This is a genomic window from Phycisphaerae bacterium (assembly GCA_019636475.1).
Classification (GTDB): Bacteria; Planctomycetota; Phycisphaerae; order UBA1845; family UTPLA1; genus JADJRI01.
In genome coordinates, this window is record JAHBXN010000007.1 from 173,014 (window position 1) to 230,684 (window position 57,671).

Consider the following 57,671-nt stretch of genomic DNA (forward strand, 5'->3'; position numbering starts at 1 on the left):
GTTCCTGATCTGGAGAAGGCGCTGACTCAACTCGATAAGGAGCATTGTCGTGGCCTGATCCTCGATCTGCGATTCAATCCGGGCGGACTGCTTAATGCCGCGCGCGACATGTGCGACCTGTTTCTCCCGAATAATTCTCCGATCGTCCGCACAAAGGGGCGAGATCGGGGCCAGAACATGGTGCTCAAGGCTGCCGGCAGACGGGCCCGACACAACTCGGTTCCGATGATCATTCTGGTCAATGAATACAGCGCCAGCGCCAGCGAGATTGTCGCCGGCGCGCTGGCCGGCCTCAAGGAAGCATGCATCATCGGTACGCGAACGTTCGGCAAGGGCAGCGTGCAGAATCTGATCCCGATTCTGGACGCGCAGGCCTATCTGAAGCTGACGACGGCGTACTACTACGTTCCCGACAAGGACATGCCGGGCGACGATCAATGGTATTGTCTCCACAAGAAGCCGGATTCCAAGAGCTGGGGCGTCGAGCCGCATATCGTCGTGAACACCATCCCGCAGGAGGTTGCGAAGATTCTCCGGCTTCGACGCGAGCGCGATGTGCTGAAAGGCAAGGGGCAAACCGGTGATGTTCCGAAGGAAGTGCTGGAGCGACGGCCGTCCAGTAAGCCGGCGGAGGAATTTCCTGAAGATCCGAACCCGGACGTCGATCCGCAACTGGCATCCGCGCTGATCGTCATGCGAATGAAGCTCATGAGCGATCAGCCGTGGGCCCTGGCTCCGCGTCTTCAGCGAACAGCCGTGAGCGTGGCCAAGTTGCCGAGGGAGACGAGCGACAACACTGCCGAGAAGTGATGCCGCGACACCGTCGTGCGGACCCGCTTCATCCGGTGCTGCGCGGTGCTGGAATGCCCGGATGGACGACAGTCGTTCGATCGAACTGAGGCAGGCTTACGCCGACCACAATCGGCGGTGGCAGGACTTTCTTTATTGCTACCCCGTGATATCGCGGCGCAGCAAGGGTCTATCCGTCGGCATCAACCTCAACCCCGACAAGGCGTGCAATTTCGACTGCATCTATTGCCAGGTCGATCGCTCAACACCGGGGCTTGTGCGTAAGGTGGACCTCCACCTCGTGCGATCAGAACTTGCCGGTCTTCTGGATGCCGCCATCTCGACGAGCCTCTTCCGAGATTCGCCGTTTTCCGCCCTGCCCAATGACCAGCGCGTCGTTCGCGACATCGCTTTCTCAGGCGATGGCGAGCCGACAACCTTTCCGCATTTCGCCGAGGCCGTTCGACTGGTCGCAGATCTCAAGTCCGATCGCCGGCTTCATGACACGAAGATCGTTCTCATCACGGATGCCTGCTATCTGACCCGACCCGATGTCGCGGCCGGGCTGCGCACGATGGATGAAAACAATGGTGAAATCTGGGCCAAACTGGATGCCGGCACCCAGGAATATTATGAGCAGGTGAATCGACCGAACTTTCCGCTCTCACATGTGCTGGCGCAGATTCGTGAAGCCGCCGTCCTTCGGCCGATCGTCATCCAATCGCTCTGGATGCGCATTCACGGCGCCCCGCCGCCCGACGAGGAAGTCGCGGCGTTCGCCGCCCGCCTGCAAGCGATTCAGTCGGCCGGTGGAAAACTGAAGCTGGTTCAGATCTACACGATCGCCCGGCATACTGCGGAGAAGTATGCTTCGCCCTTGTCCCCGCCCGAACTCGATAACGTGGCGAGCATCGTGCGACAAAGCATCGACACTCCGCTCGAAACCTACTACGGCGTCGAAAAATCAACCTGACGCACCACGACGGATCAGTTCTTCAACTGACTCTCCAGAAACATGGTGGCCGTCAGCGTGGCCAGATCACGGTTCTCCTTCTTGGCAAAGCCGTGTCCTTCGTCCTTTGCAAGCATGTACCAGACGGTTCGGCCGTTTTCTCGCATCTTTTTGACAATTTGCTCGGCTTCGAAGGCGGGAACGCGCGGATCATTCGCACCATGCTGAACGAACAGCGCCGATTTTATTTTGTCGGCGTTGTTCAACGGTGAGATTCGTTCCAGAAATTCCCGCATTTCCGGGATGCGCTCGTCGCCGTACTCCGGCCGTCGAAGATCCTGCCGATATGGCGCGGTCTTCTCCAGGAAAGTGATGAAGTTGGCGATTCCGACGATATCGACGCCCGCCTTGATTCGATCCGGAAAGTGCGTCAGGCAGGCCAGCACCATATATCCGCCGTACGAGCCGCCATAGACCGCCACGCGCTTGGAGTCCAGCTCCGACTGCTTCTCAATCCAGTCCAGAAGGCTGCCGATGTCCCGAACGCTGTCCTCGCGATTCATCCCATCGTCCAGCATGTGATAGTCCCTGCCATATCCCGTCGAGCCGCGAACGTTTGGTATCACGACCGCCGCCCCGAGTTCGGTCGCCCAAAACTGAAACACGCTCGAGAATCTCGGGCGCTCCTGCCCTTCGGGCCCACCGTGAATTGCAATAATGACCGGGAAAGGTCCTTTTCCGACGGGCTTGTAATAATAGGCCGGAATATCACGTGGCTTGCCGTTGATGCTGTCAAACGTGGGATATGCAATGCGCTTGGGGGAGACGAATCGAGCCGGATTCAATCCGCCGGTCTCGCTCATGGTCCATCGGACCAGTCGTCCGTCGTCGACGTGAAGTATGAACACATCGCCGGGCATCGTCGGCGTGTTGAGCGTCATGCCGATCTGTTTTCCGTCACGCGTGAATCGCAGACCGCCAATCAGTCCGACCGGGATCGAAGTCACGGCCTCGTAGGATCCGGCGTCAGGTTTCATGGTGTATAGCCGCGATTGTCCGTCTTCGTTCGCCGTGAATGCGACAAGATTCCCGCCGGGCGACACCGCCACCGACTCGACATCCCACGGGAGGTTGCCCGTAAGGATCTCATCCTTGTTGGTAGCCATATCGCGACGATACAGCGACTGAAACTGCCCATCGCGATCGCTCATGAAATAGAGCTGCTTGCCGTCAGCGGAAAACACGCCGCCGGAGTAAGCATGTTTCTCTCCCTTTGGCGTTAGGATGGTGGATTTGCCGGTCGCGATGTCCAACAGATGAAGGTATGACTCCTTTTCCGAGACATATTCCATGACCGTCAACTTCGTGGCATCGCGGTTGAAATCCACCGGATAGAAGGCGCCGCTTACCTCCATGGCGAGCTTCGGCTTGAAATCCGGAGCTTGCGCGGTGTAAATGTCGTTGTCGCGCCCGTTGCGCCCCGTGCCTGTAAATGCAATCATTTTTCCGTTTCGGGCGACGCTCAATGCTTCGTGCCGGCTCGTGCCGTTCGTCAGAAGCGTGCTGCGCCCCTCTTCCGTGTCAAGGCGGTAGATCTGATTCGCCTCGCTGCCGCCTCGATCGGACATATACAACACGAAGCGGCCGCCGCTGTTGGGGATATATGCCGCGCCGCGTACCGGCTCGTCGTTGAACGTAATCTGTCGGCGAGCCCCGCCGGGCCGATCCACGATGTGCAGTTGATCCGTGTTTCCGAATCGTGTGCTGATGAGGATGCTACCGCTCTCGTCATCAATATCCCGAAGCGAACCGGCTCGCACGTTCAGGTACTGATTCATTCGTTCGCGCAGCTCCGACGGCACTTCCGGCACGTCTTCCAGGACGACTTGCCCCACCTCCCGGCGCACAGGTTCGCCGGCCAGAGCCGCTGCCGAAATCAACCAAGCACTACTGACCGCGAGAATAATCGCCGAAAACCGGCCTGCGTTGTGGTACATCACATCCTCCAAGTCCGAGGGGTCGAGTTGTTCACAGTTCTATCCGGTTTGGCAGGACCCACCAGATACCAAACGAGCGGCGGGTTGCGAGTGCCTGCACCCCGGCTCAGGGACGCCAGTTTAGCGAATTTCGCACCTTCCGCTCGCCTGGCTGGGATTTCTGATCTATGATTGTTTCAGAGCATATTGAAAATCCGATGTATTCTGGCAATAAGGAGAATTACAGACATGTCGGAAAGTCTCAAATTACAGAGCCGAGCCGCGCCGAGCGACGCCGGACTGACAGCATCCAAGGACCTCGAATCCGCCAAAGCTCTTCTGATCAGACGCTGGGGTGAGCTTTCCGGCTACTGGGGCATCAACCGCACAATGGCGGAGATTCATGCCCTGCTCTTCGTCTCGAATGAACCGGCCTGCACCGACGACGTCATGGACAAGTTGCTCATTTCCCGTGGCAACGCATCCATGAACCTGCGTGCGCTGGTGGATTGGGGACTCATCGAGCGAGTTCACTTTCGTGGCGATCGGAAGGAGTACTTTACGTGCCGGACCGACGTATGGCAGATGTTCGAAACAATTCTGAGGCAGCGGCGTCGTCGCGAGGTTGAGCCAATCCTAGAGACCATTGAGCGTTGCGAAGAGATGGTGGGATTGGGCTCGGAGGATCGGCTGGCGAGCGACATGGCTGACAGCGCGAAGGTCTTCCAATCGCGGCTGAAGGAAATGCGGGATTTTCTTCAACTGGTCGGATCCCTGGTTGATGTCACAGTGAAACTGGGACCGAACGGTCTCAAGGCCGTCAGTGAATCAATGGCAGCCTGGACCCGGTGAACGTCCTGATAAAGGAGCAATTGGGCGTTGAAGCCGGGCCGCCTCGCATGGCCGGGGGGCTCGATGTCCTCATCGGAGGCGGCTGGAAGGATCAGCGGCACCGCTTAGTTCTGACTGGCAACCTCGAGCGGCTCGACGGTCATCGTCGCAGGATCAATCGACTCGAGTTGTCGCAGGTAGTCGGCAAGATCGTTTTCCGTGAAAGCCTGGAGAAACTCTCGACGCGCCGAGCGGTTGATGTCCATGATGCGATTGATCAGTTCTCGCTTCGACATTTTTCTGACTCCCTGCGAACTCGGCGAGCAATTGCGATCGACCGCGGTGACACGACCTGTCGTCGCAGCATCCTCATCGGCCTCGTGCAACAGGTAACTTTAGATTCCTCGAGCCTTGTTTGGACAAGCGGTTTGCAAGCGACGATCCAAGGCCGTTTCAGCCAGACGCGCAACGGATTCGGGCGTCTTCTGCGCGACGGACCTGCGAATCAAAGGAAGTTCGTATAAGATCGTCCCCGATGAGCGAGGACACTTTACAACCTGAACGATCGCCGGACATGCGCCAAGCGCTCGACGGTAAAGCAGCTGTCACGCATGCCGTCAAAGACCGCGCCAAGCATCAGTTCGATTCATGGGCACGCAATTACGATCGGTCGATCGTGCGACATTTGCTATTCGATCCCTCTTATCGGATGTTCATGGAGGAGTTGCATCGCTGGCGGCGGGATTCTTCGGAGCCCTTCGATCTGCTCGATCTTGGGTGCGGAACCGGCACATGGACCGCCATGGTCGCTGGAAGTCCCCTGCCATCACGAACTGTCGTCGGCCTCGATTACTCGCTTCCAATGGCGCGGATAGCACACCAGAAGGCCGAGGAAATCGGTGCAGGAGCCCCGTCATTCATCAATGGCGATTCAGAGCATCTGCCGTTTGCGGATCATTCGTTCGACGTCGTGACATGCAGCAATTCGTTCCACCACTATCCGCATCAGCAGGCGGCGATTCGCGAGATGCATCGCGTGCTGCGTCCGGGTGGCCGGCTGATGCTTATCGACGGCTTCCGTGACAATGTGATCGGCTGGTTCGTTTTTGACGTGATCATCACGAAGATGGAAAGTACGCCGGATGCACGCGTATTCCATGCACCCTGGTCACTGATGCGAAAGTACTTCCTCGATGCCGGCTTCCGCGACATTCGACAAAAGAAGGTGAACATCTGGACGCCGATTTTTATCACAATCGGTGAGGCGTGATTCAGGCTTTCGACTGATTCCAACAAGCGAGGCGATTACGACATCGCTCCCGGTGCGCGCATTCCCGGATATCCGACTTCTTCGGATCCGACGACATGCGCGGCTTCAAAAGCCACGCTGGGTTCCCGGCTCCGGCCAGATGTCGTAGTTTTCGTCAGATGTGTATCGCGAATCGATAAACCGGTACTCGGCGTGTCCGTCGAGCATCGCCATGGAATAGCGCGAGAACTTCCGGTGCCAGCCTTTGCCGAGCGATTGCAAACAGCTTGTACCAAATTGCCCGTTTCGGGGTCGCGCGTCCAGCATGTAAGAGTTCATCGCGTTTTCCATGAAGAGGACAAACTTGGCGGCGCTGCCGCCGACTTTCCGCGAGAGCATCGACTTGCCTGCCCGGGTCATAAGTCCGATGTCCGCATAGTACTGATTCTGGCCGAGCCAAGGCGGGCCCTCCATCCAGTACCAGTTCAATGCGTAGCTCATGCCGTTGATCTGGAAGGAGGAGTAATTGACATCCAGCGCCGGCGGATCGCACGGATTCTGCACATTCGGCGTGCTGTAGTTCTTGTCGGACGGACAGTTGTAGGATGCGATCGGGCCTCGCGCGACGCATGGTGCGATATACTTGTTGAACGGGCGAGACTCAGTCGGAATCACCGCCATATCGGTATTGAGACCGTACTCCGGATGCGGCGTCGATGTTTGGTAGCCGCCGAAGACATGCTCCGAAATGAGGTTTACGGTGCCCCACTGCGTGTTAAATCCGAAGTGCCAGACTTGAACGTACTCCCCGGCATCGTCCATGTACATCTGGCCGGTCGCGCCGAGCGTCTTCAGATTCGCGAGGCATTTGCCAACGTTGGCTGCTTCCTTGGCCGCGCTCAGCGATGGAAGCAGAATCGCTACCAGCAATGCGATTATCGCAATAACGACAAGCAACTCGAGCAACGTGAACGCACGATCTGCGAAACGGAGCATTGGACCGTCCCTATCGCATTGGCGGTGACCGGCTCTCAAAGAGGATTATATCAGGCAGCACGAGCGTGATACGAGCTACTTTGCGGAGGAGTTCGAGGGCTGTGCCGATGCGCCGGCCCCGCTGCCGGAGAGATTGGACGATCGGGCGAGCGACTTCGCCTCACGCAACCAATCCAGAAACTGGGGCACGGACGGAACAGGATTGACGTACAAGCCCTGTCCGATCTTGTTTCCTTCAGCGTCGGTTACGACACATACCTGCGGTTTCTGAACGCCATAGATCTTGCGGTATGGATCGCTCCATGCGAACTCAAGCTCGATGTTGACGGTATCAAGCAGCTCTTTTTTCACCTGCGCATTTTCGAGGACCTGGATTTTCATGTTGCGGTGCTGCGTGGAGTCCCACTCCTTGAAGTAGAACACCATCGGCTTCTTATCCCTTTCAGCCAGTTTCACGCCGTACGATGGATCAAGATACCAGACCGGTGTATTGCATCCGATCGCCCCGACCAGCAGAACGCCGGCAAGAAATGCCGCAAGCGCTTCTGAAGAACGGCGAATCTGAATCATACATGAGAACACGCGCGAAACGTGCATGGACAGACTTTGACGATACAAGCCAGCGACTCCTACCCGGAATTTACTGCCGGAGCGAAACCAACACTGTTCCCAGAAACCTCAAATTCACTTCGGCATCACTTTGTCGGATTCGGACGAGTGCCTCGTCCTCGACCGCGTCCGCCGCGCCGTCGACCACCGCGATTCGAAAATCGATTGCCGCCCCGATTCGAATCGTGGTTCGGATGAATCGCGTTGATACCGACCTCGCGTCCGCGCAGATCGGTACAAGCGAGTTCAACCTGATCGACACCGAATGTCTCGACACCATGAATCTGGATCGTCTGATTCTTCGCACGCTCCAGGTCGGTCAGTTGGTGTCGTTTGCGGTTGAGAAGGTCATTTGCGACCGCGGTCGAGAGGCGCACGTCGATCCGAGCAATGCCCTCCCGGTTGCTGGCCAGACGGATCTGGCGCATCACATCCAGCGCGACGGACTCAGACGACTTAACCCGTCCGCTGCCGGCGCACCTCGGACATTCGCGGAAGACGCTCTTCAGCAATGAAGGCCGCTGCCGCTGTCGCGTCATCTCCAGCAGTCCAAAGCGGGAGATTCGAAGAATTTTCGCCCGCTCCTTGTGCTTTCGAAGGGCGTCCGCCAGTCGCTTCTCAATGCTGCGGCGGTGGCGTTCCAAACCCATGTCAATCAGATCGCAGACGATCAATCCGCCCAGATCACGCAGACGCAGTTGTCGCGCGATTTCATCCACGGCCTCCAGGTTCACTCGGTAGGCCGTTTCCTCGGCATTTTCAGGCACGCGAAACCGGCCGGAGTTGACGTCGATCGCGACCATCGCCTCGGTCTGTTCAATGATGAGCGATCCACCCGACGGCAGCGGCACCGTTTTGGAATTCAGACGCTCAATTTCAGCTTCGATTCCGTGATGATGGAAAATCGGTTCGTCGCCCTGGTAAACCTCAACCCCGTCGCTCGTCCTCGGACTGGCAATCGCAAGAAACTCCCGAATGCGGTCGGCGACGTCGGAACTATCCACGACGATCCTGCGCAGGCTGGAATCATAAACATCGCGAATCGTACGAATCACAAGGTCGGATTCCTTGTAGAGTTCGGCCGGCGCGGGATCCGTCTTGATCCGTCGTTCGACTTGTCGCCAAAGCCGCACAAGGAAGTTCAGATCGCGCTGGAGGTCCCGGCGCGTGCGATCCACGCCGGCGGTTCGGACAATGAATCCGATCCCCTCGGGCAGCGTGAGTCCGTCGAGCAGGGCGCGGATCCGGCGTCGCGTATTCTCATCCTCAATCTTTCGGGAAACGCCCAGTTGGTCCATTCCCGGCATCATGACCAGGAACCTGCCCGGCAGGGAAATGTAGCTCGTGAGCGTCGGCCCCTTCGTGCCAATTCCTTCCTTGATGACCTGAACGATGACTTCCTGGCCGCGCTTCAGGCAACTCTGGATCGGCGGGCGCTGTCGTCGCGGCGTTTTTTTGCCGACTTGTTCGGATGAGTCGGAAGTCCCGTCGGGAAAGTACTGCGGGTGCAGATCGCTGATGTGCAGGAAACCGTGCGCCGGCAAACCAAAATCAACAAAGGCAGCCTGAATCGAAGGCTCGACATTTGTCACGCGGCCCTTGTAGATGTTGCCGACATTGGACGACGCCGAGGTCCGCTCAATGAACAACTCATCCAATCGGTTGTCGCGGAGCACGGCGATCCGGCATTCCTCGGACTCCGAGACATTGATCAACATCTCGCGAACTTCGACGGCAGCGTCGACGGCCTCCTCTTGCGCGCGATGCGCTTCGTCCGCAAGTTCGTCGTCCGGGGACTCAAGGTCCACCCCTGCGTCAGCGGGCCATTCTTCGTCCGCCGAAATTCGGCGGCGAGTGCCTCGGATCGCCCGTTCATCCTCTTCAACCGGTTCGGATTCGTCGTCGCCCACGATCGGCGCCGAGGCCGGAGCCTCTGCGGACTCGCCCCGTCCGCGACCGCGGCCGCGACGACCTCGACGGCGTCTGCGACGTTGCGAAATATCGCCTTCAGTCGTTGATTCCCCGCCGACCGGCATCGCAGGCCCAGGATCGGACTGCTCGATGATCAGTGGAGAATCGTCGACCGGCAGAATAAGCACTTCAGATTCGTCGTCCTCGACGGCCTCGGCATCCGCCAAGGTGTGCTTCGATTCAACGATCACGACTTCTTCATGGGTTGATTCGCCGGCGCCCTCTGTTCCGACTGGCCCGGGAACTCCCTGCACATCGCCTGACACACCCTGGCGATTCAGCGCGGCAATCACTTCGGCCTCTTCGGCCAACCGCTGCGTTCGGGACTTTCGGCCACGGCCCCGTTTCGGACCCTCGGCCGTGCGCCTGCCGCCCGGCATACCGGCCTCGCTGACTGCCTCCGAACGCTTTTCAGCGACAGGCGCGGAAGGCGGAGCAACGACGGGCGGCCGCGAAACGTGCGACGGCGCAGTTTGGCGCGCCGGTTCCGGCGCGCGATTGGTAACAGGCGAGGAAACGCTTCGTCGCTCTGACTGCGGCGGCGACATTTCCTTCACGGAAATTGGAACGACTGGTACCGGTTCCTCGTCGTCGAAAATGCCTGCGCCAAACGATGTACGAGGCGCCTGCCGTGAGACGACTCCGTTCGACGAGGTTGACCGCGACGATTGTGCCGTCGAAGTCTGGGCCGGCACGGGGCTTTCTGCGACAGCCGGCGGCGCTGCGACAGCGGTGCTGGAAGCCGCAGTCTCGGCACTTTCGGGGGCGGGATCTTCATCGCGGCCGCGGCGCGCAGACTTCGCCGGCGGTCGCGCGGCGGGCTTGCGTGGCGTGCGAGTTTTCTTCTTGATGGGTGCGATCTTGGATTCGTTCGCGGCAGCAGCAGGTTCGACCTTCTTCCTGGCCGAACTGCGCTTCGTTGTCTTGGACACTCAATACCTCTTCGATGCTTGCGGGCGAGAATGGCGGGAGAGGATTCAAATCATCAGGGCAAACGGAGGCTCAATCGCGAAACGCGGCCCTTGAGCGTACGGCCCGATGCGTCCATTCAGGTGCGGGCAGGCCGACGGCCTCCAACACTTCGCCCACTCGGGCTGTTCCGTCAATGGACACGGTTTGCGACCAGACCAACCGATTTCCGTCAACCCGGACATCGATCAAGAACGCCCGGATGTCGACGTGTTTTGTGCATCGGCCTTCCGGATCGCGTCGCTCGACGCGATGCGTTTGGCTGGTCAACAATTCCGCGGCTCGCGCCTGCACGCTTTCGACGGATGCGCCGCTGAGATCGACGGTATATTCGACCTCGCGCGGCAACCGCCGATCTTGTGCATGCAGGGCTTCAACCTGATGAATCTGAATCCCTTCGGGTAGCTGCGCTGCCAGACGTGCGGATACGGCGTCAATTTCCAATGGGGACGCAAGTTCGATCGTCATCAATTCGTCGTGCGACTCGACCCCCACGGGCCGCGGCATCGCGATGCTTATTCGAGGACGAGGGTTGAACCCTTCGGAATATCGCACCGGGATGTCGGCGCGGGCGAAGGCCCGCTGAAACAGTCGCAACGTGTCCTGATGAGAGAGAAATCTCAGGTCGCCGCGGATCGCGTATCGTATCGCCAGCCTCTGGCGCAACCGTGAAGCAATCCCTTCTTGCCTTACTTTCAGTCCCGAATTCGCCGGAATCGCCTACACAAGCGTTCGGATCGGGACATTGACTCGGCACCCGTCAACAAATAGACGAGTGGCGAAAACACACGCAGGCCGCGTAGCCATTCCGCCACGCACGCGTGCGCTTTCGCGACTCGCCCGGATGCGACACGTCAAATATCGCCCCAGACCCGTCGGGTCTCGTCACGAAGGTAGTTTAGCACCTCTCGCTCGGTTTCAAAGGTCATCACCCGGCGACGGACCCGAATTGCATCGGACAGCGTCACGCTTCGGATGATCTTCTTTACGCGAGGAATGTTTCCGGCGGCCATTGAAAACGTTCTTAACCCCATGCCTAGCAATAGGATAGTAAACAACGGATCGCCCGCCATCTCCCCACAAAGACTGACCTGGGTTCCCGCCCGGTCCGCATCGCGAACGACTCTTCGAACCAGCCGCAGCACCGACGGATCGGCCGGTGTGTATAGCTGTGCCACTCGCTCATTGCCGCGATCGACCGCCAAAGTGTACTGAATGAGATCGTTGGTGCCGATGCTCATGAAATCACATTCGCGGGCAAGCTCTCTCGCGCAGATCGCGGCTGCGGGCGTCTCTACCATGACGCCAACCGGAATGTTGCTGCGATACTCATAACCCTCTTCCTCAAGCTCCTCAGTCACGAGACTGAGCACGAACTTCGCCTGGCGCAATTCCATGATTCGGGAAATCAGCGGGAACATGACGCGGACATCGCCATATGCGCTGGCTCGCACGATCGCCCGTAACTGTGCCCGGAACATCGACAGATTCTGCAACGAATAGCGAATCGATCGAAGGCCGAGAAATGGATTCTTCTCGAGTTCCCAGCCACCGGCGCGATGACACTTGTCACCGCCGAGGTCCATTGTCCGGATCACAAGCGGGCGATTGCCGAGACTCTCCACCGCGGCACGATACGCCTCGTACTGCTCCTCCTCCGAGGGCAACTGATTCTCGTCCATGAAGAGAAACTCGGTGCGGTAAAGCCCGATCCCGGTCGCGCCATTCCTGATGCAGTCTTCAATCTCAAGCGGGAATTCAATGTTACCAAGCAGTTCGACCTGTATTCCGTCCTTCGTTTCAGCTCGAAGATCCCGGAGTTCCCCGAGCGTGGCGCGCACCTCGTTCAGATGGATTGCTTCGGCGGCATAGCCTTCACGCTGTGCCGTATCGGGATTGATGACGACAACGCCATGCAGACCGTCCACCACGACTGTATCGCCGCTCGAGACGTGCGCCGTGATGTCTTCGAGACCGACTACCGCAGGAATTCCGAGACCGGCTGCTATGATGGCGGTGTGCGATGTCGTGCCGCCCGCATCAGTTGCGAATCCGAGTAGGCGCTTCGACCGCTCCAACTCGACCAGTTGGGACGGAGTGAGATCATGAGCGATGATGACGACCGGTTCTTCCAGCGACTGGATATCCTGGCGTGTTTCGCCGCCGACGTGAAAAAGCAGTCGCCGTTCAATGTCCTGGACATCCTTGGCCCGCTCTTGCAGGAAGGGACTGCCCATTTCCTGAAAGCGCCGACGATATCGCCGCATGAAAATGCTGATGGCGTAAGGCGCGCTGTATTGCTTCGACTCGATCAGGAGGGAAATTTCCCGCCGGGGTTTCGGGTCGGCCAGCCAGCGTTCGTGAAATCCGAAGATATCCGCGAGTTCGTTGCCGGCACGCTCCGCGAACCGCGTCCGTTCGGCCGAGACCTCTACGCGGGCGGCTTCAAACGCGCGATCGACGAGCGCGATTTCACTTTGGATGGCATCGGGTGGGACAATGCGCTTCGGAACGCGCGACTCTTCCGTATCCAGAACGAGTGCATCACCGATTACCACCCCCGAGGAAACGCCGATTCCCCGTTTCAGCGGCATCGCACGCTCCGTTCTCGCTGCGCACCATGCGCCGCCCGAGGGCCCGGGACGGTCATTCCTCGCCGAAGCGCGAATCGACCAATCGGGCCAGCGCCTCGACCGCCTCCCCGCAATCGTCGCCCTCGGCCACCAGCGTCAGCTTCGTGCCCTTGACGGCCTCGAGCAGCATCATTTCCATTGGACTCTTGCCGTCCACGGCCAACGAGTCTTTCAACACCCGGACCGAACTCTGAAAACGCGACGCCGTGTCCACGAACCGCATTGCCGGCCGCGCATGCAAGCCCTGCACGTTCGAGATCACCACCACCCGCTCGGCTCTTTGCGGATTCTCTTGCATGTCGTTCGTCCATGATCCATCCCGGGTTCGCGTTCGCACGCACGGCCCGCTGCAAACTTACCGATCGGTTCGATCCGAGCGCCAACCCTGATCCACCGTCACAGGGTGGATCCATCAGTCGGGCGCGCCAGGTCAGGCACCGCTCGATTCGTCCGCTTCCTTCAAAAGATCAATGATCGCCTCGCGAGTTTCCGCCTGGCGAAGGAATTTTCGAAAATTGTCTCGTTGGAGATGCCGGAAAATATTTTCCATGGCCTGAAGGTGCCCGTCCGGAGAATCCGGCGGAGAAAGAAGTAGCACAATAGTATAAACCGGAGCACGATCCAGCGCCGCAAAATCGACACCCGTCGCACTGCGTCCGATCGCCGCCATGATTCGCGGAACCTTCACGTGCTTGACATGTGGCACCGCGACGCCCTTGCCGAATCCGGTGCTTCCCTGATTCTCACGCTGAATCGCGGCCTTGGCGATGGCGTCAACGTCGTCCTTGTCCAAGGCGCCGGCCTCAGCAAGTGACTCGACCAACGACCGAATCACGCCGTTTCGGTCGGTGGCCTGCACGTTCGCATTGATGGCGCCCATTACGACGAAATCGCAGAGCTTCATGTATTTCGGCCTTCATTCGCAACCGATGCACGGCGCCTCAGACATGCCTTCCGGGCAGTCATTGGCCCAAGCCTTCCGGGTGCTTTCGATTTCGGAATTTCTCTTTGTGCTTGTTTAGCTGCCGCTCAAGGTCCTTCACCGTCGCATCCAGCGCCGCATACGGATCTTCATGATTTTCCTTCGCGACAAAGGTCATATGATGATCCGCCTTGACGATGATTTCACACCGATGCGTCAGCGCTTCCTTGTCGAAAACGATGTCCGCTGACTGCGCACGGTCATAAAACCGTTCCAAGCGCGACGTCTTTTCGACTGAATAATTCCGGAGTTTCTCGCTCACGTCAAAGTGCCGACCGCTGACCGTGATCTGCATGTAAGTGTCTCAACTCGCCGTCGGCGGATCCGGAGTGGTTCGGTCCGCAGACGAAATCAGTTTGAAGTTCCAAGCACGGCAACTCATAACGCACGACAGCGCAGATACTTGCGCAATCCTACGACTGCCTCCCGAAAGTTTATTCGGTTCGACAAAGCCGGTCAACCCCCGGGAAATCAAGCTCGCCCGGCTCGGGCAAGCACCGCAACAACGATCTTTTCGGCTTCGGCGCGGCGCAGGGCCCGCACCGCCTCATCGACCGTCGCCCCAGTCGTGTAGACATCGTCAATCACCCCGACTGTCCTGCCTTTGATGCTCGCGGGATCAACGACATCGAACGCACCGCGGATCAGCTCGGCCCGACCCGCATAGCTAACCATGGGCTGAGAATGAAACTCCGCCACATGCCGAACCGCCCGCAGCACGCGCTTCGGGCGCATTCCGATTTGACGTAACGCATGCGATGCCAACAGCCCGACGGGATGAAAACCCCGACTCAATCGACGGCGCCAATGTGATGGGATCGGCGTCCAGAAATCGACCGACGTCGCGATATCAGACGCGCGGATTGATTCTGCAAGCAGTCTGCCCAACAGATGATCCAATGTAAAGCGTGTCTTGAATCGAAGAATCAGTTCGCGCAGCACGCCCTCGTATCTTCCGACGCGAATGAACCCCGCCACACGAACCCGCCGGGATCGAGGCTCCCGACAGTCGCGACAGATGCCGTCGACGAGAAGATGAGGTCCGGACTCCTGCCCGCACTTCGAACAGGCGACCACGGCGACATTGCTCGCGAGATTCGACCAGCATTGGGCGCAAAGTTGATCGCCTTCGTGGCCGATCACATCATCGCAGGCCGCGCAGAGGCGAGGCAGAATGACATCCGACAGGCGTGCGCCGAGGGTATGAACAGCCGATCTGAACCGAGCGGTGCGACCTGCGAAGCGACTGATCATGCGGGCAACTCGATCTGGTCCGCGCCCCACCCACTACTCCGGATCAGCCGGCGGATCACCATCGACACCGGAATCAGGCGCATCAGGACTCGAAGCTTCCGGCTCCGGCAACTCGGCCGGCTCCGCGGATTTCGCCGCGCCGTTCGACTCGTCCTCATCCTTAACGATATTCGCCACGGAGACGACTTTGTCACCCTCGCCGGGTGCAATAAGCTTGACGCCCTGCGTGGCGCGACCGATTTCACGAAGCGACGACACATCCGTCCGCAGCATGATGCCGCCGGCCGTGATGAGCATCATCTCATCGGTGTCGCGAACGGCCCGCAGAGCGACGACCTTGCCGTTTCGCTCGGTCGTTCGAATGTTGATCACTCCGCTGCCGCCGCGCTTCTGGAGACGATATTCGTCGATGTCCGTCCTCTTGCCGAAGCCGTTTTCGCAGACAGTCAGCACGCTCATGCCCGGCTGAAAAACGGCCATCCCGACGACCTCGTCATTCTTGTCGAGCGTGATGCCCTTGACACCCCCCGCCGCCCGACCCATGGCGCGAACATCGGTCGCGTTGAAGCGGATCGCCATCCCCTCGCGCGTGCCCAGAACAATCTGATCCTGATCGCCGGCCAGGCCGACGCTGATGAGCGTATCGTCCGGATCGAGTCCGATCGCAATGATGCCGCTGGGGCGCGGCCGCGAATAGGCACTCAAGGCCGTCTTCTTGACCGTGCCCTTGGCGGTCGCGAACAGGACGAATTTCTCCTCGAACTCCGTCACTGTCAGCACCGCCGTGTAGAATTCGCTCTCCTGCATATTGAGCAGATTGACGATCGAGCGGCCGCGAGCGGTGCGAGCCATTTCAGGGATATCGAAAACGCGGAGCCAGTACACGCGACCACGATTCGTAAAGAACAACAGGTAGTTGTGGGTGGTGGCGACGAAAAGGTTTTCGATGAAGTCACCCTCCTTGGTATCACTTCCGCGAATTCCTCGTCCGCCGCGTCCTTGCTTGCGATAGACATCGGGGCTGGTGCGTTTGATGTAGCCTTCGTGAGAGATCGTGACAATGGCCGTGACATCGTCGATCAATTCTTCCATGCTGAACTCACCGACTTCGCCGGTGATTTCAGTTCTGCGCGAGTCAGCGTACTTCGATTTCATCTCGTAGAGATCTTCTCGGATGATGTCGAGCACAAGCGCGGGGTCGGAGAGAATTTTCTGATAGCCCTCAATCTCCTCCACCAGACCCGTGTATTCTCTGGCAAGCTTTTCAACTTCCAAACCGGTCAATCGCTGTAACTGCATCGAGAGGATCGCGCCAGCCTGCACGCCCGTCAGGAATTGATCGCGCTGGCGTGCCCGGCTGGAGAACGTCTCGGGCAGTAGCTTGACCAACGCAGCGGATTCAGGAAGCCGCAGCGCCCGGGACATGAGCCGGTCCTTCGCTGTCGCCGGATCCGGCGAATTCTTGATCAGCTCTATGATGGCGTCGATGTCACCGACAGCCAGAATCAAACCTTCAAGAATGTGAGCCCGCTGTCGCGCCTTCTGAAGCAGAAACCGCGTCCGCCGCGTAATCACGTCACGCCGGTGGTCGATGTAGTTCTGCATCAACTCCTTGAGGCCCATCGTCTTCGGCTGTTTGCCGACGAGCGCGATATTGATGATGGAGTACGTCGTCTGCATGGGCGTATGCCGGAACAGCTTGTTCAGCACCACGTCTTCGCTGACGCCGGATTTCAGCTCGATGACCAGTCGAATCGGATTCTTGCGGTCCGACTCATCTCGAACATCGCTGACCTCGGGGAGCCGGCCATCCTTGACACACTCGACCAGTTTCTCCGTGATCGTGTTCTTTAGAATCCCGTAGGGTATCTCGTCCACGACGATTCGAACCCGCCCCGCCTTCATCTCCTCCGAATGGGTCTTTGCTCGCAGCTTGAGCGAACCACGGCCTCGCGTGTAGGCATCGATGATGCCCTGACGCCCACAGATCATTCCGCCCGTCGGATAATCAGGCCCCGGGATTTTCTCCATCAGTTCAGGCAGGGTCACGTTCGGACGGTCGATCAGCAGGATGAGGCCGTCCACAATCTCCCCGAGATTGTGCGGAGCGATGTTTGTCGCCATGCCCACGGCAATGCCGGTCGAACCATTCACCAGGAGATTGGGAAACTTGCTGGGCAAGACCACCGGTTCGGTCGTCGTCTCGTCGTAATTTGGAACAAAATCGACCGTGTCCTTGTCGATATCCTCCATCATGTCCGTCGCAGCGGCCGTCATGCGAGCTTCGGTATACCGCATGGCTGCCGGCGGATCACCATCGATCGAACCGAAGTTGCCTTGCCCGTCGATGAGCGGATACCGCATATTAAAAGGCTGGCCAAGGCGGACGAGAGTTGGATACACAACGGCATCGCCGTGTGGGTGATAGTTGCCGGTCGTGTCGCCGGAAATCTTGGCACACTTGCGGTGCTGGCTTCGCGGACCGAGCTTCAGATCGTTCATCGCAACCAGGATGCGGCGCTGCGACGGCTTGAGGCCGTCACGCGCATCAGGCAATGCGCGAGATACGATGACGCTCATTGCGTACCGCATGTAAGAGTCCTGCATCTCTTCGACGAGCGGCAGGTTCTGAAACGTTTCCGGTTGGGACTGTGTCGGAGGTTGGTCGCTCATAGTGATCGGATGCTGCTCACGCCGTATTGTGGGCGCGGTTTGATTCGCCTCATTCGGTCCCGTCGCACGGGGAGTCGCCCGTCAGGTCTCGTGCCGCATCGCGTTGAGGTCAGCCGCGCAAGCGTCCGGACCGATGCCGCCAAAAGCCCGCGACATGTGCCATACAGCCGAATGAAGCTCTCGAATCATCGTTTTTCTGGACGCGCGATCCATCCGCGTCCGTCGGCCGGAATTGTAGGGGAAATTGCCGCTTGCGGACAGAGCCGGCCAAGGAGAGCAAGCCGTCCAATCGGCTGGTCTTCGCCCCCCTCTGAAAGCCGTCGAGCCACATCCGATCGCCGCATCCGAATCCAATAGTGACTCGCGACGAGAAACCGACCGCCCGGACAATTCACCTCGCGCGGCCTCGGAGCGACGCGGGGCCTCACATCACCTTGGAGATCGAGAAAATGGGCAGCAGCATCGCCAGAACCAGGCCGCCAACGACGACGCCGAGAAACATGACAATGGCCGGCTCGATCAAACTCGTTAGAGTCTTGATGGCCGTATTCATCTCGGTTTCGGAGAAGGCGGCGATCTTCTCCATGACGAGTCCGAGCTTCCCGCCCCTCTCTCCGGCGCTCAGCATCTTGATGACCGATTTGGGAATGTGCGGGTTGTCGGCCAGGGCATCGGAGATCTGCTGGCCGCGCTCGATTCGTTCGCGCACACGAGTCCACATCTGTTCATAGTGAAGGCTTCCGCAGACGCGGGTCGTAAGGACGACACTATCCAGCATTGATACGCCGGCCTGAATCATGGTTCCCAGCGTGCGCAGACTCCGGGCCATCGCGCTCTTGTGCAGTAACGTGCCGACCGCAGGAATCCCAAGCTTGATCGATTCGATCCGCCATCGCCCCCCTGGCGTGCGCGAATAGTAGAAAAGCCCACCCAGCGCCGTCAGCACGCCGCCCAGGACGTAAAGTCCGTAAGCCGATGTATAATCCGCAAACAAGAGAAGCCATCGCGTGAGCTTCGGCAGCGAATCCTCGCGTCCGGCGTAAATCTCGGCGAATCTCGGAAGCACGAACGACACAAGAAAAACGGTCGTTCCGACTGCAAAGACGCACATCACGATCGGATAGGTGATCGCCCCCTTGATCTTCTTGCGTAGATCGCGCTGGCGTTCAAGGTAATCAGCAAGCCGCTCCAGAATTGGCCCGAGTTGGCCCGATGCCTCCGACGCCTTGATCAGGCTGACATACACATTGGGGAACACGCGCGGATGTTCAGCCAGAGCCGCGGAGAACTCGGTTCCACCGCGAACCTGATCGATGACGCTCTCCAATGCGCGAGCGAATCGCGGAGAATTTCCGGGATGGACGCAGGCATCGAGGGCATCCGAAAGTGAAACGCCGGTGTCCACCATGACGGCGAGCTGGCTCGTAAAAAAGATCAAGTCTTGAGGGTTGAATTTCTCTCCGAAGAGCGGCTTGTTCAGACCCCTTGCGGTAGCCGGTGCCGCAATGCCGGCCGCCGCGGTCTCGCGGACCCGGACCGAACCGCGTTTGGCCGAGACGGATGCCCCAAGGGTCGCACCCTTCTGCTCCATCCGAACAACGAACTTCCCCTCGCTCCGTACGCTGCGCGCGGCATCAGTCTGGCTGGGCGCTGTCACCTCTCCGGTGACGAGGTTGCCGGCATCATCGCGCGCGGTGTATGTGAAGACGGCCACGTTCAAGTTCCTCCGGATTGATTCGTTCGCCGGCGATTCAGACCGCCGACGCGCGACTGCCTCAATCGTCCTATTCGACCCACGGTAAACCGGCCGCTCGAGAAGATGCCGCCGCATCCAGATCAGCGGCGGACATGTCCAGTGATCCACTGTGAACCAGCATTGCCTTCATGCGGACAGGGTCGACCGAGGCAAGGATTGCGGACTCCGCCGAGATCCGGCTCGCCACGACCAGTTCTGCCAGCGATTGTTCCAATGTATGCATCCCGGCGCGACGGCCGGTCTCAATCATCGAGTGGATCAGGTGGGCCTCGTTGTCGCGAATCGCCCGTCGAATGGCGGACGTGGCGATGAGCAACTCCGTTGCAGGCACGAGCGATTCATTGAGCTGATCCCGAAGCAGCGATTGGCAGAGAATCGCGCGCAACGATGCCGCCAGTTGCGCGCGCACCTGACCTTGCTGACCGGCCGGAAACACATCGATCATGCGAGCGATCGTCTGCGAGGCGTTGCATGTGTGCAAAGTCGCCAGCACCAGGTGCCCTGTTTCAGCCGCCGTCAGCGCTGACGACATCGTTTCGAGGTCGCGAAGCTCTCCGATGAGGATGACATCGGGCCGTTGCCGCAGCACATGCCGCAATGCCGATGCGAAGGAGGGCGAATCGTCGCCGATCTGCCGCTGTTCAATGATGCATTCGCGGCGCTGAAAGGCAAATTCGACGGGATCTTCGATCGTGATGATGTGTCGCGAAGGACCGCACCTGTTCATGTGATCGATCAGCGCGGCCAATGTCGTGCTTTTGCCCTGTCCTGTTCCACCGGTGACCAGAACCAGCCCGTTGGGATAATCCGCGAACGACAACACCTGCTGCGGCAGACCGAGCGAATCAAATGCCGGAATCTGCTCGGGGATGGCCCGAATGGCTGCCGCGAGCGTGCCTCGCTGATAGTGGATGTTCACGCGGTATCGCCCGAGTCCTTGAATAGACAGTCCCATGTCCAGATCGCGGACCGAGATCAACTTATGTCGGTGTTCGGAAGTGAGAATCGGATCGACCAGCGCTGCGACCGATTCCGCGCTCAGGCTCTCATCTGACAACGGATGCCACCGGCCGTCCACATAGATCGTCGGAGGCTCGTTTGCGACAAGCAGAAGGTCGCTCGCGGCGTGATCCAGAGCCTTTTGCAGCAACGACTCCAGTCTGTCCGCGCGGGCTGCGGGCCCGGCGGTCGACTTGGAATCGATCGTGTGCGAGCGGGAAGCGACTCTCGACTCAAGTTGCGCAGACACGGAATACCTCCTCGACCGTCGTGAATCCCAGTTTGACCTTCTCCAATCCGTCCTTCATCAGACCGATCATCTTGTCGCGCGCAAGCTTCCGAAGCTCCTGCAACGGCACATCGTCTGAGATCGCCTGCCTCACCACATCGTCGGGCACAAACAATTCATACACGCCGATTCGCCCTGAATAACCAGAGCCGTGGCACTTCACGCATCCTTCACCGCGCATCAGAGTCCGGACGTCGTGTCCCGCCTTCTCCATCTGGTGACGGATCGCCGGTGAGGGTTCAAACTCCGACTTGCAGTGCGGACAGATTTTCCGAACGAGCCGCTGCGCCAACACGGCATCAAGTGCGGCGCTGATTAGATAATTCTCCACGCCGATGTTGTTCAGGCGGGTGATTGCGGACACCGCATCGTTGGTGTGCAGCGTGGTCAGGACCAGGTGGCCGGTCAATGCGGCCTGAACGGCCGTCTTGGCGGTATCCACATCGCGAACTTCGCCGACCATGATTACGTCGGGATCCTGGCGCAGCAGCGCCCTCAGCACCGTCGCAAACTTCAAGCCGATCTTCTCATTGACCTGAAACTGGTTGATGTTCTTGAGATTGTTTTCGATCGGGTCTTCGACGGTGCAGACGTTTCGTGAAGGAGAATTGATTTCGGACAGCGCGGCGTAGAGCGTCGTGCTTTTCCCGCTGCCTGTGGGACCGGTGACAAGAATCAGCCCATGCGGCTTGATGAGCTGCGCCCGCAGCAGCTTGAGCATCTCGATCGAGAATCCAAGCGTCTCGAGGCTGACAAGCGCCTGCGAATTATCTATGATGCGAATGACCACTTTCTCGCCGTGAAGGTTCGGAAGAGTTGAAACCCGCAGGTCGATCGGCCGCTTGTCCATCAGGACATGGATGCCACCGTCCTGAGGAAGTCGCCGCTCGGCGATGTCTAGACCGGCCATGATTTTGATTCGAGAGACGATCGGTGCAATCATCTGAGCGGGCGGATTAAGCTGATCATCCTCATAGAGCACGCCGTCGATTCGATTCCGGATCCGCAGATGGCCGTCGCCGGGCTCAATATGAATGTCGCTCGCCCCAAGTTTGACGGCCGTGTAGATGAGGTAGTTGACAAGCTTGATAATGGGTGAATCGCCCGCCATCCCCTCAAGATTCATGATGTCCGAGGATTTCGCCTCGATGAGCTCAAGTGCCGCACTGGAGACATCGTCGATGATATCGTCGATGACGAAGACGTTGGCGGCGCTGACATACTGTCCGAGAATCGCGTGAATGTCGGCAATGGACGCGACCACCACCTGAACATTGCACTCAGTCATCCGCCCGATTTCCTCCAGGAGAAAGACATTGGAGGGTTCGGGCAGCGCCACCGTCAACGTATTGCGGATCTTGAAAAACGGCAGCACACCATGCTTTTCGAGAAAATCGCGCGGCATGAGATCGACGATTTTCGCGTCCACATGCCGCGGCGTGAGCCGGGCATACGGCACATTATACGCCTCGGCCAGCGCCTCAAGCACCTGGTCGTTGGTCACAAAGCCCAGATCGACCAGAATCTCACCGAGAAGTTGCCGGTGCCCGCGTGCCGCCTGTTCGGAAACCGCCTGTTCGATTTGGTCCTGAGTGATCAGACCCTTCGTCAGGAGAATCTGGCCGACCTGCTTGCGTGAGGATGTCGCCGTGGCGGCGGTCATATGTAGCTCCTCACTGCCGAATCCAGGTCGGGAAACGCCTCGAATCGACGATTCAAACGCGTGATCTCGAGAATCTTCTGAACGGTTTCATCGAGCGCGCACAACCGGACGCATCCCAGTCGCTCCTCGCATTGGTCCTGCAAATCGAGCAGGGTCTCCAGGCCGACGCTGTCGATGGAGTTGACGACGCTGAAATCCACGACCAGATTGAAATAGCCCTCGTCGATGCAACGCGACGCAGCGTTTCTGAACTGGTCGATCGAATCGCGCGAAAGATCCTCCTTTGAAGTGAGGACGGCGACCGAATCATACTTCACTACGCTGGTCGGCATGCTCGTTTCTCACCTGATCGAATGTTCGGAACCCGGCGCCTGCGGCCGGCCGCTCAAAATCGAACTCAAGGCGCCGATCCGGGCGATGTTTGGATCGCCTTTGGCGCTTTGCTTCGCCTCTTCGTAAAGCCGCTGGGGACCGAGTTTCAAAAATAGTTCGGCCAGCTCCGGATCAAACTGATTGCCGGAGCAGCGACGGATCTCGGCCGTCGCAACGGAGATCGGAAGCGCCGCACGGTAGGTGCGGTTTGAAGTCATCGCGTCGAACGAATCCGCCAGGCAGATGATTCGCCCCAGTAGTGGAATGTCTTTCCCGGATAGTCTTCGCGGATAACCGCGGCCGTCCATCCGCTCATGATGAAACAGCACGCCGGGAATCAGATCGTTCAATTGCCGAATGTGACCGAGAATGCGCTCGCCGATCTCCGGATGCTTTTTCAGCAATTCGAATTCCTGTGCGGTCAGCTTCCCGGGTTTGGTCAGGATCGCGTCCGGAACGCCGATCTTCCCGACATCGTGCAGCAATCCGGCAAGATAGACACGTTCGCAATCGACGGGTGACAACCCCGCGGCTTTCGCGATCATGCGACTGAAATAGGCGACTCGCTCCGAATGGCCAAATGTGTACGGATCCTTGGCGTCTACGCTGTTGACGATGGCGTACATCAGGCCCATCAGCAGATCGCCGAGGTCGTCATACAGGTGCTGGTTCTTCAGCGCCGCACTGATTCGATCAGCGACGGCCTTGAGAAGCTGAATGTCTACCGACGTGTAGTCCCCGTCGTCGATCACGTTGATGGCGTAGAAACTGCCGAGCACCTCGTTATCGAGCCGCAACGGAATCACCACAAAGTGCCGCAGCCATGACGCAGCCCAACTGAACTCCGGCCGCTTGAACCCCTGGTTGAACAGAATGTGATCCGCTTCCTGCTTCTGTTCGAGCGGCACGCAGGCGTCGAGTCGCAGTACGGCATTCAGATCGGGCGCCCCTTCGCCGACCTGCACCACACGCTCGCTGATGGGTCGGCTCGAACCCACCAGGTCGCGCCGATCCGCGCCCTCACCCGGTTCAGTGCGAGTCAAAACGAATGCCATGCCGGCCGCACGCGATACCTCCAGCATCTCGCGGCTGACGCGCTCCAGCATCTGCGTCGGTCGCTGCGGGATTCCCATCAGCCGGCTGACCTCGTAGATCAGATGCAGCTCTTCGTAGGTGCTTTCCAGATTGTTTGTGAGCGATGTGATCTCCGCTTGGGCGCTTTCAATATCGCGTGCCTGCTCCACGCACAGCGCCAGCAGGCCTGACCAATTCTCGATTGAATCCCCGGCCGCCTCGATCTCGGCACGAAAACGCTTGGCGACCTGATAATCCACACGGCAGTTCCCGCAGAAATTCCGGAAGTGTTCGCTCGACTTGTCCGTCGAAACCGCCAGCGCCAGCACAACGCCGACCGAACGGCGCCGAACCCGAACGGGCACCGTCGCCACTCGAATATCCTCCGGGCATCGATCGAAGGGCACTTGAACCACAACCCTCGAAGTCTTGTTCTCTGCCGTCTCCGCAAGGGCTCGCCTGGCGCAGGTCGCGAGTTGATCCAACAACGCGCCATCCGACCGACGCAGATCAGACCCACGGAATAACTCCCAGAATCTTCCCGGCGTCGGATCATCAGCGATGAGTTCACCGGCGGCCCCCCAAAGCGACAGCCAGATTCCGCGCGACCGCCACTGCTCACAAATGCGTCGAAACTGCTCTTCGGGCAGAATTCGATGGTGCGTGGGCGCTGGCAGGCGTCCCGCGCCGGGGTCGCCTGCATGAGTCACGGGACTGCTGGTCTGAATAAATGGAATCACTGCCATGCTCATCGTCTCCCGGATGCTCGATCACAATCAATCCGCCGGCTGCGAGCCATCGGCCGGCACAAATCAGACCGTCGCGGCCGGCTTCGGCGCGTCGCAGAGAATCTCATTCACGCTTGAAAGCACTTCGCGCGGACTGAATGGCTTGGGCAGCACGCGCCGAATGTTGGTGTTTTTCACGTCATCGCCGGTCAGTGAAAAACCACGTGCGGTCAGCATGATGACCGGTATGGCCCGGGTCCTTGGTTCCGATCGGAGCTTCGCACACAGCTCGAGTCCGCTCAGATAAGGCATCTGATAATCCGTCATCACCAGATCGGGTAATTCGCGCTTGGCGGTCTCAAACGCTTCTTCGCCGTCCGAAGCGGTGAGTACCTCAAAGCCGCCGTTGCGCAGCTTCGTTGACACCACATGCAGAATGTGCGGCTCATCATCACAGACCAATATTCGTTTTCCCGGCATTTAATAGTTCCCCCAGTTTCGGCGATCCAGGTACGGAACGCCTTCGATCATGACATCAACGGAAATATCATTCCGAATGTGCTGCCCTTGCCGATTTCGCTGGCCAGCGTGATCTGGCCGCCATGAACGGACTCGACAATGCTCTTGACCAGATTCAGCCCGAGGCCCGTGCCTTTGGCCATGTTCTTGTTCGCCTCCACCCGGAAGAACTTCTGGAACATTCGCGGCAAATCCTCTTTCGGTATGCCTACCCCGGTGTCCTGCACCTCGATGAGGATCGTCTTCTGCTCCTCCCGCGGGGACATGCGAACAACAACTTCGCCGCCCTCGGGTGTATACTTCACGGCATTGCTGATCAGGTTCAGTATCGCCTGATAGAGCAGATCCCGATCCGCCAGAATGCGAAACATCACGGGCGTCAGTTGTTCAGTCAGCGTGATCTTCTTCTCTTCCGCTGACGGACGCATGACATCGCAGGCTTCCTTCACCACCATTGAAATTGCAATCGGTTCCTTGTTGATGCGCACCGTGCCCGCCTCGATCCGACTGATATTGAGCATGTTGTCGATCAGCCGCCCCAGTCGTTGCGCCGACGTTTGAATGATGTCGTAATACTCCCTGCGGGTCGCCTCGTCGGCTGCCTCGCCATCGACCAGCATCTCAACATAGGCTCGAATCGAGGAAAGCGGCGTTCGCAGTTCGTGTGCGACATGGGCCACGAACTCGCTTTTCTTTCGAGATGCCTCCCGCTCACGAGTGATGTCACGGAGATTGACAATCAGCCCATGATCCGACGCCCCCTCAGCCGCCTTGACCCCCAGCGCAAGTGGAATCACGTGAACGCCGTAGAACTTGTCCCCGACCAGAAATTCCGCTCGTCGTTCGGCGACACGCTGTTCCGCTTCGCGAGATTGCCGAATCAGTTTGCGCATCTCGTCGTGGACGATGATCGAATCGATCGGTGAACGAAGGCTCTCCTCGCACTGAAATCCGAAGACGTTCTCGGCGGCCGTGTTCGCTTGAATCAACTGTCCATACGAATCCAGCACCATCAGCGGATCCGGCATCGCGGAGAAGATGATGGACGACAACCGTCGCTGAGCGGCCGCCAGCGTCAATTCGAGCGACGCCTGTCCATGAGCATCAGCCAATTCCGCCAGACGCCGCTGGATATTGGCGGAGTGCTCCTCCACTGCCCGCCAGACAACGCCCAATTCGGACGACTGCACCTGTTTGCCCGTCTCTCGGTCAATGGTCAGGCCGCGACGAATCGCCTCCACCATGCGTTGCAGTGCGACGCGTCGCATTAAACCTGAAATTGCCATAACGACGGCACTGACCACAAGGAGCGAAAATACGACCATCGTGTCGCCCGACGAGAGTCCCTGCCGCCCTGACCGGATGTATCCCCACATGCACCAGCTGATTGAAGCCACTAATCCACCCAGCGCCCAATACGGAGAAATCTTCGGAATTGTCGGCCACTTGCGAAGCGATGCCCCGCCCCAGCCCTCAGCGTCCAATTCGATTGACGGCAGGGCCTGCGGCTCCACGGCGGAAGTTTCCATCTCCTCTTCGCAGAGGGACCAGGGCTTGAGCACCGGATCGCCCATTACTCGTCACCCTCTCCTTCGTCGCTCACAGCGGCCATCCCGAATGCACTCGTGAAACCCGATTTGCGCGGGTCTTTCGATTCGGCCGTCGCAGGCGCCGGTTGGATGTCTTTTACGACCGCGGGTTCCTCAACCAGTGACAACTCCGCCAGAAACGCCGTCAATGCCGCCGACGGTCTGCCCGCTGCAACGGCTTCGCGACAAACGCGGCGTGCCGCGTCAAATGCACCCATCGTTCGCAGAGCCTCGGCGCAGAGCAATCTCGCCTCCTCCAGCGAAGCGTCCATCGCGATTGCCCGCTCGGCGAGCTTTTGTGCCATTTCCGGCCGGCCGCGAAGAAGCGAGACATATCCTTCCAGCAGAACCGTCTCGGCCGTGGGCGCGCTTCGCCGGTTGAATGTCTGAATCGCTTCATCGGCAATTCGCAGTTCACCGTCGTTGATGGCGGACCGACAGAAAAGTGTCCATGCGTGAGCATCGGCCGAATCATCCGCCATCACCGTTCTCAGAATCCGTCGTGCTTCATTCCCTCGGCCCAGCGCCAGGTACGAATCGGCGAGAACGCGGCGCACGCTCGCGGGAATCGGCTGCTTGGCGTCGCCCGAAGGCGTGTGCGACTTTCGGCCTCGGCCCACGGAACGATCGACAATCGGCTGGAGTGCCTGAATCGCCTCCGAGTGTCGCCCGGCCCAGGCGAGGATCGTGCCAAGTTCAGCACGAACAGCGGCATCATCAGTGAAATCCGGCAGAGCCTGACGGCAGAAATTTACGGCATCGTCAGTCAGCCCCAACATACGGCACACCTGCGCCGCAAGTACCGACATGGTCGGAAAGTCATCAAAATCTTTCACCCGCGTCAACAATAGCTCGAGCGCGCGATGCGGATCATCCGTCGCGATATACAATTCCGCGGTCGCCAGGACGTACTCCGGTGTGTTGGGCTTCTGATTCAACGCGTTGACATAGTGCGAGAGTGCCGCATCCAATTCACCGTAACGTTCTTCAATGATGCCCGCGAGGTACTCGCACTCCGCGTCCGCACCGGGAGCATGGATCGCCGCGACGACCGACTCCTTCGCCTTGGCCAGTTGCCCGCGCTCCAGATAGAGTCGTGCGGCAAACTTGAACACCTCCGCCGACTCCGGCGACATCGCCATGACCTTGTTCAAGGTGGCTTCGGCTTCGACCAGTCTTCCCGCGCTGAAGTGCTGTTCGGCCAGTCGAAGCGTGACATCGCCACGCACGCCGTTCCATCGCTGAACGGATTTCTCACGAGGCTGATTCTCCATATGCCGCTTCATCGCGGGGCTGAATTCAGACTGAGAGCAGCCAATTACGCAGCAAATGAACATCGCAGGCGCAAGAATGTGCGCAAGCGGGCCGAAGCGCGGCCAGCGGCCTGGCCATCGATTAAACCTGTCCGACGACGTTCTCATTGACCACCCCCCGTCTGACTCGTGGCCGGCCTGTCAGGTTTTGCATCAATCGATTCGCCGCCCCGCGAATCCAGCTCGGACTGTTCCATGAACCAGGGGTCTGCTTCCATGTCATCCGATTCAGGAATGACATAGGGCGGCGCCGGGCGACCGAACGCCGGCATTTCAATGCCTCGGCTCCGTAGAATCTGATCGCGAACAAATGTGCGAACGGAGGATGCCTCGTTCTCCCACATGCGCTGACCCTTGATCTTCTCCGCCAGCTTGAGTGCTTCGACATGACGCGGGTAATTCAGCATCGCGATCTCCGCGTCCCAGAGCGCCTTGTCCAGATTGCCGCGCGCCAGATGCTTCAACGCCCAGCTGAAGTGAGCCTGCGCCAGCCGCTCTCGTCCGAACCACTGCACGCCGCGCCGCATGCCGACGCGGAAGCGCTCGACGTCGTCTCCCAGTTCTTCGCTCGCCTTGAAATCAGCCTCGGGCTTCACGATGTGAACCGTCAGCAGCACAATCACCTCTTCGCGAATCGTGTCATCATTCGTTGACCGGAACATTGCTCCGAGACCGGGAATGTTGCCCAGCAACGGAACCTGCGAACGCGTCGAAGTGCCGACTTCCCGGAAGAGGCCGCCGATCAGTATCGTGTTCCCGTCCTTGACCATGATGTTGGTCGTGACCTCGGTCGTCTGCTCGAACGGCAGGTTTGCCGCAGTCAGACCGCCGGTGGAGTCTTTCGGATGGATCTCCATGCGGACGTATCCGTCGCTGCCGATAAACGGCCGGAAGGTAAGAATCGTTCCGGTCTCAAGAAACTCCACCGTTTGAACAGCGGTCGTTTCCGTGATGGTTGTGGTCAGGTATCCGTCGCGGCGACCGACGATGACCTGGCCAAACTGCTTGTTCAAGGCCAGAACCTTCGGATTGGCGATGATGTTTGTGTCGGTGATGGTTTCGAGCGCCCGAACGAATGCGCCGATCTGATCCTTGATGATTCCAAATGTGAAACCGCCGCCGGGCACATTTGAGTTGAAGTCCGTGCGCGCGGTGAGCGTGGTCTGTTCCAGTTTGGAGGACGGTGTCTGTCCGGTCGTGATGCTCTGAGCCGCCGGGCTTGTGCTGCTGAGTTCCGCGAAGTCGATTCCGCCGACAGTCGTGAAGTCGATGCCCAGCGCGTTCTGCTCATTCAGCGACGCACGCAGAATCGTCGCCTCAATCAGCACCTGTTCCGGCCGCACATCCACTTTTGCGAGGAGGTCCTCCATCGCGTCGAGCCGGTCCGCGAGATCAGTCGCGATGATCATGTCCGCGCCCGAAAGCGCGTCGCCATGGGTATCGGTCGGACCGCTCGCCCCACCAAGCCCGGCTTGGGCAACCGGCGTCACGGCGATCTTGCCGTTCGGGCTCTTCACTGTTTCCAGCAGTTCCTTGACGATGCCGGCGCGAACATAGGACAGACGGAAGACGCGCGTCTCCACCTTCCGCTCCGCTTCGCGGAAGCGTTCCAGTTCTTCCAGCGGATAAACGAAAATGAAGCTGCCTTCGCTGCGGTACCCCAGCCCGTTGGAGAGCAGCATTGCATCGAGCGCCGCCTCAAACGTCACGTCGTACAACGTCGCGGTGACCGTTCCATCAACGCCCTTCGCCAAGATGATGTTTCTCTGCGTCGGCTCGCTGATCATGCGAACCGCCTCGCTGAGCGGCAGACCGGCGACATGCATCGTCACGCGATTGTCCACCGACACGCGAACATACGTCTCGATTTCCGCGCCGGCATTCGCGGACGGGCTCGAATCGGTCGCGGCATTCGCCGCGCCGCCGGTTTCGTCCTCCGTCCCTGTGTTCGAGCCGGGAGCTTTCGAATCGTCACGATCCGGATTCTTGGCGGACGAATCGGCGCGACCGTCGCCCGGTTTGCTCAGTTGACTCGCCTGCGCGGTTCGAGCGCGGCGCAGGAGATCGATTGGCGATTCCTGCCCCTCAACCGTTGCGGTGCTGATCGAGGTTACAAACAGTAGGGCAGTAACCCCACTGCACACGCGATGAAGCCGGCGCTCAATGTGCCTGCATACGCTGGCGCGACCGCGCGGGATGACCTTTGAAATGCCTTGGTCCATACGCACTCCGTTGCTTCTTTTAGGACAATCGGTCCGATCTCGGTCCGAATTGCGTTCAGAGCTGACGGAGTGCGGGTTGACACAATCCGCATATTCCTGATTGGTAGGTTATTGCGACGTGGCGTGTCGGCTCAGCATAACCATGCATCCGATAACGGCGCTCGAGATGCCCCGATCACATCGATTGCGGAAATCCACGTGGATGAAATCGCATCTCGATTCGACCGGCTTAACTTCCCATAATCGGAAGATGTCTTCCGATTCCGGAGCCAAGCCCAGTGAACCCCAGCCTCGCGAAGTCACTGGCGCTGTGAGCCAGCGCGACGACTTGAGCCGGGTCGAGCGGTGGAATCTGACTGTAGCCGTTTCGCCACCTCGCCGAGTTCGCCAAGCGCGGCCGGATCGACATTCTGCAGAAGTTCAGTCAGCCCCGAGGCCGACCCATTCCACCCCTCCGGGTTGGCCGCCGCCTGCTCCATCTGCTGGATCGCTGCCTGAACAGAGGGAACGCTTTCGAGGTAGTTATAATTTCGGACAAGGGTTTGAAGCGGACTGCCGTCAATGTCCGCTACGAATCTCAACATGCCCGACGCCAATGCATGTCGCGCCGATCCAGGCTCGGACGATGTGTGGTCTTTCACCTGAGATAACGGCTTCTCCGCCAATACGACAGCCCAGCAAATCACCAGAAGCAACAACCCGCCCTCGGCAAGCCCGACCGTGGCTCCGACAAACCGGTCAGCCCCGAGCAGCATCGGTCGGCGAATAATGACACGCTGCCGCACAGTCCGAACAAGCCATCCCGCAGTCAACAGTGAACCAACAATCGCAAGCGCGCACGCGGCCATGTTGCCCGCAAGACTCGATTCCCCGCGAACCGCACGAATGAGCGGATCCGCGAAATCCGGCTTCGCACTGACCAGCACGAGAACCCCGATCGTCACCGGCAGCATCACGAGCTTCCGGAATCCGCCACGCCAGAGTCCATGCAGCCCGAACGCCCCAAGCAGAACGGCCGCCACCTCTCCAAGCAGGAAGTCGGCGCGATCGCTGAAATAGAATCCCGTCGCGGCACCGCCGATGAGCATTCCCAATCCAAGCCAGGGAATACCCGGAGCGGCGGGCGCGCCGAACTCGAAATCGGGCGCATTGTCCCGCCCCGCCGAGCCTCGGTCTCGCGGATCAGAATGCGAGCCGGAAGGTCGGATCACCCGAGGTGGTTTGGTAGAATTCATGTCCTCTGCCCCTATGGACGCCAACAACGCTCCCAGTATGTTTACTATTCATCGGTTGGGTGCGTGCGCCCGAATATTCCGAAAGCTACAGTGCTTCCAATAATGGCGTATCTTTGGAACCGCCGCTCTCATCTGCGAATAACGTGAATCAGACTTACCAATAATTCGAGCGTCTGTCATTCGCTCTCGCGGCCCAAACGCCGCTAAGCGTCGAAAATGTGAAGACCGGTCCCTTTGATCGGGAAAACCGGAATCTGAAAGGTCCGAATCCTATGGGCATGGAAAGCGGCTGGTACTACGCAGAAAACGGTCAACCCATTGGCCCCATGAGCCGGGACGAATTGCTCGCCAGGCTCCCGACGCTTCAAGGCTCTCAGACGCTGGTCTACGGCCCAACGACCGCCAACTGGACCGAAGCCCGGCATGTCGCGGCCTTCGCTGAAGCACTTCGCGGCTCGGGCGGTCCGCCCCCCGCGCCCCGGAATCGAACGGCGGATGAAATTGATTACGAGATTATCGGTGACGACATGCAGTTCGTTGAGATCACCCTTGATCCCAATGAGGTGGTGATCGCTGAGGCAGGCGCCATGATGTACATGACGCAGGGCATTCAGATGCAAACGGTTTTCGGTGACCCGTCGAAACAGTCCGGCCTACTCGGGAAGCTTTTTGACGCCGGCAAACGAATGGTCACCGGCGAAAGCCTGTTTCTCACAACCTTTGGCGCAATGAGCAATCGCCGCGAAAAAGTCGCTTTCGCGTCGCCCTATCCCGGAAAAATTGTCCCGATGCACCTCGATCAGCTTGGCGGAGAAATCCTCTGCCAGAAGAACGCCTTCCTCTGCGCGGCACGCGGCGTGCAAATAGACATTGCGTTCCAGAAGAAGATCGGTGTCGCCTTGTTCGGCGGGGAAGGGTTTATTTTGCAGCGACTCAAGGGCGACGGCATCGGCTTCGTTCATGCCGGCGGAACCATTGTACGGCGCAACCTCGGCCCCGGAGAGGAGCTGCGCGTCGATACCGGCTGCCTGGTGGCTTTTCAACCCAGCGTGCAATATGACATCACCAGCGCCGGTGGAATCAAAACCACGCTCTTCGGCGGAGAAGGCATCTTTCTCGCCAGCCTTCGCGGCCCCGGGTCGGTTTGGCTACAGTCTCTGCCCTTCTCGCGACTTGCGGGGCGGATCGTCGGCACATATGCAACAAAGAAGGACCAGGGTTCGGTGCTGGGCGGCATTTCCAACATCTTCGAACGATAACGAACTTCGGAGCATGCCGGGGATGCCCCCCGGCTGTCGAATCCAGGCTGGGCGCGGTAGAAATCAAGTTGCATCAGCCATTCAATTCGGGAGGCACTTGACCGTGAGTACAGGCGACAAATTCGAACGGCACTACGAACGGCGACGAGAAGCCGAGGCCCAGGCCCGCAAGACCCGGCCCGGCGAGGACGAAGAACCCCTTCCTCCACCCGTCGAGCCGATTCGCAAGAACGGTGCAGACATCGGTCGAAACGATCCGTGCCCCTGCGGTAGCGGCAAAAAGTACAAGCAATGCTGCTTGAAATCCGGGGGCGACAAGACCAAATAAATGCCCGTCCTGCCGAATTGAGCCCGTCGAAGCCAGCCTTTTCTCCCGGGCGATGGTTCGGGCAGCTTTTTCGCTTGTGGATTGATTGATGGCCTGTCGTACTTTATCATTATGCCCACAGGGCGTACGGCAATGGTCCGTTCGGGCCGCATGTTCGGTGTCGTGTCGCGGCCACACGGCCATTCTTTATGCAATTTCGTGGGCTGATCCTGAAAACTGTGGCGAATTCTCAGTTCCTGTATTGGAGAAACGACTGCCATGATCAAACGAATTCTGCCGATTATCTGCCTCTTGTTCGTAACTTTCGAGCCGGCTCGCGCCGACGTTAACATCGGCGACAAGGCGCCGGAGATCACCGTCGACAAATGGTACAATCTTCCCAAGGGGAAGAAGAGCGTTACGAAGGCAGACTTGAAAGGTCAGATCGTCGTCGTCGAGTTCTGGGCCACCTGGTGCGGTCCGTGCATCGCGAGTATTCCGCATCTCAATGAAATGCAGGCAAAATATAAGAAAGACGGCGTCGTTCTCTTGGCCGTCTCATACGAACCGACTGCCACGGTCTCCAAATTCCTTGGCTCTCGCAAGATGAATTATGTCGTCGCCGCCGGCGGCGAAACCACGCGCGACGCGTTCGGGATCGATGGGTATCCAACCTCGTTTATCATCGATCCGGACGGAAATGTCGTGTGGAAAGGACATCCCGCCACCATCGACGAACCGCTTGCCAAGATCGTGAAGGAAACGCCCGCCAAGGGTAAGAGTTTTCTCGTCTCCGGTTCTGCAAAATCACTCGCCACCAAAGCCGACAAGCTCTACCAGAAACGCGACTACGAAGGCGCCATGAAAGCCTATGAGCAGCTCTCAAAGGACTACTCCGAAACCAAGGAGGGTAAGACCGCCAAAGAGAAGCTCAAGAAAATGAAGGGCAACAGCAGCATCATGGAGAAGATCAAATCGGCCAAGGAAGAACGTCAGGCCGACAAGTGGCTCCGATGCGCAAGGGCCCTCGCCCAATACGGCGATCCTGCCGACTCCGTGAAGTACTACAAGCGGATCATCGACAAATACCCCAATACCAAGTCCGCGAAGTTTGCACTCTCTGAATATGATGCAATCAAAGAGAAGGCCGGAAAATCCGCTTCCAAGAACGATGCTTCTTCCGAAAAAAAATCAGCGAAGAAATCTGCTGAGGCCGATGGGGAAGACGAGGATGAGGATTCGGATGATGATTCCGATTCCGACGACTCGGATGACGCCGATGAAGACTCATCCGATGACGAATGATTGACGCCCGCGACTGTCCGCATCACCGCGACTCGACAGAAATCGAAAAGCCCGTGCTGCGCCGATTTTTCTCGCGCGGCACGGGCTTTCATGTTGGACCGCGATCACTCGTGGAATGATTCGCTGGAAACGCCGTCAGTTCGCCGAGGCCGCAGGCGCCGGCGCAAACTTTGCCATGGTCTGGGCGATCTTTTCCGAAAGTGTCTCGGCCGTGAAAGGCTTAACCACGTAGTTATTCACGCCGGCCTTCAGCGCCTCAAGAACGCGAGACTTTTCCGCCTCGGTCGTCACCATGATGATCGGAAGTTTCTTGTCGCTTTCGCGGACCTTCTTGATCAGCGTAATGCCGTCCATATTCGGCATGTTCCAGTCAACAAGCATGAGATCGGGGCGATGCTTGGCGATGCATGCGAGCGCCTCGATGCCGTCGGCGGCTTCGGTCACGTCGGTATGACCGAGCATCTTCAGCGTGTTCTTCTGGATGTTTCGAATCGTTCTTGAGTCATCCACAAGTAGTATCTTCAGGCTCATGCGTCAAACTCCTGCCATGACCGGCTTCTTGACTGCCACAATCGCCACTTCCACGTTGAAACGACCCAGCGTCGTGTCACAAGGAATTACGAGAAACGGCCGCGCCTTCGAGGACATCACCTTGTGACCTGCCCCGAGGATGACGCTGGGGAGCGAAATGCTCGCCTCATAGCCGACAAAGTCCTTCTTCGCATTGCCGGCGACCATGTTCGCCAACTCGCCGATGGCATCCGAGAAATCGGGAGATTCCATCGTCATTTCCGTCCCGGCGAATTTGGATGCAATCCGGCTGGCGACGTCGCCATTGAAGCTCAACACAACACTGCCCTGCACCTCGCCCGACAATCCGATAATGCCGGACACTTCCGCGGAGACCATCTCGGCCTCCTTCATCTGCGGCTTGCCGACGCGAACGTCCGTGGCAAGCATCGTCTTGAAGACATTAACGATTGAGCCGACGAAGGCGTTGATGAACTTGACGTCCATATGGATCTCGCTCTCCCGATGCACCCAAGTGTGTGAATGTCGGCAACGCGGCACACCGCCGGCGCTTCGCCGCGCACAGACACTAATTCGGCTCTGAATAACCCCGACTCAAATTGGATTCAGTGGAGATTTACGCCGCGCCCGAAACCGACACACACCGTGCCGCTTTTTATTGGTAAAGTGCATCCCGAAACCGCATCGGTTTCAGAACTGCGGCGGAATGCGAAGAGAAGCCCACGCCTCGGTATCATGGCCCGGGGCGTGCCCGCGCCAGACTGCGGAAATTGTCGCCGGCGCATGTTGAAGACGGTACGTCGTGTTTCCTGAAAAATCGCGGACCTGGGACGGCATGCACCGGCACAGTAGTGTCGTAATCGCGCCATTCTCGGCCGCTGCATATGCGAACGGTCCCATCGGCATCGGTCCGTCATCGAGCACGCGCGCCACCACCACATCGGGATGATCGCTGACGTCTGGCTCGACAACGGCATGTCGGCCTTCGAGCGCCTCCCCGAAAGACGCCATCGCTGATTTCTCGATCGAGCTCGCTACGAAGATAGTGCGCAGCGGCGAAGGCTCCGAAGTCTCCGGCAGCAATGAATAGATCGCCGGGAACATATCAGAGCCGAGCACCATCTCGAAGCCGCGCCAGGTCCCTGCGTCCGATTCAACATCCACCTCGCCGACATCTGCTTCCCCGGGCGACGTCGTCTCGATCCGCCAGGCATAGCGAATCCGGCGATGCCGTCGGCCGACGATCCGGATTTCCGACTCGTCGAAAAAAACAGTCGCGTGCGCCGCATCCCATCGCGCGCTCGCCGTGTCCGGATTGACCGGGCCGACGATCCTCAGGCGGCGATCAGATCCGTCGTCATCGCGCACCTCCTGGACAATCAGCGGACAAAGCTGAATCAGTTCCGCCGGTGCGCTGGACTCATCAGGCCGATAGAAATCCGCCCGCTCAAAGATGCGATCCACATCCGCATAGACCCGCCGTCTCGCTTCGAACAGCCGGGTTAATGCAGCTTCATCAACCTCCGGCCGGGTGCCGTTTTCGAGGTGGGCAGGCTGCGTTGAAATTGAATCGATGGAATTCCTGGCGGAGGCCGATTCAGCCGATCCAGCTTGCTCCGATCGCCGGCAGCCCGAAAGCACGCACACGATCACAATGCTGACTGCGGCAACCCTGCCGACCCGAAGTACCAATCGGCGGTACCTGCCGAATTCCCATTCGATGCCCCTACCTGATTCTGTTGGTCGAGACATCAGGCACGCGAGGGATCCACCCGATCGACATCGATGCCGAATTCCTTGATTGCGTCCGCGATGACCGAGCGAGCAACTTCGCCCCGCCTGGCAAGCACATCGAGCGTCGCGATAACGATCGACTCCGCATCCACCTCGAAAAATCGTCGCAAGTCTTCGCGCGCCTCGCTCCGCCCGAAACCGTCGGTGCCCAGCGCCACGAACTCGGCCGGCGCAAAACGCGCCATCTGATCGGCCACGAGCTTGACATAATCCGACGCCGCAACGATCGGATATTCTTCATTCGCAAACTGCTGCTCGAAGTAGCACTTCTTCGGAGTTTCCATCGGATGCAGCCGATTCCAGCGTTCAGTCATCAGCGCGTCGCGCCGCAACTGCTGATAACTCGTCACACTCCAGACCTCGGCACTGATCTTGAATCGCTCCGACAGCATCGCCTGGGCACGGATGGCCTCCCGCAGTATCGCGCTGCTGCCCAGCAGATGAACCCGCGGCCAGTTCCGTTTCCGCTCGCCCTGCGAAAAGCGATACACACCCTTGAGGATGCCTTCGGCGGTCGCCGTCTCAGGCATCTTTGGCATGGCATAAGGCTCGTTACCGATGGTGATATAGTAGAAGACGTCGTCGCATCGATTGAACATGCGGCGGATGCCTTCCTGGATGATGATCGATAGCTCGTACGAAAATGCAGGATCGTACGCCAGCAGATTGGGAACGAGCGTAGCCATCAGATGGCTGTTGCCGTCCTGATGCTGTAAGCCCTCGCCGGCCAACGTCGTTCGCCCGGCGGTCGCGCCCATCAGAAATCCGCGACATCGCTGATCGCCGCAGGCCCAGATGCTGTCTCCCACGCGCTGAAAACCGAACATCGAATAGAACGTGTAAAACGGAATCATGTTGACGCCGTGCGTCGAGTAGGCCGATCCGGCAGCCGCGAAAGACGCCATGGATCCCGCTTCCGTAATGCCCTCCTCCAGAATCTGGCCGTCACGTTCCTCCCGGTAGCGCAGCAGCGTATGCGAATCGACCGGTTCGTACTTCTGTCCGGCGTGGGCATAGATGCCGTACTTCTGAAACAGCGTCTCCATGCCGAAGGTTCGAGCTTCATCCGGAATGATCGGCACGATGTTTCGACCGATCTGCTTATCCGCCAGCAGCTTCGTGAGTAGCCGCACGAAGACCATCGTCGTCGAAACTTCGCGATCACCGCTGCCCTCTCGGAATTCGTCAAACAGCTTCGCCGGCACGGTCTCCAGTGGCTGCGCTCGAACCAGGCGACTGGGCACCGGTCCGCCGCGTGCTGCCGTCACTTCCATCAGATACCGATGCTCCGGGCTGTCCTGCGGCGGTCGATAGAAAGGCGCATCCCGCAATTCCTTGTCAGAAATCGGAATCTCAAACCGATCCCGGAAGTCGCGCAATTCTTCATCGTTCAGCTTCTTCTGCTGATGAGTGATGTTCTTGCCTTCTCCGGCTTCGCCCAGGCCATATCCCTTGATTGTGCGAGCCAGGATGACGGTCGGCTGACCTGAATGCTCGACAGCCGCCCGGTACGCGGCATACACCTTTTCCGGATCGTGCCCCCCCAGCCGAAGTTTCTCGAGTTGCTTGTCGCTCAGATGCTCAACAAGCTTCGTCAACCGCGGATCCTTGCCGAAAAAGTGCTCGCGGATGTAGGCCCCGGTCTCAACTGTGTACTTCTGCCACTCCCCGTCCACAACGGCCGCCATGCGTGCAGGCAACGCGCCATCCGTATCCGCATCGAACAGCGGATCCCAGTCCTCGCCGGTCAGCACTTTGACGACATTCCACCCCGCGCCCGCGAAAGCGGCCTCCAATTCCTGAATAATGCTGCCGTTTCCGCGAACCGGCCCGTCGAGTCGCTGCAGATTGCAGTTAATGACGAACGTCAGATTATCCAGCCGCTCCCGAGATGCCAACGTGATGGCACCCAGACTTTCCGGCTCGTCCATTTCACCGTCACCCAGAAATGCCCAGACGCGGCAGTGGCTGGTATCCGCCATCCCTCGATTGAGAAGATACCGGTTGAATCGCGCCTGATAGATCGCCGTGATCGACGCCAATCCCATCGAGACCGTCGGAAACTCCCAGAAATCAGGCATCAACCACGGGTGCGGATAACTACTCAAGCCACCGCCCGCCGCCAACTCGCGTCGAAAGTTGTGCATTTGCTGCGTCGAAAGCCGACCTTGAAGGTAGGATCGTGCATAAATGCCGGGCGACGCATGACCCTGAAAAAGAATCTGGTCGCCGCTGCGCTCCTTCGTATGGGGGCGAAAAAAGTGATTCATTCCGACGTGAAATAGCGTCGCGCAACTGGCAAACGTGGAAATATGACCGCCGATGCCCGGTGATCGCCGGTTAGATCGGACAACCAGCGCCATTGCATTCCAGCGAATGTAGCTCTTCAACCGCCGCTCGATCGCGCGGTCTCCAGGATACGGTGGCTGGCGGTCCCGTGGGATCGTGTTCACATAGGGCGTGCTGGCATTGACTGGAAACGGCAGGCCGGCCGACCGCGCATAGTCGCGAATTTTCGATAGCAGAAACTGGCCGCGCTGCGGTCCATCCAGTTCCACCACGTCGCGAAACGAGTCTACCCACTCCTGCGTTTCCAAAGCGTCGATATCTTCAGGGATTGTCTTGTGCATATGGGCAGCTTAGTCGGCCCCGATCGAAGGTCAAGGAAAACCGACACTTAGACGCCGATGGTGCCACCGACCTTTAGACCCCGATGATGCCCGCCCGGCAGCGAAAGCTACAACGCCGCGCCCCATTCCCCGACAATTAGGACCCGGGACGCCGTTTGAAGTCGGTTCGGTGCGATTCGCTCCGCAACCCTTACAGCCGGCCCGCCAGACCAACCACAACCCTCGAAGCTGAAATCCGAACCCAAGCCGACCACTCAAACCCTTCCTTTCGGTTCGACGGACGCTGATCGCTGCCGAGCCCCCCTCGCACCAAGCCCCATCCCCGATACTCGAGAAAGCGGACAATTCCTCATGCACTAGACGCTTGTATCGCAAAAAACGCTTTGTTAAAATGTTTTACTAGTGGGAGTGTGGGCCCACACTTCAGTGCAATCGGAAGGGAATTCGCACGGACGTTCGAAGCATACCGGTTAAGGTACGGCGAACGTCGAGCGAGGTCTTTGGGAATCGAAAGGAGCAACTTGCATGTTTAGAAGAGTCCTGATGTTGACGGCGGCGCTCGCGTTCGGAAGTTCGCAGGCGCTCGCGGGCTTGGTCGACACGCGGGTCGATACAACGCCCGGCGGCGCGACTGTTGACGGAGTACTCAGTCCGAATGAATACGGCCCTGGTAATTCCTACAGCTACGGTGGTGCCGGCGGCGGCTTCGGCGGAACGCTTGGTAGCGGAACCATCTACTTCAACTCGGACGCCACAAACCTTTATTTGGGCTTGCAGGTTGGTGCGGATCTCAACGACCTGGTTTTCATTCAGATCGATTCCAAGGCCGGCGGACAGACCGATGCCACGATGGACGACCAGGGCGATGGCGGACGTCGCGCTGCATCCCAGCACGCCAACGCGACTGACGATGCCTATCCCGCTGGCTTCCTTGCGGACTGCTCCATCGTCATCGGCAATTTCGGCATCGTGACATTCGGACTCAATGCCGGAAACACGCCGTTTCATCTCGATTTCGTCGATTTCGATGGCACGTTCAACAACAACGGCACGGGGTTCCGCGAGTATTCGATTCCGCTTGCCTCGCTCGGAATTACCGACGCATTCAACTTCTTCGCTGGCTATACCTCGGACAGCGGATACCTCTCAAATGAGTCGATTCCCGCAAATCCCAATCTGCAGAACAATGGAAACCCCGGATTCGGCGACGGCCAGTTCGGCGGTACCGTTGGTTCACCGGGCTACGACAACTACAACCGCTTTGTGGTTGTGCCTGAGCCGGCCACATTGACTTTGCTCGCATTCGGAGCAGTCAGCCTGATCCGGCGCCGACGCTGATCAACATCGAACGGCGAAGGGCGAGCTGCACAAGCGGCCGATTTCGCCGAAAAAGAGACTGTCCACGGGTGGGTGCGATTCGCACTCACCCGTTTTTTTTTGCGATTTCATACGCTCAAGTCGGTGTCACATGCTCGATCCGGTTCTACTTGGCACCATCGGCCTGACCCGACGCACCGAGTACAATCACATCATGTCGAAATTCGCCTTTGACCCCGCAGAGGAACGCCGCCTCTTTCATGAGGGCCTCCTCCGATACAATGAGCAAGACTACTTCGAGGCACACGATATCTGGGAAGAAGCATGGAGCCAGGTGCAGGATCGCCGACGAGAACAGTTCTATCGCGCGCTGATCCGCAGCGCCGTGTGCATGGTCCTGTTACAAAGCGGCCGCGCAGTCGGGGCCAGACAAGTCTTCGTCGACTGTGTCGAGACGTTCGCAGGCTTGCCACCGGTCTTCATGGGGCTGAACATCCCCAACCACATCGAGAAGGTCAGAGCGGCACTTGCGCCCGCGATGATCGATCTGAACGCAACCCGCGTTACCATCGATCCAGCGAAGCTTTTCACAATACGCCTGGAGTATGATCCGTTCAAGGAATCGCGGAACAGCGAAGGACTTTGACCGCACGCCGGACCGAAAACACCGTGTCGATGCGAACCATGACGCGCTGCCTGAACAGTCGAACTAGCGTCCCGCGGGAGCGCCGATCCGCGAGAGATCGACGGTGTCCCACAGAACAAAATCGCGCGTCGTCGTTTCGTAACTGTATGCATTCATGCGTTTCGCTGCGGCATCCACGACATAAACCAGTTCGGTATTCTCCGTGAATTGGCCGGTGACGAGGATGTAGTCGCCGCCTCGATCAATCTGGCCAAACGCCAACGCCGGATGAGGGCCTACCGAAGTGACGACAAACAGGCCGACGAAGAGGATCACCGCGGTGATCGAAAGCACGCCGATGATGAAGTTTTTGTTGTCGTTCATGAGACACGGCCCTCCGGAGCCGATTACTTGCCGCGGAAATCACGCTGAAGATCTCGAAAACCGACGTGAAACAACCGGCGATTGTTCTGATCGCGATTGGGAATGAACACATGCAGTCGTCGCAATGCGAGATCCAGCACGTAGAGACCGTCCATTCCGTTGCGAACTTCGCCGGCAACGATTGAGTAATTCTGACCGAGCGGAGCGGCCTGAGCCATCGCGGCCGGCGGCTGCCACCCTGTTAGAATCAGTGCGGCCGCCAGCGTCAAATTCAGCCCGACGAGCAGCACGATCAAACCACGCTTCGACATCGGTCAGCCTCCTCATTCAGGAATGATGCGTCCGGCTGGGGGGCGGATCGAATGGATCGCATCGGGCCGAAATCCACACCAGAAAGCGCTTCATTTATAGGGCGAAATCGGGTCGAATTCAAGGAGCCGGCCCGCCATGTGGCGGAATTCCTCTCCACTTCCGGATCAATCTCGCGGCATCGACGTCCGCGAACCGCGGGTGTCACCGATCGACGGTGCGACTCTGTCGCATTCGAATCGTATGTTCTAAATACGGCGAGATGCTATCGACAGCGGGCGCGATGCGTCCGCGACAAGGCCGGCGGAAGGACGCACTGGACTGCGGCAATCCCCCGAAAACCGATGGTCTTGCACAGCGCTCAATGACCCGATCGCGACGATCGGTCAGCGAAGTTTGCCAAACGGCACGGTCATAATTTGACAACTTGGTGAGGGGAACGTCATGAAACATTTCGTGTCACGGATGGGCGCATTCCTCACGGACGAATCGGGCGCAACGGCAACGGAATATGCCGTGATGCTGGCATTAATCATTGTCGTGTGTATCACCGCGATCTCGGCGCTGGGCGAGAAGACATCGGACATGTTCGTGGACATCGAAACGGCAATGCCGTGACCGAATCGGCCGGAAACGGTCCCGATGCCGACACCGGTCCGCGGCAACTCCAATGCGAGCAATCCGCGGTCGGCAGTCCGGCGACTGGATCAAGCGTCCTTGACGCGACGACTCGGCATGAAACCGATGCCCATCGCGAGCAGCAGAAAAAGGATTGCGCACGCGTACTCGATCAGCGGTCGAGCGTAGGGGAGCGGCTCAATGTTGTCCGGAGCGATGTTCGCGCCTTCGGTCACAGCCTGCGCAAACGCTGTCCCCGCCACAGCAAGCACCGTTCCGATGATCGTCAAGACTATTCGAACCACCTGCGCCGCTCCTCGATTACGTCTGTTCGCTTCCGACCGTCCAGTCTGGTTATCCTAGCGTAATCACCCGCCGCGACGCAAATTGCCGTCTTCGCCACTCGGCCACTCGTCTGATCAATGGTCACGTCCGATCATATTCCCGACGACCGTCGTTCAGCATGGCGCGGATGGCCAGAGGATTTCGAGGCGTTGGCTGAGCTTCCTGAATGCAGCCGTCGGCACCCAGACCGTCTTCCACCGGGCAGACCTGTTCTGATGGTGTGATTCGTAATCGTCAAGTGAGACCAGCCAGAAACTGTACCTTCGGCCCGCGAAGACAAAAGTCTCGTCGCCATCCGGCGGGAATAGCGGCTCGTCGCCGGTGAGCCAGTACACAAAAGCGAACATGGCGACGTACTCAGACCCAAAAACTTCCCGCCAGATTCGTAGCCCCTCCAGGTCCGCCTTCGTGACCCACGATTTCTGGCGAACATCCCCGTCGCCTCCGCCGCGCGCGGTTTTGCGTCCTTTGACATCCACAAGGCAAGCCGGACCGCCGGTCGGATACACGATGTAATCAAAAATCTTCGCGCCCGACCTGGATTTTGCGATGTGTTTGACGTCTTCGATTGCGACGCACGGCGTGCCGCGACGCGAAAGATATGCTTCGAATGCCGTTTCGTAATGACTGCGCCGGACTGTCGTCATGCGGCGGGCCCATTGACAAGGAATTTCAGCCTGACCAACCCGGCCCTATTTCAACAAGCTGACAACGATGCCGCAAGCCCGTCACCCCATTAAGGATCAGACGGCATCCGGCCTGCCGATGCAATCGAACGGATTTGTCAGCAGTAGATCCAATGAAACCTCGCGGCTGTCGCCGGCTTTCATGTTCTTGATCTGAACCACGCTGCGATCGCGAGTCTCGTCCCCGAGTATGATGACCAGGCGGCAACCCCGTTTGTCAGCGGCCTTGAGCTGTTTGCCGACGTTCTGCTGTTGATAGCTGAATTCCGCGTAGTACCCGGCGCGGCGGAGCGAGGCGACGACCGAATACAGGCGATCGCGCAGACCGCCCACGGCATCCGCAACAAAAATCGATGATGCCTTTCGCGAATTGCCCAGCAGGCCGCGATCCTCGAGCATCAACCGCAAAACAACATCCCCCATTCCGAATCCAACCGCCGGCTCCCTCGATTTACCAAGCTTGCCGAGCAGGTCGTCATAGCGGCCGCCGCCACAGATCGCGCGTTCGCTCTCCGCGCGATCGAAGAACTCGAATACCGGTCCGGTGTAATAAGCGAGACCTCGAACAACGCGCAGGTTCAATCTGCAAAACTCACTGATGCCGAAATTTTCGATCAACGAAAACAGCCGATCGGTTTCGGCCAACGCGTCGTCCAATTCGGCCGTCGCGGTCCCGACACGCCCGATCGAGCTTCTCAGGTCGTCAAGCCGTTCACACCGGAGCAAATCCATGAGTTCGGCAAACCGGAGGCTCGACTCGTAGCGCTCGCCCCACCGTCGGGCCAGTTCCGCTTCCGGGATTTTTCCGGCTTTGTCCAGAATGGCGTATGCGCCGCCGTGCCCCTTCGGGGCGATCCCGCAAGCAGTGAGCATCGATGCAATCAGTCGCCGATTGCTGATGTGCACCATGAAATCATCGGTCTTGAGGCCCAACTCGCGAAGCGCCTCGACTCCGACCAGAATGCACTCGGCATCGGCGATCACGTCGGCCGTTCCGATGACATCCACGTTCCACTGGTAGAACTCTCTCAGCCGGCCACGCTGTACGTTTTCTCCCCGGAAGAGCCGTGGCATACAGAACCATTTGATCGGTTTCGCGAGGGCGTTGATCTTCGCAGCGACCATGCGGGCCAGCGTCGGCGTCATTTCCGGCCGAAGGGCCAACTCGCGACCGCCGGCATCGGTCAGCGTGAAGAGCTGGCCGACGAGTTCGTCGCCGCTCTTCTCGCGATACAACTCGAGATACTCCAGCGTCGGCCCCTCGAATTCATCAAAGCCATGTCTCAATGAGACATTCCGCCAGACATCGAAGATGTGCTGGATTGGCGCATATTGTTCTGGATAGAGGTCTCGAGTTCCTTTGACGGCCTGAATCGACATGGATTGCCAACTTTGTTAGAAAATCCGCGGGGAACGATTCCCGCGCGACTGACGGCGCGATTCTAGGAATCAGGCTGAACAGCGTCAAACACCCTCAGTCGATTCAAGCGAGAAACGATCCACTCGAATACACCACGATTCGCTTATATTATCGCCTCAAAGCAGCCGCCCGCTCGATGCATGCCATGAACCGGCGGAAACCTGCGGAAACAACCATGCGAGTCATCGCCGGAACATACCGCGGCCGCACTCTTACGACGCCTTCGGGGGAGTCGACCAGGCCGATTCTCGATCGGGTGAAGGGCGCGCTTTTTGACTGGCTCGGTTCACGGCTGCTGCTGCCCGGCCATTTGCCGCCGATCAACGTGTGCGATCTGTTTTGCGGCGGAGGCAGTCAGGGTATCGAATCACTCTCGCGCGGCGCGGCATATTGCACATTTGTGGAACGGGACCCTGCCGCACTGAAATGCCTGAGAGCCAATCTCACCGCTCTGAAAATCACTTCCCAATTCGAAATCGTGAACAGGCCGGCCGAATCGATCACGCTGAAGCGCGTCAACGGCCGTGGCTACTCGATCGTTTTTGTTGATCCGCCCTATCGGTTCAGCGAGGATGTCTCGGTTGATTCGATCATGGGGCGGGTGGCTGCGAGAATCGGAGTGCAGATTCCAACGGAGCCGGACGCGCTCGTGCTGTGGCGACACGATGAACAATGCCGGCTGCCGGACCGACTGCCGAACGGATGGCATCAAACGGACCGGCGCACATGGGGGTCCAATACCATCACCCTGTTTGAGCAAGGCGGCCTTGAGGACACCTGATGACCGCGCCACACCAGCCAGAGCGGGATCGCGGTCAGTCGCCGGGCGATCCGAAGGTCGCGGCCGATCGCGTCGTCCGATTGCTGCAGGCAGCGGGGCATACCACATACTTTGCGGGCGGGTGCGTGCGCGATCTGGTCATGGGGCTGGTTCCGAAAGACTACGATGTGGCCACATCCGCGACACCCGACCAGGTGTGCGCCCTGTTCCATCGAACGCAGCGCGTCGGCGCACAATTCGGCGTCGTGCTCGTGCGAATGAAAGGCTGGTCGATCGAAGTCGCGACCTTCCGGACCGATCTGGATTATGCTGACGGGCGACATCCCGTCGCGGTTGCATTCAGCACCCCGGAGCAGGACGCCCAGAGACGGGACTTCACGATCAACGGCATGTTTCATGACCCGATCGGCGGCCAGTTCATCGATTATGTCGGTGGACGATCGGACATCGCAGCGCGATTGATTCGCGCGATCGGAGAGCCGGATCGGCGGTTTTCCGAGGATCACCTGCGGCTGCTTCGAGCAATCCGGTTCGCATCGCGACTGCGGTTTGAGATCGAACCGGAAACCTGGGACGCTATCGGCCGGCACGCGGGAGAGATCCGGCGAATCAGCCCTGAACGAATTCGAATGGAACTCGATACAATCCTCACCAACGAACATCGCGCCGATGCGGCCGGCCTGATTAACCGATCCGGCCTGCTCGGTCATCTCTGGGCAGGAGCCGAATCGCTCTCTCCGACGTTCGATTCCGCCATTCGCCGATTGGCCGCATTGCCTTCGACGTCGGGATTCGAGCTTTCGATGGCGGCCCTGCTCGGCGATATGTCAACCGACGCAGCCGTCGAGGCGTTGGAGGCGCTTCGATGCAGCAATCACACGATCGCGACCGTCCGCTGGCTACACGCCCACCAGCACGATGCCGACGATCCGACTCGGCTCACGTTGGCCGACATTAAGCGGCTGCGTGCCCACGCGATGTTTCCTGCGTTGATCGACCTCTGGACGGCACGACAAAGCCTGACAGATTTTCCGACGTCCGGCGTCCTCGATGTTCAGCAACGTGCGGCAGCAATCCAAGCGGACGCAGTTGCCCCGCCTGCGCTCGTGACCGGCGACGATCTTAAGGACATGGGATTGACACCCGGCCCGGCATTCAAGCGCATTCTGGACGCTCTCTATGAGCTCCAGCTCAATGAGCAGATTGTCGCGCGCGACGTCGCACTCGCCGAAGCCCGCCGCCTCATGGAAGCGATGAGATGATCGCGTCCGTGTTTGGCGTGCTTGAAGTTCAGGCGCCTCGACCGCTTCCGGCCGTCTGAAGTCCGGGCGCTTCAGCCTTCAATTGATTGGATCGATCCTGCGCCGCGCGAACAAACCCGCGGATCATCGTCAATTCGGGATCGTAGTGGGCGTCGAGCGACATCCATCTGGCGGACAAGCGGTCAAGTGTTGCCTCGTTCGCCGTCGCGAGAAGTTCTGTGTCGGCATGCAGCGCCGCAAGCCTCGCCAGCCGCTCGGCAGTCACTTCGCTGTCCAACCTGGCGCACATCCAAGCCAGATCGACAACTCGATCGCTCGTCAGGCACTTCCGGGCGAAGCTGATCCACGATTCCAGTCCCGATGTTCCGCCTGGTCGCGCCGGCACCGGCGCGCCCGCGCGATCCGCGTCCACCAGAACGACCGGCATGCCGCGCAGCGCGCGCTGGGTCTCGCCTTGATCGCGTTCGACAAAACAGAGCAATGTCTGGCGCGAGGGCGCGTACTTGACGCCACAGGAGATGGCCAGTTCCCTGCGGACCGCTGCGGGAAGCGCTCCCATCACCTGAATCACCGCCTCGAATGATCCACCATGATGCGATATCACCGCCGGTTTCGCTTTGAAAGCGGCTGCGACCACCTGCTCAAACGCGCCACAAACCTGCTCCACCCGCGCGGGCCTGCCGCTTCTCGTCGAAAGTTCCAGCTTCGGGAGGGTGGACAACTCCTTCAGAACTCGTTCCTGGCCGATGGCCTGCCGGATCGCGGAGTGCACTGACGTCGGATTGAAATAGAACCGTGCATATGCATCTGAATCGAGCAGTGCAAAATGCGTGTAAACCCGCTCGCCTCCGCGCGCGGTGTGTTCCTTCCCGGCGTGACAGGAGTACGCCACTGCGTAGCGGCCGGTTGCCATCGGGTAGGTCAGCATTCCAATTGCGTCGGCGGCTGTCGACGTGAGACTTCCGTGCGACGGCGCGCGTCGAGTGATTTCTGATTTCTCCTCGGTGCGAACGCCGGGACTTGCGGCGACAACGCGGTATCCTTCGCCCATCGGCGAACGGACCGAGGTGAACACCAGTTGATCAACCGCTATCACATCCATGTTGTCGTTCGTGGGCATCGTGCTCATAGCTGATCAATGATCCATTCAAAAGGTTCAAGAACGCCTCGCAAAGCCGTATGCAGCGGGACGGGAGCGACCGTATCGTCCTCAAGCGAAGTCGCGTATCCGAGCGAGCCGACGACGCTCGCCGCAAAGAACTCCACGTTGGCAAACCGGCTCTCGCAGAGATTCCAGACGCGGTTCAGATTGGCCTTGACGAAGGAACGCGGGTCGTCAAAGCACTCCGGGCAGTAATCCGCCTTGCAAAGAACAATGGAGACCGGCGTTTCAATTTTCTCCTCGTGCTTGCCGCCGAACATGCTGTCAACGTAACTGAGCATCTTCATTGCGAAGAAGTCCGGTTGATTTGAACCGTTGGCCGCCGCCGCGGCGTCAACGAGAAGCAGCAGCCCCTTCGACTTGTTTAGAAGGCTGTGGATGACTCGAAAGGTCTTCGGCGTCGAGACTTCTGCCGCCAACGATTCGCCGGCCATGTCCGGCATGACCAGATCGACCCAGGGCGCATCGGCCTCCTCGCGGCGCACCTGATAATACGCCCAATACCACTGGTTGGCCTCCATCGGCGTCTTCGGAGGAAAGCTCCGTCGAGCGAGGTGACCGATGACGTTCTGCTGAAGGTCGACGGAGTACGCACCCTTGGGAATCGCCTCGAAGGCTCCGGCTCGATGAGCGAGCATGTCGAGCAGGAACCCGAGATACACGGTCTTTCCGACGTTGCTTTCGCCGATCACCGAGACGATTTTGGGCTCGCGCTCCTGCGCGCGGGCATCCTGCACGATCGACATCGGCGCATAGCAGCTCGCGCAGAGCAGCATGTCCGGTTCGTTATCGTGCCCGCAGATCAAACACTTTGTTTCACTGAGGACGCTTGAATTCCTGGCCACGTTTGCTTCTCCTACAGCGATTCAATCCTGTCGTGACGGCCCCGCCGGCGGCCTCAATTGCCTCGCAGATTCCAGGCCAGTCGAAACCCGACGTTGTGCGCCCGCGCCAGGCTCACCAGCCCCGTTCGAAAAACGCTGGTCGCCTGCATCTGGAAATACGTGTCGTATGCGCCACCACGGATCGTTGCCATATGCATGTCACCCACAACCGGTCCGCCGGTATGATCGGTGACCTCAAAGTCGCTCGCCGTCCATTCCCAGACATTTCCGATCAATTGAAGCACGCCGTTCGGAGCGGCGCCCGGTTGATACTCGTCCACCGGAACCGTGCGCCCCTGACCGGTCGCCCAGATGTTGCAGCGATTGATGTCAAGCGCGTCGCCCCATGGATAGCGCCGCATCGTGTTGGCGACGCTCCGAATTCGCCACGTCGCGGCCATCTGCCATTCGGCTTCCGTCGGCAATCGAAACCCGGCCCAGCGCGCGTATGCCGCTGCTTCAAACTGGCACACGCCCACGACCGGATGATCCATCAGTTTCTTGCTCGGTCGACCATGACGCCAATACCGAGGACCCGGACATTCAGTCAGGTCCTTGAAGTCGATCAGGTGCGGCCACAATTCCTTCGGCCACAACTCGAGTTGTTCGTACCCGCCGGCCTCGACAAACTTCTGATACTGCGCGTTGGTAACGCAGTGCTTTCCGAGTAGAAACGGCGTGGTTTCAAAGGTGTCTTCCTCTGCGCCCGGTGAATCGTGAAGCGTTCGCGGGATCGTGGCGAATCCCTCGGGCACGAGCGCAAATGAGTCATCGATGCGTTCGCAGGCCTGCAAACAGAGCTTGTCCACATCGGGATGCTCCTTGAACTCCGATCGATTGATGATCAGATAGGCGTAGCGCTCCAGTTGCATCGCCTGATGGAGCGGATCCGCCTGCAATTCGATCCGATCGGCCGGAATGAATGCGTCCGGCTCCGCGAGGCGCGGCCTCGGGCGCGGCCTGACCTTCGGCTCCACCGGCTTCTTGGAAAATAGTTGCAGTGCCATTCAACACCCCCGACGACGACTTCCGTCCCTGCCATTGCTTCCCGGCGATGATCCGCAACGACGTCCTCAATGCGCCGTGCGCGTTTCATCTGCGCCATTTCAAGTCCCGTCCGGCCTCGCGCCGCGACGATCACGTCCCCAATGCCCGCCGCTTTGCATCGCGACACAGCTTCTGGAATCGCTCGACCGATTCTCGCGCGGCCTTGTCGGCCTCGCTGGGCTGCTTCGCCTCCGGTGCGACCGGCGGTGCCTGGTATGTCGGCAACAACTCGGACCTGGTGTCAACAACGCGGCTCAGTTCATCCTTCAACTGCTGCTGCAGATTCGTGATGTTGACCTGAGCCTGTTGCAGCTCCGCCAGCTTGCGATCGGTTTCAGCCTTCAGCGCCGCCAGTTCGCTCTCACGCTTCTCAAGCTCCTGGGTTCGATTCTTCAGGGATCCCGCCAGCGCATTCAACTCCGCCTCGCGCGTGTTGCGCTGAGACATTTCCTTGATCATCGCCTCGCGGTCCGCCGCCAGAGATTCCTGCTCTTCCTTCAGTTGGTCCCGCAGCTTGCGCAGATCGGCATCGTTCTGTGAAAGAACCTTTCGGCTTTCCTCCTGCGTTTTCTCTTTCTGCTGAAGCTCAGCCGCCTTGGCTTCGAGTTCCTTCACCGCCGAATCGAGCTTCGCCCGGTCGGCGGTGATCGCCGCCGCGCGCTTCTCAAGTTCAGCTTTCTCCGCGGCAAACTTCGCACGCTGTTCCGAAATGGATTTTTCCGTGTCGCCGAACTTCGATCGTTCGAGCTCCAGTGCCTTGAGTTTTGCCTCCAGCTCCGCCTTGGTCTTGGAAAGCTCCTGCGACTCCGCGTGACGCGCCTCCCCGAGCCGGGCAATTTCCTGCTCCAGTTCTGTGCACTTCTGCTCTCTCGTCGTGATCTCTTTCTCACGCTTTTCAAGCGTATCGATCAGGTCGTTTTCCTGTTTCTGAAACGATGCCCGCTCCGCTTCCAGCTTCGCATGACGGTCTTCCAATGCCGCGCGGCAGTGCTCAAGTGTCTCCGCGCGTGCCTCAAGCAATTCACGCAGAGACTGCATCGCGCCGATGACTTCACCACTGAGTGCTTCAAGCTGCCGAACGTCGACGTTCGGCGCCCCCACGCCCTGCTTTGCTGACTTGTCGGTCACTGTCGCGCTCATCGCCTATCTTCTCCACCACGATTTCTTTTCCGACTCGACCGGCTTCGTTCCGGCCGCCTCGACTTCCGCGATCACCTCGCGCAGGGTCTTCCGTCCGTTGTAGAGCCGATACTTGACCCGAACCGCCTTCGCCACATCCGGATCCAGCGACATCAAAAGCGATTCTTCATCGTCCGCTTCGTCCTCGAACTCCTGGATCAACTCGCGTATCGTCTTGCTGCCCTTGAAGAAAGCGTACCTTGCATTAATCGCTTCGGCCTGTTCCGGCGTCAGTGCGGCCAATAACGCGGCATCATCCTGCAGCCCGGCACCCGATTGGCCGTCTCCAACGGCCTCGACGCCCGCCCCCGTGGCCGACGTCGGCGCTGATGCAGGAAGCGCGGCAGCCACCTCCGACTCAGCTGCAATCCCCGGGGCTACCGCAAGATCCGACTTCGCGGCCACGCCCCGCACTTCATTCGTCTGAACCGGCCCTTCACTCGTCAGCGGTGCCGGCTCCGTCAGCCGTGACAACACCGCACTCCGTGAGCCCTTGTCCTTCGGCACGCCGACCGCGATTTCCGATTCGCCTGGCGATGCAGCCGCGAACGCCTTCTCACGCGCAACAAGATTCTCGTTCAAGGCACAAGCCAGAATGCTCCATGCCTTGAGTTTCTCATCCAGTTCGCCCAAGGCGCGCGCGACGACACCGTCTCTCAACGGCGCCAACGCGGCCTCAATGTCGGCAGTTCCAACGCTCATACTTGCACACGGTTTGGTCCGACGGCCGATCAGGGCGGCTGCCTCCGATGCGACCCCGGTGCGATACAAATCTAGAATTCAGTCGGTTGTAATGGGTAGGCAGACTGGACAAATCTGGAATACTGGGACGCTCAGTGACGTGTTTTCGGAACCGCTGATCGTTTCGCTCGGCGTGCCGCCGCGCGGATCAACCCGCACATGCGTGCAAAGTCAAGCGACGCAGCAGTTTGGAAGTGGTAACTCGATAATTCGCCGAAAGCGCCAGGAAAATTGGAAGCGGACGTTTCGCCCGATTATTTGCGGCGTCGGGTTCGTCGCCGCGGAAAGCCCAGCATCATGAATGGCGTCACGATGCCGATTCCGCCGCCGCAGCATTCATCAGCCGGTGGATTGCCGACGCCGTCGCCGTCGCTCGGATCGCCGACGGGGCGTCCTGGACGAGTCGGCGTACAGTCCGGCTGGCCGTCGGCATTTCGATCCGCATCGTCCTTTCCACAACCGCAACTGCCGGGCTCGATCTTGTATTCGTCCGCCGGACACGCGTCCTCACAATCAGGCGTGCCATCGTCGTCGGAGTCGGCCGAAAAAACCTTGATTGTCTGAGTGCATATCGCGATATTGCCGCTGGCATCCACCGCCGTCCATTGACGTCGAATTCGCGCCACTTCGGGGCAGTCGCGCGGCTCGCTCTCATCCGAGTAGCTGACCATCGGAGCGGAATCGAAGGCATCGCTGACGATCGGCTGACCCGTGCGATTTGGTTCAATTGAATCGCCGTCATACACGATCGCATTCTCCGGGCAGGTGATGTCAGGTGCGATCGAATCGACAAGACTCACGAGGATCGTCACCTCCGCGACGCCGCCGTTCGGATCAAGATCGTCCACTCGAACGACGAAACTGTCGTCGCTGACTTGCCCCGCGCGCGGCGTGTAGCAAACAGCCACCTCAGTGCCATTGCTGATTCCAGCCACGAATGCGGCCGTGCCGAACTTCGGAGCCCGTCGCAGCGTCCACTTCATTCCGCTGCCGTCCGTATCCGGGTCAACCGCCGTCAATGACACGCGATTCTGCGGCGTCGAACACCTGCTGTCCGGCGCGATTTGAAGACGTGGCGGACTGACAACCGTTATGACCGGCGCGTTGCTGATCTTCTCAATTTCGATTGCCGAAATTTTCGGGTTGTCCAGAATCGGATCGGCATGGAGAAATTCAATCTCCAATTCGCCGGCGACCACCTCCGTGACGAACTGACGCACGTCGGCCGCGTACGCTCCGAGTCCATCAGCGATGTCGTAATTGACGAGCACCGGCTCGCCATGGATGACCACATCGAACTTCCGCCTGTTCGGCTTGTTCCAGTAGATTTCAGCGAAGTGAAGCTTGACAAGGTAGTAGCCTGGTGTGACCGGAAAGCTGTAGAGCATGTTCGGCGCTTCGATCGGATCGTACCGCTCCGTGCGATACAGCACATCGAGATCGGTCCCGGCAATATCGATCATGGGAGACAATGGAGAAGGCAGCGTCTTGCCGACATTGAATAGTCCCGATCCGTTGTCGGATGACCACAGATTTCCAGAAGGATCGACGTAGTCCGGACCACCGCAATTCAATCGATAGATTACCTGCGCGTGTGTCTCTGTCGTGGCACCTACAATCAACGCCGCTCCGGCAATACAGATACGAAGGTCGATGCGAGGTTTCATCCCCCGGTCCCCCAATTTGGCCGCATCGGTTCGCTGAACGAAGTTGGCACATCAAGACAGTGGCCCGATGGCACCGATTCTATGGACCCATTCTCGGGCAAGTCGAATCGGGGAGGTCCCGTCTCATCGCAACATGCGATTTGAACGGCCGGACCGTGGACCGGCCAATGGAATACGGCCGAAAAAAGTGCCGGCGCGATGCACATGAACAATGAAATCGCGCAAGCGATCAGCGATCGAAGTCTCTGCACGACCGAAAACCGAATGTCCGAAATTGTGACCGGTCCGCTGAGTGATTCACGCCGTCCAGTCGTCAAGCGCAGTGGACACCCGCCAACCAATGAAACAGTCCCACGGACCTGAATCCGTGGGACCGTTTGTCGCCTTCAAAACGGCCGGCGGACGAGCCGACGCGTGCGCGCCGACATCAACGGTGCGCCATGGGAAAGTAGATCAGGTCCGCGGGCGTCTGAGACGCGATGCGACGTGATGCATCCCCCACCGATACGCTTGAACCCCCATCGTCGACGCCGTTCCGCCACACACTGTAAATGACGGGACGGCCATCCTCACCGATGGAATACCGCAGAGATGCCGGAGCGTAGGCATCCTCCGGTTCGCCGCCAGGAAGATCGGACAGTTCGCCCCACGATTTCGGCCAGGTTCCGGTTTCATTGTGACGAATCACCACCCACAGGGTCGCCCGCGTCGCGGCCACTTCCATTGCGGATTCGCGAATCACTTGATCCGCGTAACTCAGACTGGGCATCAGTAACCGGATCAACTCGAATCGTTCGACCTCTTCGCTGTTCAGAAAGCGGTTTAGCAATCGATCGCCATCCGACCGCCGTGAATCGTATAACGGGAGCGCTCGGAACCCGGCCATGTCGTGCCACAGCTCCTCGTATTTCAACAGCGTATCTCTTCGGTCGGCATGACGAGACGCCATGGCAAGAATTTCAGCGTCCCGCTCCATGCCGGTTCTCGGTTCTCCTGCCGTTTCGTCTTGGAGTATCGAACGAATCCGCTTGATCTGCGACGGAATGATTCGGCCGTTCCCGTTTCCATCATCCGTAAAAACATACTGCACCACGTCCTGAAAGCTCAGTAGCTCGCCATCATAATGTGGTGAAATGCCATCGGAACGACACTTCAGCACCCCGCTGGAGGCAATGCGAGCACTGAGTTCTGGCGACATCCCTTCACTTTGGTCGCCTGCGAAGCGGCGAATCTCCTCACAGCTCAAACGAATCACGGACGCGCCGACCAGTTGCTCGATCAACGTCCGGCCTTCAAAGAGCTGTAATCCCATTCGAAATGAGACGTCGAGCGAATCCCATGCCTCGGCCAGTCGGCCCTGCAAGGCGTGGTCGCGAGAATCCAGCACAAGGAACCATGCGACCTTTCGCATCTCGGACAGATGAGGAAGAAGAATCGAGATCAGCGGCGGCTGAAGCGGGTCTGATTCGCTCGCAGCATCCACAGACCCCTCGCTCAATGCGCGGGATTCCGAAAGCTTCTGAAGGAACTCGGCTGTATCGCTGCCGCCGTAAACAAACCCGTAAAAGGGCCTGCCGGCCGCCTCTCGAAATGAGGCAAGCAATGGCCGATTCGACTCAATCCATCGCTGCACCGCCGCCCAATCAGCACCACCCGGCTGCATCGAGGCGGGGTCGAGTGCCGCGAGGTCGTTGGGCATGGGCTTGAATGCGATCAAAGCGTCAGCCAGCACTGTCCACGCCCGTTGATCGACCGCGACCTTCTCAACCGGCTCGTTCAGTTGCTTCAGATAGTCAATGGAAGGACTCGGTTTGCCCCAGGTAATTACTGCCATATACGTTGCACCTGCACCGACCGCGCTCAGGGACGCAATCGACGCAGCAACCGCAATCTTCAAAATCATGGGTCTACCTCGTTTCTTACCACGGCGAATCAGTTTCGCCGTGAGGTCAGGATTTCCAAATCGATCACACAAAATCTGAACAGCCGCATCCTCGCTGTGGCCCTCGCTGGCCAGTTCTTCCAGACCTTCGCGAAAATGGCTCTCTAGTTCGGCGCGCACGTCCCGCTTCTCCGACCGCCACAGGCGCGTTCCGCGGACGACGCGCTCAATGAGGTCGGCCAGCGCCGAAGGCAATGCCGAACCAGCGACATTCTCTGCCAAGAACGACGGCATGTTCATCACGACAACAATGTAGAAAGGCGCGAGTGCAGGCCGCCTACAACCAAGCGGCCCATCCCGCGAACCAGTTCATCCCACTGCAGCAGATCACGATCGAGTCGTTTCGTGCCCGCATCAGTCAGGCGGTAATATTTACGACCGCGGCCGCTGTCAGCTTCACGCCATTCCGACTCGATCAGTCCCTGCGCTTCGAGGTTGTACAGGAGCGGATAGAGCGTACTCTGTCCGAGTTTCAGGATGCCGCCTGACCGCTCCGTGACTTCCTTCACGAGTTCGTAGCCGTACATTTCCCGATGGCGAAGAAGTTTCAAAACAGCCAGCGGGAGTACGCCCTTGAGGAGTTCGCGTTCAAATTGCATGCTTGGCCTCCAATACTATGCATACCATAGTATTGACTACATAGAATGTAAAGTCAAGTAATATCGCGGTTTTTTGTGTTCTTCTCCTCGGGCCCAGTTGCCCAATCCGCATTCCATGCTAATATCCGGATATATGGATTCCAACCAGGCTCAACACGGAACTGCGCAGCCCCTCGATCCGGTCGAGCTGCTCCGCGCGCTGTCCGACACGACGCGAATGCGCATCGTGCAACTGCTGCTGATTGAAGAGCTGAATGTGTCAGAGCTCGTCGAAATCCTTGGCATGCCGCAATCGTCGGTCTCACGACAACTCAAGACGCTTCGAGACGCCGGCATCGTCAACGACCGCCGGGTCGGCGTCACGTCCATCTACTCCACGATTAATCGCGCCAGAGTCGAGTCAAAGGCCCGGCCTGACGAACAACTTGCAACGCTCCTGACGGACTGGCTCGCAAATCGCCCGATTCCCGCTGCCATGCACGAACGACTGGAACGTGTGATCCGGCAGCGCGGTAATGAAGGGCCCGGTTTTTTCAATCGCATCGGTCGCCGATGGGACGAGCTTCGTACCGAAGCCTTCGGCCCCTCATTCGCAATGGAGGCTTTCATTTCAGTGCTGCCACGTGAATGGCACGTCGCTGACATCGGAACCGGAACCGGGCATCTGCTTCCCACGCTTGCAACGCACTTCGAATCAGTGCTCGCTGTCGAGCCGGCGGAAGGAATGCGCACCTGTGCCCAACAGCGCGTCGCACAGACCGGATTCCGAAATGTGGAGATTCGCGCGGGCGATCTAACCCAGCTGCCGATCGATTCCAAATCGATCGACCTGGCCATCGCAATGCTCGTTCTGCACCATGTTGCCAGTCCCGACGAAGCGCTTCAGGAAATCGCCCGAATCCTGCGCCCCGGCGGGCGCGTCCTGATCGTCGAACAGCAGGCGCACGAAAACCAGGACTTCTACGAACGGATGAAGGATCTTTGGTGGGGATTCGATTCGGACGACCTTCAACGCCGCCTCGCCGCAATCGGCTGCACGCGGATTCAATGCAGAAAACTGCTGACGGCGGCATCTCAGGAAGGACTCCCTGACTCGCCGCCGCTCTTCGTACTGACGGCCACGCGTTCCGATCAGGAGTTCGAAACGCGGGCAAACCCCGACACAACCATTCGACCATAACCAGAAACAGGAGACTGCCGTAATGTCAACCACGCTCGTTGCACAGGACTTCAA

General features: G+C 59.0%; 52 protein-coding genes and 1 pseudogene (2 of these 53 only partly in view). 14 read left to right on the forward strand and 39 right to left on the reverse strand.

The features are described 5' to 3' along the window. Window positions 1–810: the 3' portion of a PDZ domain-containing protein gene (locus KF841_12765; GenBank protein ID MBX3396228.1), read on the forward strand. Its footprint begins 1,638 nt before the window's first position; only the last 810 of its 2,448 coding nucleotides appear in the window; its start codon lies off the left edge, out of view; its stop codon occupies window positions 808–810. Window positions 811–871: 61 nt separating this feature from the next. Next, window positions 872–1,762, forward strand: coding sequence for a radical SAM protein (locus tag KF841_12770; GenBank protein ID MBX3396229.1), 891 nt, complete (start codon window positions 872–874; stop codon window positions 1,760–1,762). Window positions 1,763–1,776: 14 nt separating this feature from the next. Here the strand turns inward: KF841_12770 and KF841_12775 are convergent, their stop codons facing one another. Continuing rightward, window positions 1,777–3,738, reverse strand: a complete 1,962-nt coding sequence (locus KF841_12775; protein ID MBX3396230.1) for a S9 family peptidase — start codon at window positions 3,736–3,738, stop codon at window positions 1,777–1,779. Between the two features lie 228 nt (window positions 3,739–3,966). Here KF841_12775 and KF841_12780 point away from each other — a divergent pair, with 228 nt between their 5' ends. Beyond that, window positions 3,967–4,569 (forward strand): transcriptional regulator, encoded by a 603-nt coding sequence (locus KF841_12780; protein ID MBX3396231.1) that lies wholly within the window; start codon window positions 3,967–3,969, stop codon window positions 4,567–4,569. 104 nt (window positions 4,570–4,673) lie between these two features. On the opposite strand, the gene KF841_12785 is transcribed toward KF841_12780, so the two are convergent. Next, window positions 4,674–4,844 carry a hypothetical protein gene (locus KF841_12785; GenBank protein ID MBX3396232.1) on the reverse strand — a complete coding sequence of 57 codons (171 nt, stop codon included), beginning with the start codon at window positions 4,842–4,844 and terminating at the stop codon, window positions 4,674–4,676. A gap of 278 nt (window positions 4,845–5,122) precedes the next feature. Between KF841_12785 and KF841_12790 the strand changes: the two genes are divergently transcribed. Beyond that, window positions 5,123–5,818: a class I SAM-dependent methyltransferase gene (locus KF841_12790; protein ID MBX3396233.1), complete on the forward strand. Its 696-nt coding sequence runs from the start codon at window positions 5,123–5,125 to the stop codon at window positions 5,816–5,818. A 105-nt stretch (window positions 5,819–5,923) separates the two neighbouring features. On the opposite strand, the gene KF841_12795 is transcribed toward KF841_12790, so the two are convergent. From KF841_12795 to KF841_12890, 20 genes are all read right to left on the reverse strand, one after another. Beyond that, entirely contained in the window at window positions 5,924–6,793 is an 870-nt protein-coding gene (locus KF841_12795) for a type II secretion system protein (GenBank protein ID MBX3396234.1), read from the reverse strand. A gap of 75 nt (window positions 6,794–6,868) precedes the next feature. Continuing rightward, window positions 6,869–7,411, reverse strand: a complete 543-nt coding sequence (locus tag KF841_12800) for a hypothetical protein (protein MBX3396235.1) — start codon at window positions 7,409–7,411, stop codon at window positions 6,869–6,871. A 77-nt stretch (window positions 7,412–7,488) separates the two neighbouring features. Continuing rightward, window positions 7,489–9,120: an Rne/Rng family ribonuclease gene (locus KF841_12805; protein ID MBX3396236.1), complete on the reverse strand. Its 1,632-nt coding sequence runs from the start codon at window positions 9,118–9,120 to the stop codon at window positions 7,489–7,491. A gap of 1,255 nt (window positions 9,121–10,375) precedes the next feature. Then, entirely contained in the window at window positions 10,376–11,008 is a 633-nt protein-coding gene (locus KF841_12810; protein MBX3396237.1) for a TIGR03936 family radical SAM-associated protein, read from the reverse strand. A 188-nt stretch (window positions 11,009–11,196) separates the two neighbouring features. Next, a complete protein-coding gene (ptsP, locus tag KF841_12815; GenBank protein ID MBX3396238.1) occupies window positions 11,197–12,936 on the reverse strand; it encodes a phosphoenolpyruvate--protein phosphotransferase in 1,740 nt (579 codons plus the stop codon). A 52-nt stretch (window positions 12,937–12,988) separates the two neighbouring features. Then, window positions 12,989–13,273: an HPr family phosphocarrier protein gene (locus tag KF841_12820; protein MBX3396239.1), complete on the reverse strand. Its 285-nt coding sequence runs from the start codon at window positions 13,271–13,273 to the stop codon at window positions 12,989–12,991. A 132-nt stretch (window positions 13,274–13,405) separates the two neighbouring features. Beyond that, a complete protein-coding gene (locus tag KF841_12825; protein MBX3396240.1) occupies window positions 13,406–13,879 on the reverse strand; it encodes a PTS sugar transporter subunit IIA in 474 nt (157 codons plus the stop codon). A 58-nt stretch (window positions 13,880–13,937) separates the two neighbouring features. Next, on the reverse strand, window positions 13,938–14,252 hold the full coding sequence (gene raiA / locus KF841_12830; GenBank protein MBX3396241.1) for a ribosome-associated translation inhibitor RaiA: 315 nt from the start codon (window positions 14,250–14,252) through the stop codon (window positions 13,938–13,940). A 176-nt stretch (window positions 14,253–14,428) separates the two neighbouring features. Beyond that, window positions 14,429–15,211, reverse strand: a complete 783-nt coding sequence (locus KF841_12835; GenBank protein ID MBX3396242.1) for a ComF family protein — start codon at window positions 15,209–15,211, stop codon at window positions 14,429–14,431. 33 nt (window positions 15,212–15,244) lie between these two features. Then, a complete protein-coding gene (gyrA, locus tag KF841_12840) occupies window positions 15,245–17,884 on the reverse strand; it encodes a DNA gyrase subunit A (GenBank protein MBX3396243.1) in 2,640 nt (879 codons plus the stop codon). Between the two features lie 424 nt (window positions 17,885–18,308). Further along, window positions 18,309–19,598 (reverse strand): type II secretion system F family protein, encoded by a 1,290-nt coding sequence (locus tag KF841_12845; protein MBX3396244.1) that lies wholly within the window; start codon window positions 19,596–19,598, stop codon window positions 18,309–18,311. A 70-nt stretch (window positions 19,599–19,668) separates the two neighbouring features. Next, a complete protein-coding gene (locus tag KF841_12850) occupies window positions 19,669–20,799 on the reverse strand; it encodes a PilT/PilU family type 4a pilus ATPase (GenBank protein MBX3396245.1) in 1,131 nt (376 codons plus the stop codon). Window positions 20,800–20,872: 73 nt separating this feature from the next. Then, window positions 20,873–22,591 carry a Flp pilus assembly complex ATPase component TadA gene (gene tadA, locus KF841_12855; protein MBX3396246.1) on the reverse strand — a complete coding sequence of 573 codons (1,719 nt, stop codon included), beginning with the start codon at window positions 22,589–22,591 and terminating at the stop codon, window positions 20,873–20,875. Beyond that, the gene (locus KF841_12860) at window positions 22,588–22,923 is read right to left on the reverse strand and encodes an STAS domain-containing protein (protein ID MBX3396247.1); all 336 of its coding nucleotides are present in this window, start codon (window positions 22,921–22,923) and stop codon (window positions 22,588–22,590) included. The genes tadA and KF841_12860 overlap by 4 nt, the downstream gene beginning before the upstream one ends. Window positions 22,924–22,932: 9 nt before the next feature. Then, window positions 22,933–24,783, reverse strand: coding sequence for an HD domain-containing protein (locus KF841_12865; protein MBX3396248.1), 1,851 nt, complete (start codon window positions 24,781–24,783; stop codon window positions 22,933–22,935). 66 nt (window positions 24,784–24,849) lie between these two features. Further along, the gene (locus KF841_12870) at window positions 24,850–25,245 is read right to left on the reverse strand and encodes a response regulator (protein ID MBX3396249.1); all 396 of its coding nucleotides are present in this window, start codon (window positions 25,243–25,245) and stop codon (window positions 24,850–24,852) included. A gap of 47 nt (window positions 25,246–25,292) precedes the next feature. Then, complete coding sequence (locus KF841_12875) at window positions 25,293–26,858, reverse strand: PAS domain S-box protein (GenBank protein ID MBX3396250.1); 1,566 nt, start codon at window positions 26,856–26,858, stop codon at window positions 25,293–25,295. Next, window positions 26,858–28,147 (reverse strand): tetratricopeptide repeat protein, encoded by a 1,290-nt coding sequence (locus tag KF841_12880; protein ID MBX3396251.1) that lies wholly within the window; start codon window positions 28,145–28,147, stop codon window positions 26,858–26,860. The genes KF841_12875 and KF841_12880 overlap by 1 nt, the downstream gene beginning before the upstream one ends. Window positions 28,148–28,290: 143 nt before the next feature. After that, on the reverse strand, window positions 28,291–30,408 hold the full coding sequence (locus KF841_12885) for a hypothetical protein (GenBank protein ID MBX3396252.1): 2,118 nt from the start codon (window positions 30,406–30,408) through the stop codon (window positions 28,291–28,293). 299 nt (window positions 30,409–30,707) lie between these two features. After that, entirely contained in the window at window positions 30,708–31,643 is a 936-nt protein-coding gene (locus KF841_12890) for a CvpA family protein (protein ID MBX3396253.1), read from the reverse strand. A 278-nt stretch (window positions 31,644–31,921) separates the two neighbouring features. On the opposite strand from KF841_12890, the gene KF841_12895 reads away from it, so the two are divergent. The 3 genes and pseudogenes from KF841_12895 to KF841_12905 all read left to right on the forward strand — a co-directional run bounded on the left by KF841_12895 (window position 31,922) and on the right by KF841_12905 (window position 34,514). Continuing rightward, window positions 31,922–32,902, forward strand: a complete 981-nt coding sequence (locus tag KF841_12895; GenBank protein ID MBX3396254.1) for a TIGR00266 family protein — start codon at window positions 31,922–31,924, stop codon at window positions 32,900–32,902. Between the two features lie 214 nt (window positions 32,903–33,116). Continuing rightward, window positions 33,117–33,230: pseudogene (locus tag KF841_12900) on the forward strand (SEC-C domain-containing protein). Between the two features lie 258 nt (window positions 33,231–33,488). Next, window positions 33,489–34,514 (forward strand): redoxin domain-containing protein, encoded by a 1,026-nt coding sequence (locus KF841_12905; protein ID MBX3396255.1) that lies wholly within the window; start codon window positions 33,489–33,491, stop codon window positions 34,512–34,514. 135 nt (window positions 34,515–34,649) lie between these two features. Here KF841_12905 and KF841_12910 read toward each other — a convergent pair whose 3' ends face one another. The 4 genes from KF841_12910 to aceE form a co-directional block, all read right to left on the reverse strand. Continuing rightward, window positions 34,650–35,045, reverse strand: a complete 396-nt coding sequence (locus KF841_12910; protein MBX3396256.1) for a response regulator — start codon at window positions 35,043–35,045, stop codon at window positions 34,650–34,652. A gap of 3 nt (window positions 35,046–35,048) precedes the next feature. After that, a complete protein-coding gene (locus KF841_12915) occupies window positions 35,049–35,531 on the reverse strand; it encodes a chemotaxis protein CheX (protein MBX3396257.1) in 483 nt (160 codons plus the stop codon). Window positions 35,532–35,735: 204 nt separating this feature from the next. After that, window positions 35,736–36,797: a hypothetical protein gene (locus KF841_12920; GenBank protein ID MBX3396258.1), complete on the reverse strand. Its 1,062-nt coding sequence runs from the start codon at window positions 36,795–36,797 to the stop codon at window positions 35,736–35,738. Next, a complete protein-coding gene (aceE, locus tag KF841_12925; GenBank protein MBX3396259.1) occupies window positions 36,797–39,469 on the reverse strand; it encodes a pyruvate dehydrogenase (acetyl-transferring), homodimeric type in 2,673 nt (890 codons plus the stop codon). The genes KF841_12920 and aceE overlap by 1 nt, the downstream gene beginning before the upstream one ends. Before the next feature lie 525 nt (window positions 39,470–39,994). Between aceE and KF841_12930 the strand changes: the two genes are divergently transcribed. After that, the gene (locus KF841_12930; protein MBX3396260.1) at window positions 39,995–40,807 is read left to right on the forward strand and encodes a PEP-CTERM sorting domain-containing protein; all 813 of its coding nucleotides are present in this window, start codon (window positions 39,995–39,997) and stop codon (window positions 40,805–40,807) included. Between the two features lie 130 nt (window positions 40,808–40,937). After that, window positions 40,938–41,432, forward strand: coding sequence for a DUF309 domain-containing protein (locus KF841_12935; protein MBX3396261.1), 495 nt, complete (start codon window positions 40,938–40,940; stop codon window positions 41,430–41,432). A 63-nt stretch (window positions 41,433–41,495) separates the two neighbouring features. Here KF841_12935 and KF841_12940 read toward each other — a convergent pair whose 3' ends face one another. Both KF841_12940 and KF841_12945 read right to left on the reverse strand, forming a co-directional pair. After that, on the reverse strand, window positions 41,496–41,795 hold the full coding sequence (locus KF841_12940; protein MBX3396262.1) for a hypothetical protein: 300 nt from the start codon (window positions 41,793–41,795) through the stop codon (window positions 41,496–41,498). A gap of 23 nt (window positions 41,796–41,818) precedes the next feature. Beyond that, a complete protein-coding gene (locus KF841_12945) occupies window positions 41,819–42,106 on the reverse strand; it encodes a hypothetical protein (protein ID MBX3396263.1) in 288 nt (95 codons plus the stop codon). A gap of 442 nt (window positions 42,107–42,548) precedes the next feature. On the opposite strand from KF841_12945, the gene KF841_12950 reads away from it, so the two are divergent. Beyond that, window positions 42,549–42,722 carry a Flp family type IVb pilin gene (locus KF841_12950; GenBank protein MBX3396264.1) on the forward strand — a complete coding sequence of 58 codons (174 nt, stop codon included), beginning with the start codon at window positions 42,549–42,551 and terminating at the stop codon, window positions 42,720–42,722. Window positions 42,723–42,811: 89 nt separating this feature from the next. Here the strand turns inward: KF841_12950 and KF841_12955 are convergent, their stop codons facing one another. From KF841_12955 to hisS, 3 genes are all read right to left on the reverse strand, one after another. Beyond that, window positions 42,812–43,027: a hypothetical protein gene (locus tag KF841_12955; GenBank protein ID MBX3396265.1), complete on the reverse strand. Its 216-nt coding sequence runs from the start codon at window positions 43,025–43,027 to the stop codon at window positions 42,812–42,814. 153 nt (window positions 43,028–43,180) lie between these two features. Continuing rightward, window positions 43,181–43,714 (reverse strand): HYExAFE family protein, encoded by a 534-nt coding sequence (locus KF841_12960; GenBank protein ID MBX3396266.1) that lies wholly within the window; start codon window positions 43,712–43,714, stop codon window positions 43,181–43,183. 96 nt (window positions 43,715–43,810) lie between these two features. Next, window positions 43,811–45,133, reverse strand: coding sequence for a histidine--tRNA ligase (hisS, locus tag KF841_12965; GenBank protein ID MBX3396267.1), 1,323 nt, complete (start codon window positions 45,131–45,133; stop codon window positions 43,811–43,813). 215 nt (window positions 45,134–45,348) lie between these two features. On the opposite strand from hisS, the gene KF841_12970 reads away from it, so the two are divergent. After that, window positions 45,349–45,954, forward strand: coding sequence for an RsmD family RNA methyltransferase (locus tag KF841_12970; protein ID MBX3396268.1), 606 nt, complete (start codon window positions 45,349–45,351; stop codon window positions 45,952–45,954). Next, window positions 45,954–47,216, forward strand: coding sequence for a CCA tRNA nucleotidyltransferase (locus KF841_12975; protein ID MBX3396269.1), 1,263 nt, complete (start codon window positions 45,954–45,956; stop codon window positions 47,214–47,216). The genes KF841_12970 and KF841_12975 overlap by 1 nt, the downstream gene beginning before the upstream one ends. A 28-nt stretch (window positions 47,217–47,244) precedes the next feature. Here the strand turns inward: KF841_12975 and KF841_12980 are convergent, their stop codons facing one another. From KF841_12980 to KF841_13015, 8 genes are all read right to left on the reverse strand, one after another. Then, the gene (locus KF841_12980) at window positions 47,245–48,345 is read right to left on the reverse strand and encodes a hypothetical protein (GenBank protein ID MBX3396270.1); all 1,101 of its coding nucleotides are present in this window, start codon (window positions 48,343–48,345) and stop codon (window positions 47,245–47,247) included. Next, the gene (locus KF841_12985) at window positions 48,342–49,223 is read right to left on the reverse strand and encodes a hypothetical protein (protein MBX3396271.1); all 882 of its coding nucleotides are present in this window, start codon (window positions 49,221–49,223) and stop codon (window positions 48,342–48,344) included. Before KF841_12985 ends, KF841_12980 begins: the two co-directional genes overlap by 4 nt. Before the next feature lie 53 nt (window positions 49,224–49,276). Next, on the reverse strand, window positions 49,277–50,269 hold the full coding sequence (locus tag KF841_12990) for a formylglycine-generating enzyme family protein (GenBank protein ID MBX3396272.1): 993 nt from the start codon (window positions 50,267–50,269) through the stop codon (window positions 49,277–49,279). 130 nt (window positions 50,270–50,399) lie between these two features. Further along, a complete protein-coding gene (locus KF841_12995; protein ID MBX3396273.1) occupies window positions 50,400–51,449 on the reverse strand; it encodes a hypothetical protein in 1,050 nt (349 codons plus the stop codon). Between the two features lie 3 nt (window positions 51,450–51,452). After that, complete coding sequence (locus KF841_13000; GenBank protein MBX3396274.1) at window positions 51,453–52,190, reverse strand: hypothetical protein; 738 nt, start codon at window positions 52,188–52,190, stop codon at window positions 51,453–51,455. Window positions 52,191–52,483: 293 nt separating this feature from the next. Further along, entirely contained in the window at window positions 52,484–53,896 is a 1,413-nt protein-coding gene (locus KF841_13005) for a hypothetical protein (GenBank protein ID MBX3396275.1), read from the reverse strand. A 427-nt stretch (window positions 53,897–54,323) separates the two neighbouring features. Further along, complete coding sequence (locus tag KF841_13010; GenBank protein MBX3396276.1) at window positions 54,324–56,072, reverse strand: hypothetical protein; 1,749 nt, start codon at window positions 56,070–56,072, stop codon at window positions 54,324–54,326. A 5-nt stretch (window positions 56,073–56,077) separates the two neighbouring features. Beyond that, complete coding sequence (locus KF841_13015) at window positions 56,078–56,437, reverse strand: helix-turn-helix transcriptional regulator (GenBank protein MBX3396277.1); 360 nt, start codon at window positions 56,435–56,437, stop codon at window positions 56,078–56,080. Between the two features lie 133 nt (window positions 56,438–56,570). On the opposite strand from KF841_13015, the gene KF841_13020 reads away from it, so the two are divergent. Together KF841_13020 and ahcY are read left to right on the forward strand one after the other, a co-directional pair. Beyond that, window positions 56,571–57,617 carry a metalloregulator ArsR/SmtB family transcription factor gene (locus KF841_13020; protein MBX3396278.1) on the forward strand — a complete coding sequence of 349 codons (1,047 nt, stop codon included), beginning with the start codon at window positions 56,571–56,573 and terminating at the stop codon, window positions 57,615–57,617. Window positions 57,618–57,639: 22 nt separating this feature from the next. Further along, window positions 57,640–57,671 carry the 5' end (the start) of an adenosylhomocysteinase gene (gene ahcY / locus KF841_13025; GenBank protein ID MBX3396279.1) on the forward strand. Its footprint extends 1,423 nt past the window's final position, so 32 of the gene's 1,455 nt are visible here — the first part of the coding sequence; the start codon lies at window positions 57,640–57,642; the stop codon falls past the right edge of the window.

Bases quoted from the DNA above. Each gene is read 5' to 3' on its own strand.
- KF841_13005 (MBX3396275.1), bottom strand. From the start codon at position 53,896: ATGAAACCTCGCATCGACCTTCGTATCTGTATTGCCGGAGCGGCGTTG.
- KF841_12835 (MBX3396242.1), bottom strand. From the start codon at position 15,211: ATGATCAGTCGCTTCGCAGGTCGCACCGCTCGGTTCAGATCGGCTGTT.
- KF841_12825 (MBX3396240.1), bottom strand. From the start codon at position 13,879: ATGAAGCTCTGCGATTTCGTCGTAATGGGCGCCATCAATGCGAACGTG.
- KF841_12935 (MBX3396261.1), top strand. From the start codon at position 40,938: ATGCTCGATCCGGTTCTACTTGGCACCATCGGCCTGACCCGACGCACC.
- KF841_12770 (MBX3396229.1), top strand. From the start codon at position 872: ATGGACGACAGTCGTTCGATCGAACTGAGGCAGGCTTACGCCGACCAC.
- KF841_12820 (MBX3396239.1), bottom strand. From the start codon at position 13,273: ATGCAAGAGAATCCGCAAAGAGCCGAGCGGGTGGTGGTGATCTCGAAC.
- KF841_12775 (MBX3396230.1), bottom strand. From the start codon at position 3,738: ATGTACCACAACGCAGGCCGGTTTTCGGCGATTATTCTCGCGGTCAGT.
- KF841_12790 (MBX3396233.1), top strand. From the start codon at position 5,123: ATGCGCCAAGCGCTCGACGGTAAAGCAGCTGTCACGCATGCCGTCAAA.
- KF841_12860 (MBX3396247.1), bottom strand. From the start codon at position 22,923: ATGCCGACCAGCGTAGTGAAGTATGATTCGGTCGCCGTCCTCACTTCA.
- KF841_12915 (MBX3396257.1), bottom strand. From the start codon at position 35,531: ATGGACGTCAAGTTCATCAACGCCTTCGTCGGCTCAATCGTTAATGTC.
- KF841_12890 (MBX3396253.1), bottom strand. From the start codon at position 31,643: ATGAATTCTACCAAACCACCTCGGGTGATCCGACCTTCCGGCTCGCAT.
- KF841_12805 (MBX3396236.1), bottom strand. From the start codon at position 9,120: ATGTTGATCAATGTCTCGGAGTCCGAGGAATGCCGGATCGCCGTGCTC.
- KF841_12970 (MBX3396268.1), top strand. From the start codon at position 45,349: ATGCGAGTCATCGCCGGAACATACCGCGGCCGCACTCTTACGACGCCT.
- KF841_12910 (MBX3396256.1), bottom strand. From the start codon at position 35,045: ATGAGCCTGAAGATACTACTTGTGGATGACTCAAGAACGATTCGAAAC.
- KF841_12795 (MBX3396234.1), bottom strand. From the start codon at position 6,793: ATGCTCCGTTTCGCAGATCGTGCGTTCACGTTGCTCGAGTTGCTTGTC.
- KF841_12975 (MBX3396269.1), top strand. From the start codon at position 45,954: ATGACCGCGCCACACCAGCCAGAGCGGGATCGCGGTCAGTCGCCGGGC.
- KF841_12870 (MBX3396249.1), bottom strand. From the start codon at position 25,245: ATGCCGGGAAAACGAATATTGGTCTGTGATGATGAGCCGCACATTCTG.
- KF841_12980 (MBX3396270.1), bottom strand. From the start codon at position 48,345: ATGAGCACGATGCCCACGAACGACAACATGGATGTGATAGCGGTTGAT.
- ptsP (MBX3396238.1), bottom strand. From the start codon at position 12,936: ATGCCGCTGAAACGGGGAATCGGCGTTTCCTCGGGGGTGGTAATCGGT.
- tadA (MBX3396246.1), bottom strand. From the start codon at position 22,591: ATGACCGCCGCCACGGCGACATCCTCACGCAAGCAGGTCGGCCAGATT.
- KF841_12880 (MBX3396251.1), bottom strand. From the start codon at position 28,147: ATGGAGAATCAGCCTCGTGAGAAATCCGTTCAGCGATGGAACGGCGTG.
- raiA (MBX3396241.1), bottom strand. From the start codon at position 14,252: ATGCAGATCACGGTCAGCGGTCGGCACTTTGACGTGAGCGAGAAACTC.
- KF841_12940 (MBX3396262.1), bottom strand. From the start codon at position 41,795: ATGAACGACAACAAAAACTTCATCATCGGCGTGCTTTCGATCACCGCG.
- KF841_12885 (MBX3396252.1), bottom strand. From the start codon at position 30,408: ATGGACCAAGGCATTTCAAAGGTCATCCCGCGCGGTCGCGCCAGCGTA.
- KF841_12785 (MBX3396232.1), bottom strand. From the start codon at position 4,844: ATGTCGAAGCGAGAACTGATCAATCGCATCATGGACATCAACCGCTCG.
- KF841_12950 (MBX3396264.1), top strand. From the start codon at position 42,549: ATGAAACATTTCGTGTCACGGATGGGCGCATTCCTCACGGACGAATCG.
- KF841_12995 (MBX3396273.1), bottom strand. From the start codon at position 51,449: ATGAGCGCGACAGTGACCGACAAGTCAGCAAAGCAGGGCGTGGGGGCG.
- KF841_12990 (MBX3396272.1), bottom strand. From the start codon at position 50,269: ATGGCACTGCAACTATTTTCCAAGAAGCCGGTGGAGCCGAAGGTCAGG.
- KF841_12930 (MBX3396260.1), top strand. From the start codon at position 39,995: ATGTTTAGAAGAGTCCTGATGTTGACGGCGGCGCTCGCGTTCGGAAGT.
- KF841_12920 (MBX3396258.1), bottom strand. From the start codon at position 36,797: ATGTCTCGACCAACAGAATCAGGTAGGGGCATCGAATGGGAATTCGGC.
- KF841_12865 (MBX3396248.1), bottom strand. From the start codon at position 24,783: ATGGCAGTGATTCCATTTATTCAGACCAGCAGTCCCGTGACTCATGCA.
- KF841_12895 (MBX3396254.1), top strand. From the start codon at position 31,922: ATGGAAAGCGGCTGGTACTACGCAGAAAACGGTCAACCCATTGGCCCC.
- KF841_13015 (MBX3396277.1), bottom strand. From the start codon at position 56,437: ATGCAATTTGAACGCGAACTCCTCAAGGGCGTACTCCCGCTGGCTGTT.
- KF841_13020 (MBX3396278.1), top strand. From the start codon at position 56,571: ATGGATTCCAACCAGGCTCAACACGGAACTGCGCAGCCCCTCGATCCG.
- hisS (MBX3396267.1), bottom strand. From the start codon at position 45,133: ATGTCGATTCAGGCCGTCAAAGGAACTCGAGACCTCTATCCAGAACAA.
- aceE (MBX3396259.1), bottom strand. From the start codon at position 39,469: ATGCACAAGACAATCCCTGAAGATATCGACGCTTTGGAAACGCAGGAG.
- KF841_12875 (MBX3396250.1), bottom strand. From the start codon at position 26,858: ATGGGCGATCCGGTGCTCAAGCCCTGGTCCCTCTGCGAAGAGGAGATG.
- KF841_13010 (MBX3396276.1), bottom strand. From the start codon at position 56,072: ATGCCGTCGTTCTTGGCAGAGAATGTCGCTGGTTCGGCATTGCCTTCG.
- KF841_12780 (MBX3396231.1), top strand. From the start codon at position 3,967: ATGTCGGAAAGTCTCAAATTACAGAGCCGAGCCGCGCCGAGCGACGCC.
- gyrA (MBX3396243.1), bottom strand. From the start codon at position 17,884: ATGAGCGACCAACCTCCGACACAGTCCCAACCGGAAACGTTTCAGAAC.
- KF841_12960 (MBX3396266.1), bottom strand. From the start codon at position 43,714: ATGACGACAGTCCGGCGCAGTCATTACGAAACGGCATTCGAAGCATAT.
- KF841_13000 (MBX3396274.1), bottom strand. From the start codon at position 52,190: ATGAGCGTTGGAACTGCCGACATTGAGGCCGCGTTGGCGCCGTTGAGA.
- KF841_12945 (MBX3396263.1), bottom strand. From the start codon at position 42,106: ATGTCGAAGCGTGGTTTGATCGTGCTGCTCGTCGGGCTGAATTTGACG.
- KF841_12905 (MBX3396255.1), top strand. From the start codon at position 33,489: ATGATCAAACGAATTCTGCCGATTATCTGCCTCTTGTTCGTAACTTTC.